Origin of the sequence: Rhodococcus sp. Leaf278 (genome assembly GCF_001426085.1) — a bacterium.
Taxonomy (GTDB): Bacteria; Actinomycetota; Actinomycetes; order Mycobacteriales; family Mycobacteriaceae; genus Rhodococcoides.
In genome coordinates, this window is record NZ_LMRR01000001.1 from 56,705 (window position 1) to 112,385 (window position 55,681).

Consider the following 55,681-nt stretch of genomic DNA (forward strand, 5'->3'; position numbering starts at 1 on the left):
ATTTCACCGAGGGCGGCGCGCTCGCGGTGAGCGGCGGCGCGGAGGTCGCCCGCAAGGTGAGCGCTTACCTTGCGCGCCACGGTGACGAGTACGACCTCGTGGTGTCCTCGCGTGATTGGCACGATGCGGAGGGCGACAACGGTGGACACTTCGCGACCGATGCCGCCCCGGATTTCGTCACCACGTGGCCGGTGCACTGCGTAGCGGGCACGGTCGGCGCCGAGTATCACCCCGATTACGTGACCGGTTCGGTCGACGTGCACGTCTACAAGGGGCAGGGGAAACCGTCGTACTCGGCGTTCGAGGGTGTCACCGAGGACGGGACACCCCTCGCCGAGATACTCACCGCCAACGAGGTCACTGCCCTCGACGTCGTCGGACTTGCGACCGACTACTGCGTGCTGGCGTCGGCGAAAGACGCTGTGGCCGAGAAGCTCGACGTCCGCGTTCTCACCGACCTCGTTGCGGGAGTTGCGCCCGAGACCTCCGCTGCGGCCCTGGACGATCTGCGAAAGTCCGGCGCGGCGGTGGTCTAACTGTCGATCGTCGTGGTGATGGTGGTGACCGACGGTGCCGCCGGGGTGCTGCCGAAGCCGAAGGTCACCGGGGGAGTGACGGGGGTGAGCGATCCGAGGTCCTTGCCCTGCCACGATGCCGAGACGTCGGTGACCCGATGTTGGCCGCGCGCACCGTAATACTCGCGTCGGCCCCCACCGGCGCTGCCGCGGGTGCGTACGCCGCGCAGTATCACTCGTGCGATGGGATCGCTGATCGCGCAGAACCACGGTGCCGTCGACACTGCATCGGGGACGAGGCGCAACGCGCGGCCGAGCACGGTGGGCCCGGCAACGCGAATTCTCACCGACAGATCACCGGCCCGCACCGAGCGCCAATTGTCGGGTTCCGCCGAGAACGTCACCGGTACCAGCTCGGTGGAGTCGAAGGTGTATGTCGCGGTGACGAATTCCCTGACGTCCTCGTTGGGCGCTATCAGCAGACGTTGCCCGTCGGCGAATTGGACCATGACGTCGGTGAACTCGCCGAGCGGCGACCGCGTCCAATGCCCGACGACGATTCGCACACCTGACGCCGTGCCTACCCCGTAGATCTCCCCGTGAAACCGTGATCTGGTCATCATCCACCCTCATCGTCGGCACTGTGCGCTCCCAAACTCTGCGGTGCATAGTGGAGGTCATGGCGTCCTCGCAACCCACTGTATTCGTCCTGTTCGGCGCAACCGGAGACCTCGCGAAGCGAATGGTCCTGCCGTCGTTCTACCAACTTCACCTCGAGGGCCTACTGCCCGAGAAATGGATCCTGATCGGCAACGGTCGCAAGGACTCGTCCGACGACGAGTTCCGCGATCATGTCCGTAGCGTTCTCGACGAGTTCGCCGAGAACGTGGCCGAGGACGATTGGTCTGCGTTTTCCGAGCGAATCCGCTTCGCGGGCAACGGCTTCACCGTCGATGATCCCGGTAAGTTGCCCGACGTCGTCGCCGAGGTGAAGAAGGACATCGGTGACGACGCCCAGTTGGTGCACTACATCGCATTGCCGCCGAGCACCTTCGTCGATTACACGAAGGCCCTTGGGACACACGATCTCGCCGATGGTGCCCGGGTGGTGTACGAGAAGCCCTTCGGCACCTCGCAGAAGAACTTCGAGGAACTCGACAAGGCCGTCCACGAGGTCGTCGACGAAAAACAGGTCTATCGAATCGATCACTTCCTCGGCAAGGAAGCGACGCAGAACCTGCACGTGGCGCGGTTCGCCAACGGAATGATCAGTGGCATCTGGAGCGCCGAGCACGTGGCGCAGGTGCAGATCGACGTGCCCGAGACCCTCGACATCGACGATCGCGCCGAGTTCTACGACGCCACCGGCGCAGTGCTGGACATGCTCGTCACCCACCTGTTCCAGGTTGCGGCCGAGGTGGCAATGGAGCCGCCGGCATCGTTGAAGGCAGATGATCTGCAAGCCGCTCGCGAGACCGTGATCGGTCGGTTCCGGCCGCTCGACACCGCCGAGGTGGTTCTCGGTCAGTACGACGGTTACCGCGACGTCGAGGGCGTCGACGATAATTCGTCCGTCGACACGTTCGTGGCGGCGAAGTTGTGGGTCGATACCGACCGCTGGCGTGGGGTTCCGTTTCTGCTCCGCACCGGAAAGATGTTGGGGGTGAGCCAACAGCGCGTCTCGTTGGTGTTCCGCAAGCCGGCCGACAGTCCGCTGGGCGAGCTGCCGGAGGACGGCGCGGTGCTCTCGTTCGACCTCTCCGGCGACGGCAGCATCGACATCGCCATGACGGTCAAGGAGCCGGGTCCCGATTTCGACCTGTCGGTCGGACACCTGGCGCTCCCACTCGAGTCGGTGCCCGATGCCGAGCCGCTCAGCCCGTACGCGCGCCTGATTCTCGACGTGCTCAGCGGCGATCGTTCGCTGTTCACCCGGCCCGACGGCTTGGCACACGTGTGGGACGTGGCCGCACCGTTGTTGGACAATCCGCCGACGGTGCAGAGTTACGCACCCGGTTCGATGGGACCCGCCGCGGCCGACGACCTTGCGGCACCATGCGGTTGGTTGATCACCGGGAAGAGCGAGGACTGACTCGGCGTCGCGTTCGAGGGCTCAAACAGTCGGTAGGTCCTTTTTGTCCGAAACTGTGGACCGGGCCGTATTCGGAACGTTATGTTTCTGCGGCCTGGTCACACTTGCGACTCAGGTCATGGCCACGCCCTCGAAAGGTTCTCCCTCATGTTTCTTGATCTCATCCTCGGTCTGCTCGGCGGCGGCGAAGACGGCGGTGTCACGGACATCATCACCGGCGACCTGCTCGACGGGCTGCTCGAGGGACTTCTCGGCGACAGCACCGGCAGCTTCGGCTCCAGCTAGATTCGGTACAGACCGGCCCCGCGTCTCTGATCAGAGGCGACGGGGCCTTTTCTGTGTCCGCCGCCGGATCACGGCCGGCGCGGCATCAACATCAGCGCCGCAAGGTAGATCAGTACGACGGTGCCGCCGGTGAGGACTGCTCCGGCTACGGTGGCGAGCCGGACGATGTTGACGTCCCAGCCGAAATACTCGGCAATTCCGCCACACACACCTCCCACCATGTTCTGTGTACTCGACCGGGTGAATTCTCTGGGTGAACCGCTCTCGAATGTCATGGTGAAAAGTCTCCGTCATCAACGGCTTTCGGCGCATCGGGGGTTTCACCCATATCGACCCCGATAAACGGACGGTCCGGCACACGCTGCTGGAACAATATCCTCGACTTTTCCGCGCCGAGGCCTGGACCGAAACCTTCGGTGAGGGCTACGGTCGCATTCGATCGGCCGTGCGGGCGTCGCCCCGGCCCGTCCCCCTTGCGGGCCGGGAGCGACGTGCAGCGGCCGAAGGCGTGCGGTGTTCACCGAATCGCCATGGATTGGTCACCGATGAGCACTAACTTTCGGCACATGACCGACAACGATCTCCGCAACGGTGAGGCTTCACGTACGAACCTGAGCGATCTGCTCGACATCACCAAGGCAGTTGATCTTGCCGACACATCGGGCTACACCGTCGACGACTCCGATGACGACGATCCGGTTCTGCTGACGGTCCCCGACGGGCACGTCGTCGATACCTGGCGGGAGAACTACCCGTACGACGAACGCATGACTCGGGCGGAGTACGACCTCGAGAAGCGACTGCTGCAGATCGAGCTTCTGAAGCTGCAGATGTGGACCAAGGACACCGGTCGACGCCACGTCATCATTTTCGAGGGCCGGGACGCCGCCGGTAAGGGTGGCACGATCAAGCGCTTCATGGAGCACCTGAACCCCCGCGGTGCCAGTGTCGTCGCCCTCGAGAAGCCGTCGGTCCGTGAGTCGACGGAGTGGTACTTCCAGCGCTACATCGCGCATCTGCCTGCCGCCGGCGAGATCGTCATGTTCGACAGGTCCTGGTACAACCGGGCAGGTGTGGAACGCGTGATGGGCTTCTGCACAGACGAGCAACACGCCCAGTTCGTCCGGCAGGCTCCGTTGTTCGAGCAGATGCTCGTGGACGAGGGCATCAGCCTGACCAAGTTCTGGTTCTCGGTCTCGCAACACGAGCAGCGCACCCGCTTCGCTATTCGGCAGGTCGACCCGGTGCGGCAATGGAAACTTTCGCCCATGGACCTCGCATCGTTGGACAAATGGGATGCGTACACCGCGGCGAAGGAAGAGAACTTTCGCGCCACCGACACCGACGTCGCACCGTGGACGATCGTCAAGAGCAACGACAAGAAGCGCGCCCGCATCAATGCAATGCGTTTTGTGCTCAACAAATTCGACTATGCCAACAAGGACCCCGAAATAGTCGGAGAAACAGACCCACTGCTTGTCGGTCGCGCCAAAGACGTGATCGGCGAATAGTTTTCGTCGACGATGCAGTGTGCTGGCCGGTAAGTAGTTGCGGTACCGACTCTTCGGCGTCTCGAGTTGGTACCGGGTACTGCACCGAAGATGTGTGTGCGGTAAGAACGAAGAAGGTCGTACTACCTACGGCTGTACGTACACACGAGCATCAGGAGTTCTCATGGGTTCAGCAGCGCAGTTCTTCACCGACATCGCCACCGGAGTCTACGACGGCATCGTCGATGCAATCGTCGACCAGATCGTCGGCGTGCTGACGTCCGGTAGCGCCGCTTAAGCAGTCGGATAATGTCGCGGTCGCCGTCGGGGGCGGCCGCGGCATCGGCGACACCGTGACCGTTTTGTGATGGCTCACTAAGATTTTCGACTTTTAGTCACTAATGCGTATACAGAACGTAATCCGATCGGGTACAAATCTTCTTGCAGAGGTAATCGAGTGACGACCGTCACGTTCGATCTGCATCCCCCTCTATCAAGGAGCCTGTCGCATGTCCGCTGAACTCGGTGACCTCTTCGCAATTCTCCTCCAGCTCTTCTCGGGTATCAGTTCTTCTTCCGACTGACATTCCTGGCTCCACGCCGTCGGCCCCTGGCCGTGACGCCCGATCGGAGCCGCTGTCTTTCGGACCCACGTTCTTCCACGATGTTGTCGCAGCATCGAATCCCGCTTTCCTGAAGGAGTTTTCAATGGAATTGCTCGCAATCCTGCTGCAGTTGCTCGCTCTCGGTAGCTCGGAGGGCAGCGGCTCGGGCGTAGTCGAAATCCCCGGCACGCTTCCCAGCTGAACCGCGACCGAAAGCCGGGCCCGACATGCTGTCGGACCCGGCTTTCGAGGTTTCGAAGTGTCATTCGTTCGACCGAAAAGCTCTGCATCAGTCGATGATTCGTCGCCGATCCGGTAGACCTGAATAGATCGCCGGTGCGTCGGGCATCGACGGGAACTCCGGGGGGCATCATGCTCGAATCCATCGTCGGCTTCATCAACAGTCAGCTGTTCTGGTTCAGCTGGTCTACGGGTAGCTTCCACCCGATCATCCTCTAGTCGGCTGCACGGGCCCACGTCATAAGGTGGGCCGATGCAGACGGTTCCTATTCAGATGCCCGACGGTTCGACGGTGCCGGTGACACTGTTTCCGGGCGAGGGTCGAGACGATGCGCCCGTCATCGTGATTCTGCCGGGTCTCGGGATCCCCGGCGGCTACTACCGGCTGTTTGCCGAGGCGCTCGTCGCGCGCGGCTTTCATGCTGCGATAGGCGATCTTCGCGGTCAGGGTGACAGTGAGCCGAAGCCGAGCTCGTCGAGCAGATACGGGTATCAGGAACTGGTGTCGGTCGACTTTCCCGCGATCTTCGAGGTGGTTCGGGAGCAGTTCCCGGAAGCGACCCCCTACCTTCTCGGTCACAGCATGGGTGGGCAGCTCGGGTCGATGTACGCCGCCCGTATCCGAGGCAGGCTCGGCGGATTGATTCTGGTGGCGTCCGGCTCGCCGTATCACCGTGGCTTCGGTACGACCCGCGGCGTCCCGCTGTACGTGGGCGCTGCCGCTATGGCGATCACCAGTAGCATCGCCGGCTTCTGGCCGGGTGACCGAATCGGTATCGGCGGCTTCGGTCGTCAGTCACGCGTCCTCATCGACGATTGGTCCCGATTCGCACGCACCGGATCGATCGAGCCGGCGGGGGCGGACATGGACTACGAGGAACGTATGGGTCGGCTGACGCTTCCGGTGCTTGCGATCACCATCGAAGGTGACGACCTCGCACCGCGCGGGTCGATGGACAACCTCGTCCGCAAGCTCGTTCATGCTGACGTCACCTCGAAGCACGTGGACGAGCCTCTCGGTCACAACGGCTGGATCCGTAACCCCACCGTGGTGGCCGACCTCGTGGCCGAGTGGATGCGCAGGTAGTCCACTTGAATTAACTTTCGGTTTTTCGCACACTATTCGTCATTTCAACATACTTCCGGTTCGTTTTGGTGTACAAAGCTTTTGAACCAACAATTGTTCGACGACGTTAGTGGGCACGACATGAACGGCGTGGGGGATTCGATTCGTCGACGAAGGGGTGGGGTCGGGTTCGCTCGTTCGACCGGACGCGGAATGGCAGTACTGTGCGCGGTTGCCTGCATGACGGCTGCGATGCAGCCTCTCGCACTCGCCGCGCCTGTCGACTCGCTGCCGATTCCATCGACGGCGTCCTACGTGGTGCGCACCGAGGCTGCCGACGACGTTGCCATGACCGCGTTCGTCCACTCGGCAGCGATGGATCGAACGATTCCGCTCAAGATTCTGCGTTCACCCGACCGGACGGCACCGAGCCCCACGCTGTATCTGCTCAACGGTGCGGGCGGCGGACTCGACGGAATGGACTGGTACACCCAAACCGATGTCGTGTCCTTCTTCGCCGACAAGAACGTCAACGTGGTGACTCCGGTCGGTGGGGCGTACTCCTACTACACGGATTGGCAGCGCGACGATCCCGCACAGGGCCGTAACAAGTGGGCGACGTTCCTGGCAGACGAACTGCCCCCGCTCATCGATGACCTGCTGAAGACCAACGGTCGCAACGCAATTGCCGGTATCTCGATGGCGGCGACATCGGTGCTGAATCTGGCGATTCGGAATCCGGGGCTCTACAGGGCCGTCGGCTCGTACAGCGGCTGTGCTTCGACAACCGACCCGTTGGGCAAGGCGTACGTCAAGACCGTCGCGTCGTTGGCTCTCGGAACCGACGTGACCAACATGTGGGGCCCCGACGGTGATCCCGACTGGATTCGCAACGACGCGGTCGTCAACGCCGAGAAGTTGCGCGGAACCGAGCTGTACATCTCCAACGGCAGCGGTCTGGCGGGAGCATCGGACACTCTGGACGGGACCAATCCCAACGGACCGGGCTTCGTACTGCTCAACCAGATGATCGTGGGCGGCGCTATCGAGGTGGCAACGGGGGACTGCACGCGGCGTCTGCAGACTGCTCTCGGCCGCCTCGATATTCCGGCCCACTTCGAGCTCCGTGATCGGGGGACCCATTCGTGGGGTTACTGGGAGACCGATCTGCACAACTCGTGGCCGATGTTCGAGGACGCTCTCGCCGGCTGACCGTCAGCTGCGAGCGAGGTGCCGCCACAGAAACTCGTAGGTCAACGCCGTCTTGAAGGCCAATTGCGCGTTGTCCGACGCCCCGCCGTGTCCGCCCTCGATGTTCTCGTAGTAGTTCACATCGTGACCGAGTTCGGCCAACCGAGCCGCCATCTTGCGAGCATGTCCGGGGTGGACCCGGTCGTCCCGCGTCGAGGTCGCGATCAGGATCGGTGGATACCGCCGCTCCGACGCGGCCACCACGTTCTGATAGGGGGAGTACTGCGAGATGAACTCCCACTCGTCGGGGTTGTCCGGATCGCCGTACTCGGCCACCCAGGACGCGCCTGCGAGCAGCAGGTGGTAACGCTTCATGTCCAACAGCGGTACCTGACATACCAACGCGCCGAACAGTTCCGGGTACTTCGTCACCATGATGCCCATCAACAGGCCGCCGTTGCTACCGCCCTGAGCTGCCAGCTGCTCGGTGGTGGTGATGCCCCGGGTGACGAGATCACGCGCCACCGCTGCGAAGTCCTCGTGCACCAGATGACGTCCCGCACGCAGTACCTGGGTATGCCAGGACGGCCCGTACTCACCGCCGCCGCGGATGTTGGCGACGACGTAGGTGCCACCACGTTCGAGCCATGCTCGTCCGGTTGCGCCGCTGTAGCCGGGAGTCATCGAGATCTCGAAGCCGCCGTAGCCGTACAGCATCGTGGGGCCGGGACCGGCGTCGACGCGACGGACGACGAAGTAGGGGATCTGTGTTCCGTCGTCCGAGCGGGCGAAGAACTGCTCCACCGTCATGCCGTCGGCGTCGAAGAACGCCGGGGTCTGCTTGAGGATCTCCAGTTCGGCCCCCACCGTGCCGAGCAGCAGTGTCGCCGGAGTGAGGTAGCCGGAGGACGACAGGAAGAACTCGTCGCCGTTCTCCTCGGCGTCCGTACCGATGATCTCGGTGGACGTCAGGTCGGACAACCCGTCGACGGTGGTGGTGTCCCACTCCGTCGTGCGCGTTTTGCGCCCCTCCAGGTACGCAGAACGCGCACGAGGGGTGAGGACGTGCAACTGCGTTCGTACGTCCTGCAGTGTCACCAGCAGCAGATGATTCTCGGTCCACGCGTACTGATGCAGGGATGTGTGCTCGTCCGGCGCGAACAACACCGTCAAAGATGTTGTACCGGAAATGAACTCGTCGAAGTCCGCAGCGAGCAGTGCGCCGGCCGGGTAAGTGGTGTCGCCGACGGTCCACGGCGTCATCGTCCGAACCAGCAGCCAGTTCTCGTGCACCGAGGTCGACGCGTCGGTGGGCGTCGGGATCAGGGTCAACGCGGACCCGCCGAGTAGGTAGGTCTCGGAGTTGTAGAAGTCGGTGGCCCGCTGAACGAAGTCACGCTCGAAGCCGGGGGTTCGATCGTGCCAGGCGGAGATCGAGATGTCCTGGGCTTCTCCCTCGAAGACGGTCTCGGCCTCGACGAGGTCGGTGCCGCGCCGCCACCGCTTGGTGATCCGCGGGTAGCCCGATTCGGTGAGTGAACCGTCCCCGAAATCCGTTCCGACGAAGACGGTGTCGGCATCGATCCAGCCGATGTCGGTCTTGGCCTCGGGTAGTGCGAATCCGCCGTCCTCCGGCGCGCGGAACGTGCGGGAGTCGAGGTCGAACTCACGAACCACCGTCGCGTCGGCTCCGCCGCGGGACAGAGTGACCAGCGCCAGTCTCTGGTCGGGACGCAGCACCTGGGCTCCGCCCCACACCCAATTCTCGCCCTCGCTCTCGGCCAGCGCGTCCAGATCGAGCAGCACGTCCCATACCGGATTCTCGGTTCGGTACTCGTCCATCGTGGTTCGACGCCAGAGGCCGCGGACGTGCTCGCCGTCGCGCCAGAAGTTGTACAGAAACTGCCCACGGCGGCGGGCGTACGGAATGCGGGCATCGGTGTCGAGAATCTCTCGGATGCTCGCCTCGGTGGCGTCGAAGGCCGTGCCGCTCAGCGCCTCGACCGTCACCTCGTTCTTCTCGCGTACCCACGCGAGCGCAGCGTCGCCGGTGACGTCTTCGAGCCAGAGGTACGGGTCGTCCGAAATTGCCATTCCACAGTTCTAGCAGCAGACGCGTCCTCGGGTCGGTCGGCCGACCGGAGGCTACCGGCGGGTAACGAAGACCAGGTCGAGACAGTGCGGCAGAGCACGACTACGCTGGGGACTCGTGACCTCACACTATGACGTCGTTGTCCTCGGAGCCGGTCCCGGTGGGTACGTCGCTGCTATCCGCGCGGCACAACTCGGACTCAGCACTGCCATCATCGAGAAGAAGTACTGGGGCGGTGTGTGCCTGAACGTCGGCTGCATCCCGTCCAAGGCCCTTCTCCGTAACGCCGAGTTGGCGCATCTCTTCACCAAAGAGGCCAAGCTGTTCGGCATTTCGGGTGAAGCGTCCTTCGACTTCGGCGCGGCATTCGACCGCAGCCGCAAGGTCGCGGACGGACGCGTCAAGGGCATCCACTTCCTGATGAAGAAGAACAAGATCCCCGAGTACGACGGCCAGGGCACGTTCACCGACGCCAACACCATCGAGGTCGAGCTGACCAAGGGTGGCACCGAGACGATCACGTTCGACAACGCGATCATTGCGACCGGCAGCACCACCAAGTTGCTCCCGGGAACCGAGCTGAGCAAGAACGTCGTCACGTACGAAGAGCAGATCATGACCAAGGATCTGCCGGGGTCGATCCTCATCGTCGGTGCCGGCGCGATCGGCATGGAGTTCGGCTACGTGCTCAAGAACTACGGCGTCGATGTGACCATCGTCGAGTACCTCGATCGCGCGCTTCCGAACGAGGACAAGGACGTCTCGAAGGAAATCGAGAAGCAGTACAAGAAGCTCGGCGTCAAGGTCATCACCGGCGCAGGCGTGCAGAGCATCGACGACGACGGCTCCAAGGTCACCGTCGAGATCAAGCACAACAAGTCCGGTGAGAGCGAGACGTTCACCGTCGACAAGGTGATGCAGTCCGTCGGGTTCTCGCCGCGCGTCGAAGGATTCGGCCTCGAGAAGACCGGCGTCGAACTCACCGATCGCGGTGCCATCGGCATCACGAACACGATGCAGACCAACGTCCCGCACATTTACGCCATCGGCGACGTCACGGCGAAGCTTCAGCTCGCCCACGTCGCGGAGGCGCAGGCCGTGGTGGCTGCCGAAACCATCGGCGGCGCAGAGACATTGCCGATCGACGACTACCGCATGATGCCCCGCGCCACGTTCTGCCAGCCGCAGGTCGCCAGCTTCGGGCTCACCGAGGATCAGGCTCGCGAGGAGGCACAGGCTCGCGGATCGGACATCAAGGTCGCGAACTTCCCGTTCGCCGCCAACGGCAAGGCACACGGCCTGGGCGACGCGACGGGCTTCGTCAAGCTCATCGCCGACACCGAGCACGGCGAGCTTCTGGGTGGCCACCTCATCGGACCGGATGTCTCGGAGCTGCTGCCCGAGCTGACCCTGGCCCAGAAGTGGGACCTGACGGTCAACGAGCTGGCCCGCAACGTCCACACGCACCCGACTCTGTCGGAGGCGCTGCAGGAAGCGATCCACGGCCTCGCAGGCCACATGATCAACTTCTGATCCTCTCCCCGAACACGACGGCGGCGACCACTTCGGTGGTCGCCGCCGTTCGTTGTGACGGCGCTCAGTTCTGATGGTCAACTCGGATCATGAAGCAGTGCTATCGATTCTGTGAACAGTCATAGGTCGATAGGTGATGAAAACGTCACCTGCCCGGAGACCAGCTGATACTTTCCCTTTCGCGACGCTCCGAGGGGTTCGGTGCGCGCTGCGGAAGCACCCACAAGTGCTTCGCAACATCACCAGGGGGGTGAGTCGAGTTGGCGATCCGATCGAACGTCAGCGGAGCCGGGCGCTCGCGCGTGTCCACCGGATTTCGTACCTTCGGTCGCGCGCTCGAGCTGGCCCTCGACGCCTTCGTTCACCTCGTTGCCGACATCGTCCGACTGCGCCATCCATGGCGTGATTCGGTCGATCAAGCCTGGTTCGTTGTCACCGTCACTGCAGTTCCCGCCATCCTTGTCTCCATCCCGTTCGGGGTCATCGTCTCGGTCCAGGTAGGTTCGCTCACCGACCAGATCGGGGCCACGTCGATCGCCGGCGCCGCGGGCGGTCTCGGGGTGATCCGGCAGGGCGCGCCCATCGTCGCCGCTCTGCTTCTCGGTGGGGCCGCCGGTTCGGCCATCGCCGCGGACCTCGGATCGCGCACGATCCGCGACGAGATCGATGCGCTGAAGACCATGGGCATCGACCCGGTCCGACGCCTCGTCGTACCCCGGCTCGCGGCGATTCTGTTCGTAGCACCGCTGTTGTGCATCCTGATCATCTTCATGGGGATCGCCGCCGGGTACATGATCAATGTCGGATTTCAGGGCGGCACACCGGGAAGCTACATCTCGTCGTTTGCATCCTTCGCGTCGGTCGGCGATCTGGTGGTCGCCCTGATCAAGACGGAGATCTTCGGGGTGATCGTGGTCATCGTCGCCTGTCAGCGCGGCTTTGCCGCCGTGGACGGGCCCCGCGGCGTAGCCAATGCCGTCAATGCTGCTGTTGTCGTCGGAGTGATCTCGGCCTTCACCGTCAATGTGGTCATCACTCAGTTGGTGGCCATGTTCATGCCGCAGAAGCTGGGATAGGGAGTCCAATCGATGGCAACACCATCTCGCTACTCGCCGCACGGCACCGTCCAGGTCGGCCGGTACGTCCAGCGCCTCGGGCGCGGTCCCGGTTCGATGCTGCAGGCGCTCGGTCATCAATTGACCTTCTGCGTGCAGGTGCTCACCGCCATTCCGCATACCGTGCGTACCTACCGTCGGCAGATGATGCTGATTCTCAGCGACATCACCTGGGGCAGTGGGGCATTGGTGGTCGGTGGGGGCACCGTCTCGGTGCTCGTCGTACTGGGTGTCGCGGTGGGGGCCTCCATCGGCATCGAGGGATTCAACACGCTGGGAATGGTGGGCATGGAACCGCTCACCGGGTTCGTCTCCGCCTATGCCAGCACCCGTGAGCTGGCACCGATGGTCGCGGCCATCGGCTTCGCCGCGCAGGCCGGGTGTCGCATGACCGCAGAGATCGGCGCAATGCGAATCTCCGAGGAAATCGATGCCCTCGAGGCGCAGGGAATTCGTTCGATCCCGTTCGTCGTCACCACGCGAGTGATCGCGGGCATCATCACCATCGTTCCGCTCTACCTGCTGACGTTGATTCTCAGTTACGTTGCGTGCCAGGTGGTCGTCAACGTGTTCAACGGCCAGTCCTCGGGTACCTACGATCACTACTTCACGGCGTTCCTGCAGCCGATGGACGTCGTCTGGTCGCTGCTCAAGGCGACGATATTCGTCATCACCATCATCCTGATCCACGGCTACCAGGGCTACTACGCATCCGGCGGACCCGAGGGTGTGGGGCGGGCATCGGGGCGCGCGATCAGAGCGAGTCTGATCGCCGTCGTCGTTCTGGACATGATCCTGACGATCGTGCTGTGGGGATTCGATTCGGGCATAAGGATTTCGGGCTGATGGCAGTTTTCGAGGATTTGTCCGGACGGTCTGCCGGGCCGGCTGCGCTCAGAACGCGTGGGCTGGTCGTCGTCGCGATCGTCGCTGTTGTGGCGGTGCTGCTCACCGCCTACGCCAAGGGATATTTCGAGTCGAAGTTCCCGTTGACCATCGATGCGGCAACCGTCGGCGATGGTCTTGCCCCGGGGGCCGAGGTCAAGTTCAGGGGACTTGCGATCGGTACCGTCGACCGGATCGACACACTCGGATTCGGTCGCCAGCGAATCGAATTGTCCATCGACGGAGCTCAATCGGCAGAATTGACCGAGACGCTGCAGGCCCAGTTCACGTCGTCCAACGTCTTCGGTTCGACGGCCATCGAGCTGATCTCCGACGGTAGGGGCGAAGCCCTTCCGGAGAACTCGACGCTCACCATTGCACCGGATAGTGCCAATGTCACTGTCACCAGCGTCTTTCGGCGGGTCGCGGCATTGACCGAGGTGCTCGATACCGACCAGGTGCAACACCTGAGGGATCTGCTGGCTCGGATCTCCTCGGACGTGTCGGAAAGCCTGAAGCCCTACTTCGACACCGCCCGTATGCTCACCGAGAATCAGATCGATCCGCTGTCGCTCAAGTTGCATCGCGGCGGCGAACTGGGACAGGGCATCGACGATCTGATACCGCCGCTGCTGGATCTGGTGGTGGGAGTGGTGGACAACAGCGCCTACTACGAGCCGATGGACAACCGGACCCGCACCCTCGACGCCATCGACGGCCTGAGCAACGAATTGCTTGTTCCGTTGGGCAAGTTGCTCGAGACGAACAACCCGAACCTGACGAAGTTGCTCTCGACCACTCTGGACCTGTTGGTGCCGATCACCGCCTCGCTCGGAACATTGGCCCCGGCATACGACCGGGTGCCGACGGTCATCGACGGTGTGTCCGATGCGTTCCCGATGGTCGACGGTGCGCCGCAACTGCAGCTCGACGTCATCGTGCGCACGATGCCGAACATGACGAGCGCAGTGTCCGCATACGAAAGTCGGGGGGAGCGGTGATCAAAGTGAGCGGGACCGTCGTCAAATTGGTGGTGTTCACCGTGGTGATCGTGCTGTGCGCATACGTGATCGTCGCAGCGTTGCGAACTCCTGTGAGCGGTGAGAAGTCTTATTACACAGCGACCTTCGACGATGTATCGGGATTGTACGAGGGCGACGATGTTCGCATGTCGGGAGTGCAGATCGGCAAGGTCGAGTCGATCGAGCTCGACGGCTCACTGGCGACGGTGTCGGTGGAGGTCGAGTCCTCTCGGTCGGTGTACGAGACAACGCAGGCAGCCGTCAGATACCAGAACCTGCTCGGTCAGCGGTACGTCGAACTGGTGCAATCGGGATCCGATTCCGGGCTGCTACTTCCTGCCGGTTCCACCATCTCGCTCGAGAACACGGTGCCTTCCTTCGACATCACCGAGTTGTTCAACGGGTTCGAGCCGATCTTCGACACATTGGACACCGATCAGCTGAACCTGTTCGCGCAGAACATTCTTCGGATGGTGCAGGGCGACGGCAGCGGAATAGCGCCGGTGTTGAGAGACATCGACACCATCACCACCTTCGCCACCCAACGTGAGGCGATCATCGCCCTGCTGATCGACAACCTGGGCCGCATCTCCTCGACCATCGGCGGAAAGTCGGCATCGGTGGCGAGCCTCGTCGAGCAGTTGACCTCGCTGGTATCGCGCTTGAGTACCGAGATGGATCGCGTCCTGTCGTCCCTCGATCAGACCAACTACGGCTTCGGCCCACTGGTCGGACTGGGCGAGCAACTGCGCGACGCCTACGACGGCGGATACGCACCGGTGGACGGCATGCTTCGGCGGCTGATCCCGCAAACCGATCAGGTGACGGAGGTGCTGGCATTGGCCCCGTCGTTGTTGACCGGATTGAACCGGAGTATCCCCGAACCGGGGCAGACCTACACGTGTAGTCGAGGACAGCAGGATATTCCGGGAATCGGTCGGATCGTTCTCGGTAATCAGAATTTGGTGGTGTGCCGATGAACAGAACGGTCCGCAAGGGCGTTCGCGACGAGCAGTCCGAGAACCGCAAGCATCTGACGTGGGGTCTGCTCGGCGCGCTCGTGGCTGCAGCCCTGCTGCTGGGAGCAGGAGCGGTGTACGCCGTGCCGTTCGGCGAGAAGACATACGTCGCGCATTTCGGCTCGTCCGGTGGCCTGGCGGCCGGGGACGAGATCCGAATTGCCGGCATCGCAGTCGGCGCAGTGCGCACGGTGGCTCTCGCGGGCGATCACGTCGACGTCACATTCGGAGTGGATCGCGATGTCTTCGTCGGTGATACCTCGAGTCTCTCGGTGCAATTGCTGACTCCGATCGGTGGGCACTACGTCAAGCTCGTGTCCGCCGGCGAGGCACCTCTCGGCGATACCCCCATTCCGACGGAGCGCACCAAGACCCCGTTCGACCTTTCGAAGACACTCGAGCAGGTGACACCGTTGGTCCGCGACATCGACGGCTCGACACTGCGCGCGACCATCGCCGAGGTGGACGCGGCGTTGACCGTCCAGCCGGAGTCGACTCGCCGGGTGGTCGACAATCTCACCCAACTCACCGATGTGATCGCTCAGCGCTCCGATCAACTCGAAAGGGGTTTGGCGGTGTCCGACGAGTACACCGCGGCTCTGTCGTCCGATGACCTCATGCTGGACGAGTTGGTGCGGCAACTGGGGACTCTGACCAAAGGCTTCGGTGACAAGCGCACGGATGTGGTCAGCGCCTTCGATCTTTTGAAGCGCCTGTTCGCGCTGTTGCACCGGCCCCTGATGGCATACGAGGAGGGCATCGAGCCTTCGGTGGTGCAGCTGGAGGAGATAGTGCAGAAGGTCTTCGCGCAATTCGGCGACTTCGATGCGGCGCTGACCCAGGTCAAGACCGCCTCCGACCAGATCGGCGCATTGGTGGCACACGGTGACGCCGATGGTGCGGTCGTCGATCAGTCGCAGAGCGTCGTCACCGGCGCGGCCGTGTGTATTCCGCTTCCGGGGAGGGCGTGCTGATGGCTCCACAGTGGAAGCGACCGGTCGTGGTCGCAGTATCGCTGGTGGCAGTGGCCGCACTGACCGGTACCGTTGCGTCCGCGAGTGGTTCGCTCGATGTGGTGGGCCGAACCTCCAGTGTCTGTGCGGAATTCACCGACACGGTAGGCCTGTACGAGGGCAACTCGGTCTCCATGCTCGGCGTCGAGGTGGGAACGGTGACGTCCATCGCCACCGACGAGGACGTTCCCGACGGCGTCTTGGTGACCATGGAGGTGGACGAGAACCTCGCCTTACCGGCCGATGTGGGCGCGGTGACATTGTCCAGTTCCATTGTTACCGACCGGCGCGTGGAATTCACCGAGCCGTACACCGACGGGCCCGGTTTCGACCGAACCGAGTGCATTCCGCTGGCGCGCACGCGGACTCCTCTCGGTGCGAGCGAGACCTTCGATGCCGTTTCGAAGCTCGCCACGGATCTGCTCGGTCCGGCCGATGCAGACGGTAATCGACCGGAGATACTCGGCAACACCCTTCGATCGCTCGACGATGCCCTCGACGGATCTGGGCCACAGCTCAATTCGGCCATCCAGCAGCTCTCGGTGCTGGTGGGTGAGCCCACCGACCGGGATGCCACCGTGCGACGTCTGATCGACAATATCGACAAGCTCGTCGACGTGTTCGCGGTCAACTGGCCCGACGTCGCCAAGCTGCTGGACAACTTGAAGGCGGGCATGATCACGCTGTCCGAATTCACCAACGAGTTCTCCGACGCAGTGGGGTTGGCGGTGGAGCTCATTCCCGTCCTGGAACGACAACTCGACAAGTACAGCGACAAGATCTATGCATTTTTGGACCAGTTGATACCCATCGTGGACGTGGGGCTGGGGCGTATCGGCGATATCAAGGACATTCTCGAACAGGTCCCCGCCGTGACCGATTCGTTGGTGACGCTCTACGACGAGGATCTGCGTGCGGGCCGATTGACTTACCACCCGCCGCAATTCGAGATCGACACCAATTCTCCGAACGAGATCTGTGCGGTGATCAACAAGTACCGCCCCACCTGTTCGGCCGACCAGCAGCGCGGCGATGTCATCGACGTCGGACTGGTGCAGTTGATTCTCGGATCGGCGGGATGGCGATGACGCGAACACGATTCCGGGCCGCAACGATTCTGGTGATCGGAACGGTGATCGCCGGGTGCAGCGTGAACCCGGCCGATCTGCCGATCCCCGGCAGCTATGTCGACGGCGACAAGTACACCGTGGACATCGAGTTCGCCAGCGTGCTGAATCTGCCGGCCAAAGCCAAGGTGGTCGTCGACGGCGTCGATGCCGGGGTTCTGGACCACGTGACGCTCGAAGACGACAAAGCGGTTGCGACGGTCGATCTGGCGGCCGCGGTCCGCCTACCCGAGAACACGATCGCCGAGCTTCGGCAGAGCACAATTCTGGGCGAGATCTACATCTCGCTCCAGCCGCCCGAGAATGATTCCGGTGGTGGCGAATTGGCGGACGGGGATCTCATTCCTCTCGAACGGACCGTGCCGGCCGACAACGTCGAGGACGTATTGCGCGGGTTGTCGAACGTGGTGACCGGAGGACACGTGGTCCAACTGCAGGAGGCGGTGAACAACGTCAACGCGGCGGTGCCGCAGGATCCACAGATGTTCGATCGGGTGAACACTGCGGCCCGTGCGGCCATTGCCGATCTCGGAGCCAACACCGTCGACATCGACCGGATTCTCGCTGCAGCAGAGGGAGTTTCGAATACGCTGATACAGCAGGAGGCGGGACTGACGCGGGTGTTGGACCTGGGCCCATCGCGGGCTCAGGGACTTTCCGAGGTGCTCTTCAGTGTGGTGAATTTGATCCTCGCCCTCGGTTACGGGACGCAGCACGTCGGTGACGTACTCGCTCCGCCCTATCAGGAATTGAGCGGCGCGATCGCCGTGATACTGCCCGCGATCATGACCATCTCGTCGGCCGACACCACCGTCCCGATGAACGCCGAGAAGGTGAATACTCTGCTGAGAGAGCGCCTCGTGCCCTTCTTCTCCACGACGCCGAACATCGCGATCGACTCCGTTCGAGCCGAAGAGGCACCGGACGCAGGGGCCAGGGCCGACGACATGATCGGCGTCCTGCGATCGATCGGAATAGTGCGATGAAATTCTCCACGGTGTTCTCACTCGTCGCGCTGTTGATACTCACCGTGGCCGGCATCGGCTACATGAGTATCGGTGTTCTCGGCATGGACCCGCGCCGCGACCACAACACGGTCATCGTGGAACTGGCGAGCTCAGGCGGTCTGATGACCACCTCACAGGTCACCTCACGCGGAATGAAGATCGGCGAGGTCGACGACATCGCCGTCACCGCCGACGGACTGAGCGTGACTCTCAGTCTGGATGCGAGCCATCGCATTCCGGTCGATTCCGATGCCGTCGTGGCCAACCTGTCGGTGGCGGGGGAGCAGTACCTCGACATCCGACCGCGCCACGCAGGCGCACCGTTCCTGCACGACGGGTCGGTGATCCCGGTGGATCGGACGCTCGTCTCGGCCACCGTCAGCGACACCCTCGGGAAAGTCGATGCGCTCGTGGCGCAGATCGACACCGGTGCGATCTCGGGACTGTCGGAGACCGCAAACACCGCGGTGGTGGGCCGCGACCCGGAGATCGACAACCTCGTCGACACTTTCAGGCTGCTCGCTCTGACACTGCGGGACAAGAACGAGGAGATCCGGCATCTCTACGACAACGCCCAGCAGCTCGGCCGACAGGCCTACGGTTACGGTCCGGTACTCACCGACGCCGGTCCGTGGGTGGGGTCCACCGGCCAGGGAGTGTCGAGTCTTCTGCAAGCGTTCGAGCAGTACTCCTATGTGGCCTCGGACGTGTGGGACGACGAGGTCGGTCCACTCGTCGCCAAGATCGACAGCTACCTGACACCGACATCCCCCGACCTGGCGTTGATCGCCACGTTGCTGAAGCCGTACACGGCACCGATCAAGCCCTTGCGGGTGGACGCCGGAAAGATCATCGACATGCTGGGGGGAATCTTCCCGGAGGGAGGGCCCGCGCGTGTAGCCGTGACCATCCCGAACTGACCGATTTCTCTATCCCACACTGGAGTGACCCTCATGACCGATACCGCGCCCCCTCAGGAACACGACACCCCGGCCGAGAGCTCGTCGACGGCCTCGGATTCCACTGCGCCCCAGGCGTCGACGACCTCCACTCCCCGCGGGTCCGGTCGCTCGACCTACACGGTTGTCGCAGCGGCACTGGCGGTGGTTGCCGTCGTGGTGGCAGCGGTGTTCGGCTACCTGTGGCACACCGCGGCAGGCGATCTCGCCGCTGCGCGGCAGCAGGAGACCGATCGGCAGATCGCATTGAACACAGCCCGGGACTACACGACCAGATCGCTGACGTACGACTACAACGACCTGGATGCATTCTTCGCCAGTGTCAAGGACGGTGCCGCGCAACCGTTGCAGGACCGGTACGACGGCGTGAAGGATGCACTGACGGCGATCATGACCGAGTCGCAGGTGGTCGCCTCGGGCGAGGCGCTCTCGGCAGCAGTCGATTCCGAGATCGACGGGGTGTACAAGATCTCGGTGTTCGCGCAGCAGCAGACCCGTAACGTGCAGTCGCCCGACGGCGGTACGGTGGCCAACATTCTCGCCGTGACCGTTTCCGATCACGACGGGCGATGGATCGTAGATGATTACGGACCTAAGAACTAGAAGACCGTCCCAGCCGTCTATTGCTTGGTGGCGCTGACGAATTGGGCCAGTCCGCGAATCTCCTGCTCGATATCGGTCATACCTGCCCGGTCGAAGATATCGGTGAACTGATTCTTCGGGAACATCCTGACGCCCGCCAGGCCGGTTCCGAAGCCCACCACCGAACCGAGCGGTGCCGGGCGTGGCTCGCAGCTGGTCATGATGGCGATGCGTCCACCCGGCCGTAGGACGCGAATCAACTCGTCCAGCACCGTCATCGGCTGCGGAACGAGATAGAGCGCGGCGTAGCAACAGACGGCGTCGAATGTCGCCTCCGCATACGGCAGATGCGCTGCATCCCCGCGCACGTATGCCGCACATGGGCCTCGGTTGTCGCGCACTGCCCGGGCAATCATCGCCTCGGAGATGTCGAACCCCACTGCGAGCCCGTCACCGGTGAGAGCCTCGGACAGGAACTTTGTGAAATTCCCTGGGCCACAGGCAACGTCGAGTACACGCTGCGGGCCGCTCAATCGAAGGTCGGCGACGGCTTTGGCGCGCTCGGCCGACATCGACATGCCGGCGATCCCCATCAGGGACACTCCGAACGGGCGCCACAGCTTTTCGTAGATCGCTGCCACCACACGATTGTTCATCGCGATACTCGCCGGCGACGGGTTCGGGGCCGGAACGTCCGGCAACAACTCGACGTAACCGCCGTCTGTGCGTGCCAGTCCGCGCAGCATCTCCGGCTCGATCATCTCGAGGGCGCGGCGCAGTGCCGTCTCGGTCGACTCGCTCATCGTCGTGGTGGCCGGTCGCCGTAGTCGCGTTCGACGCGCAGGGTGCCGAGAGTCGTTGCCAGGCCGTCGTATTGAGTGACCAAAAGCATGAATTCGATGAGGCGACGTTCGTCGAACTGCGTAGCGAGCTCGGCCCACGTGGTGTCGGTGAGCGATTTGGTATCGATGAGCTCGTCGACGGCGGTCAGAATGGTGCGGTAACGCGCCGACAGTCCCGGCGCGTCCGGTCCGGTCATGATCGACTCGAGTAGATCCCGGTCGATACCCGCGCGCCGGCCGAGCCGAATGTGGTGGTCCATTTCGTATGCGGAATCGCGTAGGTGGGCCACGCGCAGGATCACCATTTCCGATTCCTTGCGCGAGATCTTGCCGCCGGGCATCAGGTGCCCGCTGTAGAACAGCCAGGCTCGAAACAGGCCGCCGGTGCGACCGAGGGTGGTGAACAGATGGGGATTCGGCACGCCCGCACCCTTGGCTATCACCTTGCAGATGACCCAGTTGACGGGCCCGAGAGTCTTGGCGGTTCCGGACGGAATACGTGGAGTGGTCACAGTCACACCGTACCGACTGGCTGCCGGATCGTCATCGGGCTATTGAAGGCTAGGCTAACCTCTTTATGATCCAGCACAACCCACCTTCGGAGGACCCATGACGAAGTTCAAGGCTCGCATTGCCGGGCTCGCGCTCGTCGTCGTAGCGCTCGCTGTGACCGCGTGCTCGTCCACTGCGGCCACGACCGAGAGCGGTGACGCCAGATCGATCGAGACCGTTCGGGGAACCGTCGACGTTCCGGAAACCCCACTGCGCGTGGTCACTCTCGAGCCGGTCGAACTCGACACCACCGTCGCCCTCGGCGTCGTACCTGTCGGCACCGCGGTACTCAGTGAGGTGAGCGGTGTGCCGTCGTATCTCGGTGCCGAAGCGGCAGGCATCGCGACGGTCGGCACCGTGGCCGAACCGACCATCGAGGACATTGCGGCCCTGCAACCCGACCTCGTTCTCGGCACCGAAACCCGGCACGCCGAGTACTACGACCAACTCTCCGCCATTGCACCGACGGTGTTCATCGCCTCCCAATCCGATCCGTGGCGCGACAGTGTCCGGTTCGTCGGACGCGTACTCGGCAGGGAGGCACAGGCGGAGGAACTGCTCGACGCATACGACGACCGGTGCGGCGAGATTGCCGAGAAGTTCGGAACCGAAGGGGAGACAGCGCAACTCATCCGGCCTCGCAACGGTGAGCTGACCTTGTACGGGCCGTCTTCGTTCGCCGGCAGCACCCTCGAGTGCGCAGGGTTCACCACTCCGCCGCGGACGGAATGGGCCGACGAGATCTCGGTCGACCTTTCGCCCGAACTGGCTGCCCAGGCGGCAGCGGACCTGATCGTCGTCACCGCTACCGATCCGTCGGACCCGGAAGCGATCCCGGCGTCGATCACCGCCAATGCAGCCGCGCTGCCGAATCCGCACGCGGTGGATCAGTCCTACTGGATCACGGGCGTCGGACCCAAGGGTGGACAGGCCGTGCTCGACGACATCGATCGAATTCTCTCGGACTAGTTGGGTCGTTCCGCAGGCTCCACTCCTGTCGGGCTAGTCGGGTCGATCCGCAGGCTCCACTCCTGTCGGGCTAGTCGGGTCGTTCCGCAGGCTCCACTCCTGGCGGGTCGCGTCTGACGCGTCAGATTCGGACGGCACCCGCCAGAGCCGCGGCGTGCTGGGCACGCTCGACCACTCGATCGCGCGAGGATTCGATGTGGGCGAGAAGTAGTTCCAGAGCGGTATCGAGGGTTCCGGCCAACACGTGCTCGACGATGTCGATGTGCTGATCGATCGCCGAGACGACGGCCGATGCATCGAGTCCACCGAGTATCCGTACCGGACGTACCTTGGCATTGACCGTGCACAGGGCATCGGTGAGTGCCGAATTACCCGACGTTGCAAGCAATGTCACGTGAAAGCTTTCGTCGAGAGCCACCAGGTCGTCGGTGGTGTCGGGCGGGTCGGTGCGGAGCGCGACCCAGGTGGCCGACAGGTTCGACAGTGCGGCCCGATCGAAGGACTGCGACGTCGAACGCGTGATGCCGCGGGCCTCGAGGGTGGCCCGCAGCTCGTAGAGATCGGGCAGGTCGGTCAGTCGAGGGCGGTAAGCATGCAGGCCGGCCTCGTCACGGGTGACGAGACCGTCGGCCTGCAACCGTGCCAGTGCCTCCCGCACGGGAGTGCGTGAGACCCCGTACAGCTCCGCGAGACGCTCCTCGCCGAGCCGTTCCGTGGAGCTGATGGCACCGGAGACAAGATCCCGGCGCAGCGACGAGTAGACCTTCTCGCGAAGGTCCTTGCGCGGCATCATTCGTCCGGTCAGATTGCCATGGCTGCGCGTACGTCGGCCTCGGATTCGGCTCCGCCCACGCCGGTGGACGTGATGCGGCCGGCCTCGAGGATGTAGTAGTTCTGAGCCGATTCCAACGCGAAGCCGATGTGCTGTTCCACCAACAACACGCCGAGTCCGCCGCGACGGGTGAGCTCGAGGATGGTGCGTTCGATCTCGGCGACCACCGACGGCTGGATGCCCTCAGTCGGCTCGTCCAGGATCAGCATCCGAGGTTCGGTGATCAGTGCGCGGGCGATGGCCAGTTGTTGGCGTTGACCACCCGAGAGCAATCCTGCTCTGCGGCCGAGCAATTCCTTCAGCGCCGGAAAGAGATCGAGTGCCTCGTCGACGAGAGCTTTGCCACGCTTGCGTCCGTCGGCGACCACCTGCAGATTTTCGGCCGTCGTCAACTGGCCGAACGACTGCTGACCTTGCGGCACGTAGGCGAGGCCCCGGGCGACGCGGGCGCTGGGTCGCAACGCACTGACATCCTCACCGTCGAACATGACCTTGCCGGAGTTCACCTTCAACAACCCGACCGCTGCGCGCAACAGCGTCGTCTTGCCTGCACCGTTGTGGCCCATCACCGCAGCCACACCGTCGGCCGGAACCGTCAGCGACGCACCGTGAATCACTTCGCTGCGGCCGTAACCGGTACGCACATCCACCAGTTCAAGCATGACCGGCTCCCTCTTCTGCGATCTGTTCGAGTTCCTCGCCCGCCGCGGCGGTGCCGAGATAGACCTCTTGGACTTTCGGATCGGCCTGGACCTCGGCCACGGTGCCCTCGGCCAGAACGCGTCCGGCAGCCAACACCGTCACCGAGGTGGCGAACATCCGCATGAAGTCCATGTCGTGCTCCACCACCACTACGGTTCGCTCACCGCCGATACGTTGCAGCAGCTGACCCGTCTCCTCGCGTTCCTCGTGGCTCATTCCGGCGACCGGCTCGTCGAGCAGGAGCACATCGGCGTTCTGTACCAACAACATTCCGATCTCGAGCCACTGCTTCTGGCCGTGCGCGAGGATCCCTGCGGCCTTGTCCCGTTCGGCTGTCAGGCCGATGGTCTCGAGGGCCTCCTCGATGGCAGGCAGCACCGATCCTCGACGACGCAACATCGTCAGCACCGATCGTCCGGATCCGGCGGCGATGTCCAGGTTCTGCAACACCGTCAGATTTTCGAAGATGCTGGCGGTCTGGAAGGTTCGACCGATGCCCAGGCGAGCGATCTGATGCACCTTCTTGCCCAGCAGTTCCACCCCGGATTTGGTGACCGAGCCGGTCGCCGGAACGAGACCGGTGATGGCGTCGATCAGCGTGGTCTTGCCGGCACCGTTGGGTCCGATGAGGAAGCGCAGATCGCCCTGCATCAGTGTCAGATCGACGTTCGTGTTGGCCTTGAAACCGTCGAAACTGACCGTGAGATCTCGGACTTCGAGGTACTGACTGGACATGCCGGCGTTGCCGCCGAACGTAGGCTGCGGGCCTTCGACATGGATCATCGTGCGAGTTCCTTCTCTGGTTCTGCGCTCGATTCGGGGACCGATTCGGCTTCCTGCTTTCGCTTGCGCAGTGCGAAGAGTCCGGCGATGCCGGCGGGGAAGAATCCGACGACCACCACGAACAGCAGCCCCTGCGCGTACGTCCAGCCGGACGGGAACTGCTCGGATAGCGTGGTCTGAGCCCACGCGACTCCGAGGGCACCGAGGACCGGGCCGAGAAGGGTGGTGCGGCCGCCGATGGCGACGCCGATGAGGAACGCGATGGACGGGACGATGCCGACGTCGTTGGGGGAGATGATGCCGACGATCGGAACGAACAGTGCTCCGGCCAGACCGGCGAAGAAGGCCGCGGCGACGTACGCCACGATCTTGACGTTGGCCGGGTCGTAACCGAGGAAGCGCACGCGCTCCTCCTGATCACGCACCGCCACCAGCAGCTCGCCGTAACGCGAGTACATCAGCTGGCGGGTGATGGCGACGACGGCGAGCAGCACGCCTGCGGCGATGAAGAAGAGCATCTGCTTGTTCGCGGGGTCGTTGAGGTTGAACCCGAAGAACGTGCGGAACCTGTTGAGCCCGTTCGAACCCCCGGTACTCTGCTGTCCGATGAGCAGGATGGCGAAGGCCGCGGCCAGGGCCTGACTGAGGATCGCGAAGTACGCGCCCTTGACCCGGCGCTTGAACACACCGAGTCCGAGAACCAGAGCCACCAGGGCAGGCACGAACAGGATGCCCAGGATCGTCGTGATGGGTGAGGTGAACGGCAGCCAGTACGAGGGCAATTCACGGATACCGGCGATGGACATGAAGTCCGGAACGGCGTCACCACGAAGATCGGCGTCGGAGATCTTCAGGTGCATGGCCATGATGTAGGCACCGATCCCGAAGAACACGCCCTGGCCGAGGGTGAGCATTCCGCCTCGACCCCAGGCCAATCCGATTCCGACGGCCACGATCGCGTAGCAGATGAACTTGCCCAGCAAATTCAACCGGAAGTCGCTGAGGACGGCCGGAGCGACGGCGAACAGCAGGATCGCGGCGAGCGCGAATCCCAGTAGAGCGCCGCGCTTGGCGATGAACTCGCTCATACCAGGCTCCTAGTCTTGACGGCGAACAAGCCCTGCGGGCGGGCCTGCAGGAAGATCACGATGAGGACGAACACGATGACCTTGGCGATCGAGGCCGTGGTGCTGTACTCGATGAACGAGTTGAGGATGCCGAGAGCGAAGGCGGCGATCACGGCACCCTTGATCTGGCCGAGTCCGCCGACGACGACCACGAGGAAGGCGTCGATCAGATAGCTCTGTCCCACAGTCGAACTGGTGGATCCGATCAGAGTCAGGGCCACGCCTGCGACGCCCGCCAGACCGGAGCCGAGGAAGAACGTCGAGATGTCGGTCCTGCGGCTCGAGATGCCCGAGGTCTCCGCCAGATCGCGATTCTGCACCACCGCGCGGATGCGTCGACCCATTGCGGTCTTCTTCAGCGCTATCGACAGTGCGACAACGGCGACGACGGCGAGGACGAGAATGAAGATTCTGGTCTTGGGGACCACCGCACCGAGAATGTCGACGCCGCCGCTCAGCCATTCCGGGGAGACGACGTTGACCGCCGGAGCGCCGAAGATGTCGCGTGCGAGCTGCTGCAGGATGAGCCCGACGCCGAACGTCACGAGCAGGGTGTCGAGTGGGCGGTGGTACATGCGCTGGATCAGCGTCACCTCGAGCAGCACACCCATCGCGCCGCCGACGAGGAAGCCGACGATCAGCGAGATGAACAGTGAGGCACCGCCGGTCGAGACGATCTGCTGCACAACGTAGGCCGTGTAGGAACCGGCCATGATGAACTCGCCGTGTGCCATGTTGATGACGCCCATCTGACCGAACGTCAGTGAGAGCCCGAGGGCGGCGAGCAAGAGAATGGATCCGATCGACAGGCCGGTGAACAACTGTCCGATCACGACGTCCATGGGGGAGCTCCTTCGGAGCTCGTGCGCGTTTTGCGTAGCCAGAGCTACGCAAAACGCGCACGAGGGGATGGTCAGTTGAGGTCGGAGGCCCAGTCGTAGGTCTCGAGGAACGGGTCGGGTGCAATCGCTTCGGGGGACTCCCACACCGTGTAGATCAGTCCGTCGGCGCGGATCTCACCGATGCGGGCGGTCTTGGAGATGTGGTGGTTGTCGCCGTCGATGACGACCTCACCCTCGGGAGCGGCGAAGCTGACGCCATCGGCTGCGGCCTGAATGTCGGCCACCGCAAAGGAATCGGCCTTCTCGACGGTGTTCTTCCACAGGTAGACCGAGGTGTAGGCAGCCTCCATGGGATCCGAGGTGGGCTTGTCGGCACCGTACTTCGCCTTGTAGTCGGCGACGAACTTGGTGTTCTCCGGGGAGTCGACGGTCTGGTAGTAGTTCCAGGCTGTCAGCTGGCCCTCGATGTTCGCAGCTCCGATGCCCGCCACCTCCTCCTCGGCGATGGACACCGAGATGACCGGCATGTCAGCAGCTTTGAGGCCGGCGTTGGTGTATTCGCGGAAGAATGCGACGTTCGAGTCGCCGTTGAGGGTGTTGAACACCGCATCGGCATCGGCGGAGCGCACCTTGTTGACGATGGTCGAGAAGTCGGTCGAGCCGAGCGGGGTGTAGTCCTCGCCCTTGATCTCGATGCCGTTGGCCGCGGCGTAGGCCTTGATCTCGCGGTTGGCCGTCTGCGGGAAGACGTAGTCGCTACCGACCAGGTAGAGCGACTTGACGCCCTGTTCCTTCAGGTAGTCCAGGGCCGGAATGATCTGCTGGTTGGTGGTGGCACCGGTGTAGAAGATGTTGTCCGACGCCTCGAGGCCCTCGTACTGCACGGGGTAGTAGAGCAAAGCGTCGTTGTCCTCGAACACGGGCAGCATCGCCTTGCGGCTCGACGAGGTCCAACCGCCGAAAACTGCTGCAACACAATCGCTGCTGATGAGCTTCTCTGCCTTCTCGGCGAACACGGTGGGCTCGGACGCGCCATCCTCGGCGACGACCTCGATCTGCTTGCCGTTGACGCCGCCCGCTGCGTTGATCTGTTCGACGGCCAGTGCGATCGAATCACGCACTGTCACTTCGCTGATCGCCATGGTGCCGGACAGGGAATTGAGCGAGCCCACCTTGATGGTGTCACCAGAGGTGTCCACGCACGAGGTTGTGGCACCGCCGCCGCCCTCGGCGGAGGTGGTGTCGCCGGCCTTGCTGCCGCAGGCGGTGGCGACCAGGCTCAATGCAGCCAGAGCTGCGGGAACGACCATGACGCGCTTGACGGACATGCGCTTCGAGACAGCAGGCATCTACGGCCCTTTCGGAGTTTGTATACAGAGGTGTATTCGCGATTGCGAACAGTAAAGGGAAGTTATTGCGACGGTATGTTCCGCGGTGACGAGTCTGTTTCCCGCGTTACGTCGACGTAAAAGCAGGCCAATGACAATCACCCTTGACATTTTATGACAAGCAGAGTTGACTTTTGCCTAGTCCATAGCCCAAGAGAAAGGTCGATCATGAGTGCATTCGTCACAGCATCCCGATTCATCGGCGACCTCGACGACGAGTTCTACGCCGACGAGCTCCAACGCGACATCTGGAACGAGGCCTCTGCCGTCGGATTTCAGTCCTTGCTGTGGATCGGACTGATCAGTGGCGCGGTGCTGCCGTTCGCGGCGGGTGTCACCGGGGCGTGGATTGCGCTCGGGCTGTTCCTCGTGCTGATGTCCGTGTCCCTGGTGGTATCGGGATACGCCAGGGTGCGAGGGGTCGACATGTACGCCGCGCAGAAACTTCGACGCTCGCGGATAGCGTTCGCCGGACTGCTCTTCTTTCTCGCCGGTGCAGGAGCGGCTCTTCGCCTCCTGGCTCACTACGGCGGCGGCAACCTTCAGTTCTTGTGGATCGGGGCTGCGATCGGTGCGCCGGTGGGGCTCGCCGCTGGAGTGGTGGGTATCAAGAATCGGCGGCGTCAGGTGCGCGAGACCGAGCTTGCCGCCGACAGAGCCGAACTGCTCGGGTTCGACCCAAGCAAATGACCGGCATCATGTGGATTGTCCCAGACCTGGGGTGACACGTCGCAAAGATACGTAAAGGTCTCGGTTTCGATCAGTCCGTTCGCAGATCTGCCGTCCGGGAGGTATGTTCTGTCCGATGACATCACGTTTGTCCGGTGTCAGCGGCTGTTGCAGGGCTGGTCGGGCGCGGGTTCGTAACGTGGTCGAGCGTGCGCCCGATGATAAGAGAGGCTCGGTTCGAGGCCGATGACGATGTGCACTACCAATCCGCCCTTCGTCGCGCCACGAAGTACCAACGAGACCACGTCGGACGTTCACCTCACGGTGGAGCACGCTAACAGGGAAGTCGAGGCCGTGCGCAGAGACAAGAGCTACCTCAGACTCGTTGGATCGAGCACGCCGCAGCCCACCATCGAGGTTCACGGCGGACCCAAGACCATCACCGTTCACGTCGACAACGTCCTGCCGGGACAGATGTGCGAGATTCTGCACAACGGCATGCTGTCGTTGAGCCACCGCGTCACCGTCGGTGAGAACATCTCGAGCATCGACATCGTCACATTCGCCCTCAAGCCGGGCGAGTACAACGTGTCACTGCGTCTCGATGGACGCTTGGACTGCGTGACCGAGGCGCAGCCCGCCGTCGTCGGCGAGCAGTTGGAAGTTCGACGCAGCTCGTAAGCCCGGCTGTCAGCCGAGGTCGCGCACCGATGGCTGGTGCTGGGTGATGCAGTGGATGCCACCGCCTCTCTCGAACAGCGGCCGCGCGTCCACGCTCACCACCTTTCTCCCTGGATAGGCGTCGCGCAGGATCGCCACCGCCTCGCTGTCGGCCGGATCGTCGTAGCTGCAGGCAATCACGCCGCCGTTGACGACGAGATGATTGATGTAGCTGTAGTCGACGAATCCGTCCGAATCCCGCAACGTCTGCGGAGCCGGCACCTCGACGATGTTCCAGTCTTCGCCCGAGCCACTGTGTGTGGCGCGCAAGGTATCGATGATCAGTGCGCTGACCGCGTGATCAGGGTGAGCCTGGTCTCGTTGACTGTGCACCAGAACCGTTCCCGGTGACGGAATGGCTGCAACGATGTCGACGTGGCCGCGAGTGCCGAACCGCATGGAATCACGCGTCAGCCCGCGTGGCAGCCAGATGACGTGCTGCGCACCGATGGTCCGCGCCAGCTCGGCCTCGATATGTGCTTTCGTCAGGCTCGGATTACGACCGGGATCGAGTTGCACGGTTTCGGTGACCAGAACCGTGCCTGCGCCGTCGACCGCAATGCCGCCGCCCTCGTTGACCATGGGAGAGGTAATCCGCTGCACCGCAGCCTGATCGGCGACGAACTCGCCGATGCGGCAATCCTTGTCCCACTGCGCCCAGTCCTGTGCGCCCCAGCCGTTGAAGATCCAGTCGACGGCAGCAACCGAACCGTCATCCAAATGAACGAATGTCGGGCCGATGTCGCGCATCCACGCATCGTTCAGCGGTGCCTCGACGATGTCGATATCGCGAGAAAGGTAGGTCGCGGCCACCGCACGCTCGGCCGGATCGACGACAACGGTCACCGGCTCGAACTCCGCTACCGCGTGCGCGACGGCCGCCCAGGTGGAGCGGGCCTCGTGCTTGGCCGCCGGGTCGTCGCCGAGGGAGTAGCCCTCGCACGGGAACGCCATCCAGACCTTGTCCTGCGGTGCCGTCTCGGACGGCATGATGTATTGCGTTGCTGCCGTAGTCATTTGATCACCGGCGTCGCAGCGTGTCCGTCGCCGTAGGGGGCGTCCGAGCGTACCGGCTCGGTCAGGCGCGAGTAGGTGTCCGGTCTACGAGTGAGCAGAAACGGGAAGAGCTCCAACCATTCTCGCCGCTGATCGAGATCGAGATCTGCGACGAGCACAGCTGGTTCGTCGCGCGGTGCCTGAACCAGGATGCGGCCGTAAGGATCCGAGATGAACGACGACCCGTAGAACGTGATCTCGCCCTCGTCGCCGCACCGGTTGGGCACCACCATGAACAGGCCGTTGGAAATTCCGTGTCCAACGATCACGTGCTGCCACAGCGGCTGGGTGTCGAATGCCGGGAACGACGGCTCGGACCCGATGGCCGTCGGATACGCGAGTATCTCTGCGCCACCGAGTGCATAGCTACGCGCGACCTCGGGAAACCACTCGTCCCAGCAGGTGGGTAGACCCACTCGGGCACCGCCGAGTTGCTCCGGTGAATAGACGGGGTACGGGTCCTCGGCCGGGCCGGGGCGGAAGTAGGTGTCCTCGTAATAGCCGGCCGAGATGGGGATGTGCAGCTTGCGGGTTCTGGCCAGCAGTTCGCCGGAGGCGGAGACCATGATGGAGGTGTTGAAGCCCAATCCGTCTGCCGCCTCGGACTTCTCGTACAGCGAGGCATGGACCACGATGCCGTTGGCGGCGGCGGCCTCGGCGGCCAGGCCGAAGGTGGGCCCGGTCAGCAGATCCTCGGCCGCGCTGCCGGGATCTGCGCCTGCGGGGGTGTCGGCCGGGTAGCGCAGCAGAGTGATCTCGGGCAGGAAGACGACCTGTGCCCCGAGGCCGGCGGCTGTGGAAATAGCCTCTAGCAGTTCTCTTTTCGATGCTGCGGGGTCCGGATTCCAGCGATGTTGCACCAGGCCGACCCGCAGTGGCGGCCGATCGGTCGGGGTGGTCCGAATCGGTGCCTCGGGAGGCGTGAGATTGGTGATGGTCAGCATGCCGGTCTCCTGTTAAAACGAATGTGATTCGTTAAGTATCGTTGATGTCTGCCTCGAACGCAACGGATACGGGAGAATTGCTGTGGGAAGACCGTCGGCACCGCTTCTCGACGTCGATCGCATCACGACGGCAGCCCTGGCTCTCGTCGAGGAGTCGGGCGGATTCACCATGCCTCAGCTGGCCAAGAAGCTGAAAGTCAGCCCGTCCTCGCTCTACAACCACGTGTCCGGACGCGACGAGATCATCGAGTTGCTGCGGGGTCGCGCGATGTCCGAGGTAGAGATGCCGGAGGCTGGTATGCCGTGGCGCGAGGCGCTCGCCTGGATCGCGCGCGGGTATCGAAACAGTTACGGGCGCTACCCACGACTGATTCCCTTGCTGACGGCTCAGGCCGTGAACAGCAGCGCTGCGTTCGGGATGTACAACACGTTGGCGCGGGTGCTGGCAGAAGCCGGCTTCGAGCCTGCCGACGTGCTCCGCATCATCACCGTGCTCGACAGTTACGTGCTCGGTTCGGCCCTGGATCTGGCGGCTCCCGAGGCGCCGTGGCGCAGCGGCCGCGACGTGGAACCGGAACTGAAAGCTGCGCTGGACGCCGCGGGAGATCTGCGCGAGCGATCCGAGGATGCCTTCGAGTTCGGGCTGCAGGCGCTCCTGAGGGGGCTCGATCCGCGGTAGCGACGCCGCGCCATTGCTTGTGACAAGAAGGCTTGACATTTTCTGACAAGTCAGCTTGACTTTTGTTATGAACAACGCGCTGAGGACCAACGCGGTGCGTGAACACCGGAAAGCGGCGCGGCTGACCCAGGCGGAGCTCGGAAAGGCCTGCGGAGTGTCCAGGCAGAGCATCGTCTCCGTCGAAGGCGGCGACTACGCACCGAGCGTCTACCTGGCACTGAAGCTGGCCGCGGCGTTGGACACCACTGTCGAGACATTGTTCGGAAACGAGGAGTGACATGAGTGCATTCATCAAGACCATGCGAATCATCGGCGATCTGGACGACGAGTTCTACGACGACGAACGCCAGCGGGACGTGTGGAACGAGGCCTCCGCCATCGGTTTTCAGCTGTTCCTCTGGGCTGCGCTCATCGGCGGTGCAATTCTGCCCTGGGCGGCGAACACGACCGGAGCGTGGATAGCGCTGGGCATTCTCGTCGTCTTCACGCTCATCAGCTGTGCAACGATCGGCTATTCGGCGGTCCGCGGAGTGAACATCTACACCGCAGCAAAGGCCGGGCGGCTCCGAGGGATCATCGTCGGTGTGATCGCAGCAGCCGGCTACGTCGGAGTCCTCGTCAGGCTGCAGCCTGATGTCTACTCGCAGGTGAGCTCGTGGGCAGGCGCTGTCGTGGGCGCCGTGATCGGGGGCGGCGTTGTTGCACTGATCATCCGGCAGATGCGCAAGCGCGACGCGCGCTTCGAGGCGGAGGAGATCTGAGAGGCGCGGCAGCTCTGAACAATGGCTCCGAGTCAGTCCTCCACGATCAGCGACGGAGTGTCGCGGCGGAGAATGTCGCCCTTGAAGAACTCCGGCTTGCGTAGCGCCACCACCAACATGATGACGATGCCGAGAAGGATGATCCCCACGCCGATGAGGAAGACCATTCCGATGCCGAACAACGATGAGCCGCTGCCGAACTCGGGATCCCACGCATCGACCGAGGTCTGTACGAACACCACAGCCATCCCGACCCCGCCGAGGAGCGGCGCGAGGAACTTGAAGAACACGTTGCGCGTGCTGGTGAACAATTCCTCTCGGAAGTACCAGACGCAGGCGAAGGCCGTGATGCCGTAATAGAAACAGATCATCAGGCCGAGTGCGGCGATGGTATCGGTGAGTACGTTGTCGCTCACCACTCGCATCACAGCGTAGAAGCCGGCCGATGCGCCACCCGCCACCAGCGTCGCGAATCCTGGAGTACTGAATCGCGGTGTGATGGAAGCGAACCGCTTCGGCAGTGCCTGATAGTGACCCATCGCCAGCAGAGTGCGCGCCGGTGAGATGAACGTGGCCTGCAACGAACTGGCCGAGCTACTGAGTACCGCGAGCGAGAGCAGAACCGCGAACGGTCCCATCACCGGCCCGGCGAGAGCCGCGAACACGTTGTCGGTGGTGTCCGGATTCTGCAGTCCGTTTCCGGTCTCTCCGGTGCCGGCGAACAGCAGGGTGGCGACCGCGGTGAGCAAATACAACACGATGATGAAGAACACGGTCACCAGAGCTGCACGGCCGGGAATCTTTGCGCTACCGGCCGTTTCCTCGTTGACCGTCAGACAGACGTCCCAGCCCCAGTACATGAAGATCGACAACGACAGGCCGGCAGTGAATGCCGAGAAGCTGGGAATGCCGAACGGGTCGAACCAATCCAGGCCGAACGAGATGTCGTCGGCCCCGTCGCCCGCCCCGATCTTGACGAAGGCGGCGACGATGAACCACGCCATCACCAGCAACTGGAAACCGAGCATCGTGTACTGAACGCGCTTGGTCTCCTGCATGCCGCGGTAGCACAGCCACGCGGACAGAGCCATGAACACCAGACACGTGACGATGTTGACGAGCTTGTTGCCGGTGAGGTCGGCCACCGAATCGTTGCTGGTGACCTGCGCGAGAAAGAGGTAGAAGAAGTCGACGGCCACCCCGGCCAGGTTCGAGAGCACGATGATGGTGGCCGCGATCAGACCCCACCCGCCCATCCAGCCGACGTAGGGGCCGAAGGCCTTGGACGCCCACGTGAAGGACGTACCGCTGTCGGGTTCGGCCGCGTTGAGCTCTCGATAGCCCAACGCCACCAACAACATCGGGATGAAGCCGACGATGAAGATCGCCGGAAGGTGCACCCCGACCTCGGTGACCGTCGGGCCGAGCGATGCCGTCAGCGCGTATGCGGGTGCGATGGTCGAAATACCCAGCACGACACTGGCGAGCAGCCCGAGCTGGCCCGCGGACAGGCCCTTGGACTCGACATCCACTACCTTGTGCTCATTCATCGCCGGCCTCTCTCGGAACAACGATCATCGGAACAGGAACGACCCGCAGCATCTTGGCGGCAACCGATCCCAGAAAGAGCCGGTGAGGCTGCGCGAGTCGAGACGAGCCCACCATCAACACGTCGCCGTCGTGCCAGTCGAGCGAAGAAGCGGCCTTCTCGATACCGGAGCCCTCCGCCACCATCGACTGCACGTCCGACCCCGCGGGCAATTCCGCTTGCACGGTGCGCAGGAGATCCTCGGCCTTGGCGAGTCCGCCTGGCCCCCGTACCGATTGCTCGTCTGCGGAAACGAGGGACAGCAAGCGCAGCGGCAGCTCGGCGGTGGCAGACAGGTCGGTTGCTGCCTCGACGAGTTCCGCTGCACCCGGCCTGTTTCCGATGGCGCAGGTGATCTCCCGGACGCGCTGCGGCGGAGAATGCCGATATCCCCGCGGAGCCAGCGCGAGCGGCACGTGCGCTACGTGCAGCAGATCGCTGGTGACGGTACCGATCGAATGGCGTCCGAGCAGACCGTCACCGGCCGCCCCGACGACGATCATGTACGCATCGAATTCTCGGACTGCGTCGAGCAGACCCTGCGCGAAGGACTCGTCGAACAGCAGGTGAGTACGAGCCCCGACGTCCTCGGGCACCAATTTCAGTGCCTCGTCCAGCCAGCTCGTGGCCTGGTCGATCAAGATGTCGTCGTAGGCCGCCTCGACCGGAGCCTTGGACGGCACCGGACGCTCCTGCGGCAGCACCAGGCAGATGTCCAGCGATGCCTGCAAAGAACGCGCGAGCGTTGCCCCCAGGGCTATTCCGTCCGCTCCACTCGATGTTGCCTGGTACCCCACGATCAGACGCATGGGCGGACCTTCCCTGAGGTTGGGCGAGCTAATGGCAGGTGCTACCGGGATCGGTATGGCACGACTTCGGCTCCGACGCCACAACGTCGAGAGAGGGATTGCGATCGAAGAATCCGAACGGTTTGAGCCAGAACGAGACGGTGTCCGCGGGCATCACCGGCCAGTCCTCCGGCCGGGTGATGTGGTGGATACCGAAGGTGTACCAGACGACGACATCGGTGTTCTCGATGCTTCGATCCTTTTCGGTCCACTCCGGCAGGCCGTGGTCGATCCCGCTCTGGTTGACGAATTCACCACTGGGCCAACGCTCGTCGGGTGAGTTGGGGGTAACCCACACGGTATGTCCGATCACCTGGGCGCGCTGGAAGATCGGCGACGCAGGATCGAACATCGACGGAATTGCCGCTCCCGGCACCAACTTGTAGGCGGGACGAGTGCCGAGACCGTTGGTGACGTTGTCGTTGACGACCTTCCACGCCTTCTGGGTGTTCCAGTCGTAATCCTGCTTGCCCTCCGACTCGGTGGTCAGGGGAGTGTTGACCTGAGTGAGGGCGAGGCCGTACGGATTGTCGGGACCCATCGGAACCCGTTGCGTCTCACTGGAATACACGGTGTTCTCGGTGCCGTCGATGTCCAGATCGAGCCGGGCGACGAGAAAGTGCTGGTGATACGGCGCGTACGTACGGTTGTCGACCAGCGTGCCCGACGGATGCGTGCCACCTTCGTCGAAGTGAGTGACGACCATGATGCCGGTCGCGCGCACCTCGCACTCGATGTTGCCGTCCTGGTAGAACCGCCAGTAGACGAGGTACTCGTAGTTGGCGACCGTTGCGTGGAAGCTGACCGTGAGGCGACGCATGCGGCGCACCTCGGCTCCGGCATCGTGATCGACGTGCTTCCACAGCACGGCGTTGTCTTCCTCGTGGATACAGATCGCGTTGGTGATCGTGTACGGCTCGCCCTTGCTGTTGTGCAGTACCGCGTCGAGGTAGCGGATCTCGCCGAGGCAGTCGCAGCCGAGCTCGAGCGAGGTGGTCATGAAACCGAGACCCCACTCGCCGATGTCGAACGCGGTACGCCGATAGTGATCCTCGGTGTGATCGCGATACGGAACGACCATCTCCGCGAACGACATTCGATTCGCAACGGAGCGAACATTTCCGTTGTCGTTGTAGCTGATGGCGTGCAGCGTCATGCCCTCGCGGTAGTTGAACCCGACGCGCAGCGACCAGTTCTGCCACGTCAGCTTGTTGCCGTCGAGCTCGAACGACGGGCCGTCGGATTGAGTGATCTCGAGGGGCTTCAGCGGCGGACGGGTGCTCGCGTTCCTGATTCGCTCCGGAATGTGGCGTGGGACGTACTCACCCATGATCTCCGGCCGCTCGACGCGATACGTGTCCTCGATCTCGAGTAATTCCATCGTGTTCACGTCGATGACGCAGTGGAACCCGCCGACCGGACCGGCGTAGGGATTGGCACCCTCCGCGGCCTTGACCCACGTATCGGACCAGCCGAGGCGTCGACCCTTGTACTTCTCGGGCGTCACCGCCTCGCCGTAGGTCCAGGTGTCCATGAACACCAGATCCAGATCGGTGATACCTCGATCGGCAAGGGCGGCAATCACATCGGGGTGGGCACGCAAGGCCGCGTCGGCCTCCTCCCACTCGTCGACGGTGAAGTTGGGTTGCACGTCCGGAATGTTCGTCCACGATTCGGTGGTGCGATCGTCCAGTGACACCACGGCCTTGAAGGTGCTGTTCTCGGCGCGGTTCAACACCACCGAGACTGCTCGACGGGCAGGTACGGTCCCGTCCGCGTCGAACGCGGCGATTTCGGGCTTGGACGGTTCGATCATCTCGATGGAGGCGTAGCGCCAACCGTCGCCGACGCCGTGATCGCGGCCGAGAACCTCGGCTACGGCGGCGAATTCGTCGCTGGACAGTGGGTCGAGGGGATGAGAAGTCATGCGATGGTCTCCGTCGAGCTCATGACGTGCTTGATTCGGGTGTAGTCCTCGACGCCGTACGCCGAGAGGTCCTTGCCGTAACCGGAGTACTTGAATCCGCCGTGCGGCATTTCCGCGACCAACGGGATGTGGCAGTTGACCCAGACGGCACCGAAGTCGAGAGCTGCCGAGACCCGAAGTGTGCGTGCGTGATCGGATGTCCACACGCTCGATGCAAGACCGAAGTCGACGTCGTTGGCGAGCGCGATCGCCTCGGCCTCGTCGGAGAACTTCTGGACCGTGAGAACCGGCCCGAACGTTTCCTCCTGCACGATGGGATCGGACTGCTGCACGCCCGTGATGATCGTGGGCTCGAAGAAGAAACCCTTGTCGCCGATGCGCTTGCCGCCGGTGACGATGGTGGCATGGGCACCGATCCCGTCGACCTTGGCGCTCACCTGCCCGAAGTGGTTGATGTTGTTGAGTGGTCCGAGGAAAGTGTCGGGATCGTCGGGGAGGCCGACTTTTAGCGTTTTCGCCTTGGCGACAAGCGCATCGACGAGGGTGTCGTGGACCGACTCGTGTACCAGGACGCGGGTGACGGCGGTGCAGTCCTGACCGGCATTGAAGAACGCGGCCTCGGCGATACCGTCGGCGGCCTTGGCAATGTCGACGTCGTCGAAGACGATTGCCGGTGCCTTGCCACCGAGTTCGAGGTGCGCGCGCTTGAGTTGCTTGGCGGCGGCCACTGCCACCGCGATGCCGGCGCGTACGGATCCGGTGATCGACACCAGGCCTGGAGTCTTGTGCTCGACGATCGCGGCACCGGTGCCGCCGTTGCCGAGGACAACGTTGAGTACGCCGTCGGGAACGATGCCCTTGGACAGCTTCGCCAACACCAGCGTGCTTTCGGGAGTGGTGTCACTGGGCTTGAGCACGATCGTGTTGCCGGCGGCCAAGGCGGGCCCGATCTTCCAGATCGCCATCATGAACGGGTAGTTCCACGGGGTCACCTGGCCGACGACTCCGATCGGTTCGCGGCGCACGTAAGAAGTGAAGCCGTCCATGTACTCGCCCGCGGACTTACCCTCGAGCATCCGGGCGGCACCGGCGAAGAATCGAATCTGATCCGCCCCGACCGTGACTTCCTCGGCGGCGATGGTGGCCTTGGGCTGACCGGTGTTGCGGCTCTGCGCCTCGACGATCTCGTCGCTGTGCGCCTCGATGGCGTCGGCGAGCTTCAGCAGCACCTTCTGCCGCTCACTCGGCGTCGTCTTGCCCCAGGTCTCGAATGCGCTGGCGGCGGCCGACATTGCGGCTTCGACGTCGGCCGCATCGGAGATGGGGGAGTGGGCGACGACCGTCTCGTCCACCGGGCTGATCACATCGAGCATCTCGGTGCCCGAGGGCGTCACGAACGCCCCGTCGATGTAGTTCTGCAGGACAGGCACCGTCATCACTGAACCCCTAGCGTCGACTGTTTTCGGTTCTGCAAAGCGTGCACCCACGGACGACAGTTCGCCACCTGACGACATGTCCAGCGTGTCGCGATCGATCAGGACGAAACGTCAGGGGTGTCGGCGAGTGCTCTGACGCCGGCGATATACGTGTCGAGCCCGAGCTTCTCGAATGCCGGACGGGAGGTTGGATCGCCGAGGTGTTCGGCCGACGCCAGAATGTTCGGGAATCTGACGGGATCGAGTGATTCCATCGTCGAGGCCACCTCCCGCTCGACGTGTGCCCGACGCTCGGGCTCGACCTCGACACCGGTGAACAAGGGCTCGGTGACGAGCGAGATGGCGACCCGGACGCCGTGGCGGGCCAGATGGGTGGCGTCGGGAAGGGAGAAACCGGCCTCGCCGAGAGCCTTCAACGCCAACTCCATGGCCTCTCTGCTGTTGGGGGAAAACAACATTCGAGGAACAACTATGTCGGCTGCGCCCGGGTGGGCTCGCAAGGCCTGCATGAAGTCTGCGAGCACGGTGCGTAGCTGCTGCCACCACGGGGCGGTGGGATCAAAGGTGAGTTCGAGGTCCTGGCAGACGCGGTCACCCATGGCATCGAGCAGCTCGTCCTTGTTCTTCACATGCCAGTAGATCGCCATCGGTGAGACGCCGAGTTCGGTGGCGATCTTGCGGATGGTGAGCGAGTCCAGGCCATGGCGATATGCGACGTCGAGAGCGGCGTCGACGACCGCAGTCCTGCTCAGGCGTGGCATCGGCAGAACTATACAGGTGTACGAGTCGGTGCTAGCGTGACTCGTACTTAGTACGAGAAAGTGGGGGCGGACGGTGGACGACGTCATTCTTGTGGGCGGCGGAATCATGAGCGCAACACTCGGGACGCTGCTGCAGAAATTGGAACCGACCTGGTCGATTCGGGTGCTCGAGCGCCTTCCTCGGGTGGCGGCGGAAGCAACCGATGGGTGGAACAACGCCGGAACCGGGCATGCCGGTCTGTGCGAAACCAACTACACAACAATGCGATCCGACGGTTCTGTCGACATCGACCGGGCAGTGGGTATCGCCGAGCAGTTCACAACGACCCGGCGTTTCTGGTCGGCGTTGCCCCAGGCCGAGTTCGTACGTCCTGTGCCGCACATGACTCTCGTCCAGGGTTCCGGCAACGTCGAATTCCTCCGCGCAAGGCATCGTGCGCTGCGAACGCACCCGTTGTTCGAGGCGATGGAGTACACCGAAGACGCTGCAGTCCTGCAGCAATGGTCACCGCTGGTGGCCGAGGGCCGCACCGGTAGCTGGGCTGCGACCCGAGACGTAACGGGTACCGACGTCGACTTCGGCGCAGCGACGCGACAGATGTTCGACGCCATGACAATGGCAGGGGCAAGCGTGGAAACCGGACGGGAAGTACGTGACCTTTCGCAGAATCGAGATGGATCTTGGCGACTCGACGTTCGAGGTGGTCGACCGGTGGAGCGCGCCCGATTCGTGTTCCTCGGTGCCGGGGGTTGGGCCCTGAAGTTACTGCGCAGAGCCGGAATTCCCGATGCGCACGGCTTCGGGCTGTTGCCGATCAGTGGGCAATTTCTGCGCTGCGACCGGAGCGAGGTGGTCGATCGCCACAACGCCAAGGTGTATGGGACGCCGCCCATCGGCGCGCCACCGATGTCGGTTCCGCATCTGGACACTCGCATAGTCGACGGGCAGCGCTCCATTCTTTTCGGCCCGTACGCAGGAGCGAATCCCAAATTCCTGAAACACGGATCGCTGCTGGACCTTCCGCGTTCGATCAGCCGAGACAATGTTGGATCGCTGGTGTCGATGGCCCGGGCCAACACGCCATTGATCAGGCTGCTGCTCTCCGAGTTGACCGCCACCCGAGCGAAGAAAATTGCCGCACTACGTGAGTTCGCGCCGAGTGCCGATTCGGAAGACTGGTCGATCGTCAGTGCCGGTCAGCGTGCCCAGATCGTCAAGAACGGCGAACTGCGGTTCGGCACCGAAGTGGTTGTCTCACAGGACGGCAGCATCGCATCCGTCCTCGGTGCATCCCCTGGGGCATCGACGGCCGTGCCGATCATGATCGAGGTACTGAACAGATGCTTCCCGGAGCGAAGATGGGACTCGCGCGTGCACGAGTTGCTCACCGGCTAGCCTGGGGCAGTGACGGACACAGAGGTTGGATACCGGCAGATCGCCGACGGGACCTGGGCTTTCATGCGGCCGCCGGGCAGTTGGGGACAGACCAACACCGGACTCATCGTGGCGCCCGGCTCCGCGTCGATGCTGATCGACACCGTCTGGGACACGAATTGGGCAGCGCGCGTGGCCGCCGATACGGCAGACCTGGTCGCAGACGCGCCGATCACCGAAGTGCTCAACACCCACTCCGACGGCGATCATTGGTGGGGAAACGACTCGGTTCCCGCCTCTGCGCGCATCACCACCAGCGCCGCGTCGCTGCACGCCATGAAGGAGGAGACACCACCGAAAGGGGTGGACGCGTTCGCGTCCTTCGGCGGCAAGGTCGGGTGGGTGCCAGGACCGCTCGGAGCAATGGGCTCGTACATGAACCGAGTTCGAGGGGGTGCCACCTTCCCCAGCGCACTGCCGCGGCTACCCGACCACACCTTCGAAACCATCGAAACAATCGACGTCGCAAGCCGATCCGTCCATCTGAGCTATCTGGGACCAGCGCACACCGAGGGCGACCTCATCGCTCATCTGCCCGACGTCGGCGTCGTGTTCGCCGGTGACCTGTTGTTCATCGACGCCACTCCGGTGCTCTGGCACGGGCCTCTGCAGAACTGGATCGATGCCCTCGACCACCTTCTCGAACTCGATGCAGACGTCTACGTTCCCGGCCACGGACCTCTGTGCGGCACCGCGGAGATTCGCGCTGTTCGCCATTACTGGAGCTGGGTGGCGGAAGCGGGGCGGAGCTGCTTCGACGCCGGGCTCGGATCGACCGAGGCCGCCCTGAACCTATTGAAATCACGCGAATTCGGGCAGTACGCCCACTGGGACTCACCGGAACGACTCATCCTCAGCATGAGTACCCTCTACCGCCTGTGGCGAGGTGAGCCGCCCGCGCCACCCACGCTGACGCGTCGAGCACGGGCGTTCGCGGATGCGGGTCGGTTCTTGCGCGAGCAGTAGGTGTGCTCACTGCGAGTTCAGCGTCGATACGAGCCGAATCGGGCCGTCGCAGACGCCGCCTGTGCGAACAACGAGGTCGGATCGGCCGCGTCCGCAGAGGGTTCGAGCACCACGGTGGTGGCTCCTGCGTCGAGCCAGCGTTGGATGTCGACCGGATCGGATCCGGCCGACACATAGACGATCACGTCGTGTTCGGGCCCACCGTCGATGTGCTCGATGGCCGAGCGAAGCTGCTCCGGTGATGTCTCGCTCGTCAGGATCGTTCCCACACTGCAGCGGCCGCTCAGGGCGAGGGTCTTCGGCCCGGTCGCACCGACGAGGAGCGGCGGTGGTTGCAGCGGCGGCCAATTCAACTTCACCTCGTCGAGCGAGACGTAACGGCCCTGCACGGTAACCGTTTCGCTTGCAAGCAGACTGGTCAGCGCAGCCATCTGTTCGCTCAGCAACGTCAGCGGCGACTGCACTCGCGCACCGATCTGAGCCATCCACGACTGAACGCCGTGACCGAGTCCCACCCGAAGCCGCCCCGGATGAACCCGGGCAATGGTGGCAATCTCCATGGCCGTCGACGCCACGTTCCGCATCGGAGTGGGCAATACCCCGATGCCGACGTTCACGCGATCGGTGCTCGCGAGAATCATTGCAGCAGTGGACAGTCCACCGGAGAAGAAGCAGTCTTCCCACAGCCACACCTCGTCGACGCCTGCGGCGTCGGCCGCGCGCGCCGCTTCGACGATTGCCTCCGGGGCGAGTTCGGGCCTGAGTACAACACCGATTCGCGTCATTGCAATTCTCCTACTCGTCAGCGAACTAGGTACGGGGACACCGAACTTCGGTGCTCGTCTATGTCGAGATCCTTGCCCAAAGGAGGGAAGGCGCGTTGTGGGCAGTTCGAGCGTTCGCAGACCCGGCAGCCCGCTCCGATCGGCGTAGCAGCCGCCGAGCCCTGCACATCCAGGCCGTCGGCATACACCAGCCTCCCGGCATGACGGAGTTCGCAACCGAGGCCGATTGCGAAGGTCTTGCCCGGCTGACCGTAACGCGCTGCTCGACGCTCCACGGTGCGCGCGATCCACAGATAGCTGCGGCCGTCGGGCATCTCGGCGATCTGCGTCATGATCTTACCGGGGTAGGCGAACGTCTCGTACACATTCCACAGTGGGCACGTGCCGCCGCTCGACGAGAAGTGAAAGCCTGTGGCGGACTGTCGTTTCGACATGTTGCCCGCGCGATCCACGCGGACGAACGAGAAGGGCACGCCCCGTAACTCGGGTCGCTGCAGGGTGGAGAGTCGATGGCAGATGGTCTCGTAACTGACCGAGAAGAAGGCCGAAAGCCGCTCGATGTCGTAGCGGAAATCTTCGGCTACGTCGTGAAAGTGGTGATACGGCAACACTGTTGCGGCAGCGAAGTAGTTGGCGAAGCCGAGTACCGCCAGCTTCTTCGACGACTCGCTGGAAAAATTGCCTTCCTCGGCCATCTTGTTCAGAAGATCTCCGCATTCGAGGTAGGCCAGTTCGGCGGCGTACCTGAACACCTTCTGCCCGCCGGACAGGTGTGGTGAAATCTCCAACACTCGTGTCTGCGGGTCGAAACGGTGCAGCACGTTCTCGCCGAGGTCGATGCGATTGACGATCTGCACGTCGTGCACCGTTCGGAGTCGCTTGGCGATCTCACCGCCCACGTCGGCGCGATGGAATCGGATCCTCGACGTCAGTGCTTCCGCCGCAGTGTCCAGCTCGTGCAGGTAGTTCTGTCGCTGATAGAAGTAGTCGCGCACTTCTTCGTGCGGCTTGCTGATCGAACCACTGCCACTGCCGTCGGAGAATCGTTCCTCGGTCGCGGCCAGCAGCTGAGCCGTCGTATTGCGGTATCGGCGGTGCATATTGACCATTGCTCGCGCCAATTGTGGGTGAGAGCTGACCATCTGGGCGATCTCGTGTGCATCGGCGTCGATACCCATGTCCTGATCGAGCGCCACTTCGCGGAGTTCGGCAACCAACCTGGTGTCGTCCTCGGAGGAGAAGAACGAGGTGTCGACGCCGAACACTTCGGAGATGCGGAGCAGCACCGGCACCGTCAGCGGTCGCACGTCGTGCTCGATCTGGTTGAGATAACTGGCGGAGATCCCCAGCTTCTGTGCCAGCGATACCTGACTCATGCTGCGTTCGCTGCGGAGCTGCCGTAGCCGCACGCCGACGAAGGTCTTGGACACATCGCCAGGCTACGCCTGCGAAGAAATGCCTTAACACCGTTCACAACTAGCTGCTGGATCACAATTCGGTGATCATCGGGAACATTAGCCGAAGTAAGGGCGTATACCGGTATACGAGCTATTCACCACGCACCTCGAGGAGCGGTCATGTCCAACCGTCAACGCACATCGGAAATCGTCAGGGACCTCGTCGTCTTCGTCACCGGAGCTGTCCTCGTTGCAGCCACCGTCTGGCTCCCCGTTCAGGGAGACCAAGAAGTCACCGGTGCCATCCTCGTACTCGGCATCCTCGCCGCCTCGTCCGCTCTGTGGGCCATCGGATCCTCGTCGAGGCAGAGCCACTGGACCCACGTGGGCCTGGGTCTCTTGCTCGCGGTATCGCCCGCATTGATGGTGTTCCCGTCCGGACTGCTGGCCGCGGACCTGTTCGCCATCGTCGGCGGACTCGTGATCGCCGCCATGGGCGCACTCGGAGTGGTCGCGTCGCGTCGGGCCCCGATCACCTCGAGGGTGGTTGCGTCCAGCGACGAGCACACCGGCGTCCGAATCTGACCTTTCCCTGCAACTGATGCTCCACTCCCCGGGTTGTCTGCGATGAACGTCGCACTCAGCCCGCGGAGTGGTGCTTTATGTGCAGTCTTTGCCGCAGTCCATCTGATGCAACGGGTGCTCCACTCGTCGCAGCAGATCCGGGAAGCCCCGCTTGTGGCCCGGCGAGTGGAGCATGAGTTGCAGTCATCGCCGCGATTCCCGACGCCGCCTGACAACGGACGCGATTTCGGCAGCTACGGCGTCCGGCGCGGCGAGCACATCGAACGCCGAGTAGCGCAGTACCAACCAGCCATCGAGCACCAGGGCGTTCTGCCTGCGTCGATCTCTGCTGAACACCTCTGCTGCACTGTGGAATTCGCGTCCGTCCACTTCGATGATGGTTCGACTGCGGCGGTCGACGAGATCGCAGACGTACGGGCCGACCGCCGCGTTCATCTCCAGACGAAGTCCTATCCGGTGCAGCGCTCGTCCCAAAGCGCGCTCCGGCTCCGAGGCGAACCTTGTCACTGCCAGCCGGACCTGACGAGCCAACTCTGCGTTGCCGCGTCGACCCGGGAATTGCTCGAGTAGGCAGATGAGCGACGCGGGGTCGAGTCCGAATTTCAGGCGTTCGTCGATTAGCAACTCGGCCTCTGGGCGGGGGAGTACCGCTAGGCAATCGAGCATCGTCTGCGCAGGAGTGGTGCAGGGCAGAGACCCGACCTCGTCGACGAGATGTGAATCGAGTGCGCGACGGTGCAGCCGCAGCCACGGCGGTGGTCGAAGCCGAGCCGAGCGAGGGACGGTCGCGTCGAGCGTGGTCGGCTCGGTAGTCCAACCGCGCAGGTACGCAGCCGACCGGTGACTGAGTACGGCGTCGGGTCGCCACAGGGTGGTGGCCTGACACCTATCCATCGTCGACGGGTCCCCAGAGATATAGACCTCGGGGAGCACACGGGTGAAGCGTCGCGAGATCGTGCTCGGATGCAGTCCGGAGGCGAGAAGCTCCCGAAGATGGGTGGGAGTGGAGCCGGCGTCGGTGTTGACGGGTGTCATGACGGCAGCGTCGTGGTTGGCTCGGGTGCTCTCCGATGCTCCACCTGGGGAAATCGAATGCCCTGTGGACAGGTGCCTACCTGTGGATGAGTGCAAGTTCTGCTCCACTCGGCGGCGTCGGTCGGGGTATCCCGGCGAAAGTGGTGTCGAGTGGAGCAACCCGTGCCATGCTCACATCGTGGGATCAGTCGGCTGTGATGTCGATCACATCATGCCGTGGTTCTGACTCGATTCAGACGCCGTCGCCAAACCGTACAAGCGTCCTGTATGAGTTTTTGTGCATTGCGTTCATCAACTGGGGATTCGTCCCTACCGGCGAGTAACACGGCCGTCCGATCGGCGAGGTTTGCCGGTGTCAAAAATTTGCAAACTTAGCAAGGGCGCTGGGAAAGCTAGCCAAGATTGGCACTAACAACTGGTAGACGCATGTTTTCGGTTGTGCCATTGTTTTGGAGTACACCAGAAGGGCCTGGCAACGATGTGAAGATTCGTCTCGAGGCAGGCCGAGAAGCAGAAGAGACTGGAGCTGAAGATGTCGACCACCGGCACCCCGAAGACCACCGCCGAGATCCAGCAGGATTGGGACACCAATCCCCGCTGGAAGGGCGTCACCCGTAACTTCACCGCACAGCAGGTCTCCGACCTCCAGGGCACCGTCGTCGAAGAAGCGACACTCGCTCGCCGCGGCAGTGAGATCCTGTGGGACCTCGTGAACAACGAGGACTACATCAACTCGCTCGGTGCCCTCACCGGCAACCAGGCCGTGCAGCAGATTCGCGCCGGCCTCCAGGCGATCTACCTCTCCGGCTGGCAGGTCGCCGGCGACGCGAACCTCTCGGGCCACACCTACCCGGACCAGAGCCTCTACCCGGCCAACTCGGTGCCGTCGGTTGTCCGTCGCATCAACAACGCACTTCTGCGCGCCGACGAGATCGCCAAGATCGAGGGCGACACATCCGTCAAGAACTGGCTCGCTCCCGTCGTCGCCGACGCCGAAGCCGGCTTCGGTGGCGCACTGAACGCCTACGAGCTGCAGAAGGCCATGATCGTGGCCGGCGCTGCGGGCGTGCACTGGGAAGATCAGCTCGCATCGGAGAAGAAGTGCGGCCACCTCGGCGGCAAGGTGCTCATCCCCACTCAGCAGCACATCCGCACCCTGACCTCCGCACGTCTGGCATCGGACGTCGCCGACGTGCCGTCGGTCATCATCGCCCGCACCGACGCCGAGGCAGCCACGCTGATCACCTCCGACGTGGACGAGCGCGACCGTGAGTTCCTCGACGGAACCCGCACCGCAGAAGGCTTCTTCGGCGTGAAGAACGGCATCGAGCCCTGCATCGCTCGCGCCAAGGCCTACGCACCGTACGCAGACCTCATCTGGATGGAGACCGGCGTGCCGGACCTCGAGGTCGCCAAGAAGTTCTCCGAGTCGGTTCGCAGCGAATTCCCGGACCAGCTCCTCGCCTACAACTGCTCGCCTTCGTTCAACTGGAAGGCACACCTGGACGACGCCACCATCGCGAAGTTCCAGAAGGAGCTCGGCGCAATGGGCTTCAAGTTCCAGTTCATCACCCTCGCAGGCTTCCACTCGCTCAACTACGGCATGTTCGACCTGGCACACGGCTACGCCCGCGAAGGCATGACCGCGTTCGTCGACCTGCAGGAGCGCGAGTTCAAGGCCGCCGAAGAGCGTGGCTTCACCGCCATCAAGCACCAGCGTGAGGTCGGCGCGGGCTACTTCGACCGCATCGCCACCACCGTCGACCCCAACACCTCGACGGCAGCACTGAAGGGCTCCACCGAAGAAGGCCAGTTTCATTAACCGCCTCTCCTGACCTTCAGCGCACCAGTCAGGCGGTCCGCAACTTTCGTTGCGGGCCGCCTGTTCTGTATCACGAAGGTCTTGGGTACCCGGCAAGAGTTACCCCATCTCGCGTCAAAGCTGTTGTTGCGCAATGCATTTCAAAGGAGTTTGCTGTGACGGTCGAGAGGGTGGGGATCGTCGGAGCGGGGCAGATGGGGGCAGGAATCGCGGAGGTCTGCGCCCGCGCCCATGTCGACGTGTTGGTGCACGAACAGACTCGCGAATTGGCCACTGCCGGTCGCAGCCGCATCCTTCGATCACTCGACCGCGGCGTCAGCAGCGGCAAGATCACCGAACGTGAACGCGAGCAGGCAGCATGCAAGCTGCGCTTCACCTCCGATCTCGCAGACTTCGCCGACCGTCAACTCGTCGTCGAAGCGGTGCTCGAAGACGAGAAGATCAAGGCCGACATCTTCGCCGAGCTCGATGCCGTCGTGGTGGACCCCGGTGCCGTCCTTGCCTCCAACACCTCATCGATTCCCATCACGACGCTCGGATCCGCCACCACGGCCCCGAGTCGAATCGTCGGACTGCATTTCTTCAACCCGGTACCGGTACTGCCACTCGTCGAGCTCGTCACCACCGATGCGACCTCCGAGGCAGTTGCCGATCGCGCCGAGAAATTCGCCGGCGACGTTCTCGGCAAGCAGGTGGTGCGCTCCGCAGACCGGTCGGGTTTCGTCGTCAACGCGCTGCTCGTGCCGTATCTGCTCTCGGCCATTCGCATGGTCGAATCCGGATTTGCCACCAAGGAAGATGTCGACAAGGCAACCGTGCTGGGACTCGCACACCCGATGGGGCCACTCGCACTCGCCGATCTGATCGGTCTCGACACCGTGAAAGCCATTGCAGATTCGATGCACTCCGAGTTCGCAGAGCCCTTGTTCGCCGCCCCACCGTTGCTGTTGCGCATGGTGGAGGCCGGGCAGGTGGGCAAGAAGACCGGAGTCGGGTTCTACCGCTACGAAAACGGCCGGGTCGCAAAGTAACCGGCGTCTCGTAGCGCTATTGTCGTTTTGCCAGTTCAACCACGTCGATCGCAGGGAGCGCGTCAGTGAGCAAGTCCAAGAAGTCGAACGGTCTGGTCACCAAGGCATTCGGAATCGGATTGGCCGCCACCGGCGCCGCCCACTTCGTGGTCCCCGAGGCCTTCGAGGGAATCACCAAGCTCCCGTTCCCGAAGGACACGCGAACCTGGATCAGTCGCAACGGGGCCACCGAATTGGCAGTCGGCGTCGCGATCGCGTACCCCAAGACACGCAAGATCGGACTGATCGGTCTGGTGGCGTACGTTGGGTGGCTGGGCGTCAACATCGCCAAGAACGGCTGACGTTACTGTTGCGAAAGACTCGTTTAGCTAAGGAATAGCCTGGTCGAAGCGGTAGCTGTGTTGCGCTTACACAGATGCGTAGGTAGCAATGTAGTTATGACTTCAGCTACCGCTTACCAGGCCACCGCTCCGGACGCCCCGCTCGAGAAGGCGACGATCGAACGCCGCGCAGTCGGACCGAACGACATCCTCATCGACGTCAAGTTCGCCGGCATCTGCCACTCCGACATCCACACCGCCCGGAACGAGTGGGGCGGCACCACCTACCCAGTCGTTCCCGGACACGAGATCGCCGGCATCGTGGCCGAGGTCGGCTCCGATGTGACCACCCGCAAGGTGGGCGACCGCGTCGGCGTCGGCTGCTTCGTCGACTCCTGCGGCAAGTGCGAGGCGTGCCTCGACGGCGACGAGCAGTACTGCACCAAGGGCGTCGTCCAGACCTACAACTCGGAGACCTACGAGGGTGAGTTCACCAACGGTGGCTACTCCACCCAGATCGTCGTCACGGAGAAGTTCGTGCTCGGCATCCCCGAGGGCGTCGAGCTCGACGTCGCGGCACCGCTGCTGTGCGCAGGCATCACGCTGTACTCGCCGCTGAAGCATTGGGGAGCGGGCCCCGACAAGAAGGTCGCCATCATCGGCATGGGCGGCCTCGGCCACATCGGCGTCAAGATCGCCCACGCCATGGGTGCACACGTCACCGTGCTCAGCCAGACGGACGCGAAGGAAGCCGACGGCAAGGCCTACGGTGCCGACGAGTACTACGCCACCAAGGACACTTCCGCGCTCAAGGATCTGCAGGGCAAGTTCGACCTGATCCTGAACACAGTTTCCGCGAACCTGCCCATGGGCAAGTACCTCGGCCTGCTGGCCCGCAACGGCACCCTCGTCGAGCTCGGTGTTCCCGAGAAGCCCCTCGAGGTGCCGGCCTTCAACCTGCTGGCCAACCGTCGTTCGTTCGCCGGTTCCATGGTCGGCGGCATCGCCGAGACCCAGGAAATGCTGGACTTCTGCGCCGAGCACCACATCGGTGCCGAGATCGAGCTCATCCCGGCCGAGAAGATCAACGAGGCCTACGACCGCGTCGTCAAGTCCGACGTGCGCTACCGCTTCGTGATCGACGCAGCGACGTTCTGATTTTCGACTGACAGCACGAAGGGCCCGCGACGCGATGTTGCGGGCCCTTCTCGTCAGCTTTCGGCGAGTCGCTGCTTCTCGTGCTCGACGTCGAAATCGGCTGCGGGCCAATCGAGATCGAGCTTTTCGAGCGCGTCGATCAGAATCTCGGTAACTGCCAACCTGCTGTACCACTTACGGTCGGCGGGCACGACGTACCACGGTGCGTGATCGGAATCCGTGCGATCGAGAACTCGCTGATACGCCGTCCGGTACTGCGGTAGGAAACCGCGCTCGGTGACATCACCCGGGTTGTACTTCCAATGCTTCTCGGGGCGATCGAGCCGCTCCTGCAAGCGCTTCTTCTGCTCGTCCGACGAGACGAACAGAGCAACTTTGACGACGACGGTGTCTTCGTCGACCAATTCCTTCTCGAAGGCGTTGATCTCGTCGAATCGCTTCTCCCACACCTGTCGTGGCACCAGATCGTGCACGGCAACGACGAGTACGTCCTCGTAGTGCGAGCGATCGAACACCCCGATCCGACCGGCTCGCGGAAGTGCCTTGCGGATACGCCACAGATAGTGGTGTTGCTTCTCCTCCTGCGTCGGAACCCCGAACGACGCCAAATCGACGCCTTGTGGATCCACCATCCCGATGACGTGCTTGACCATGCCGCCCTTGCCTGCAGTGTCCATCCCCTGCAGCACGAGCAGGACGGATTTGGTACCCCCGGCGCGTCCGTGGGCATACAGCTTCTCCTGAAGCGCGGCCAGGACCGCGCCGCGCTGCTCGAGGACGTCGTTGCCGTGTGCTTTCTTGCCGTCGAAACCCGGAGTAGCAGTGAAATCGATGTCCTCCACCCGTGGAGAGGAACCGGCGCGCAGCACGTCGACGGGAGACAGCGTCCACAAATTCGAGTTGTCGGCCATGGTTGAGGACACTACTTCTCTACGATGGAACGCATGGCCCCTACGATTGCAAAAGCTGAATCCGCAACGCGTGAGCAGCTACTCGAGTTCGTCTCTCCGCGACATCACCACACGTTGATCACCCGCAAACGCGACGACGGTCTGCAGGTCTCGCCGGTGTCCGCGGGAGTGGACTCCGAGGGTCGCATAGTGATCGCCACGTACCCCGAGCGGGCGAAGGTGCACAACATTCGCCGCAACTCGGCGGTGACGGTGCTGGTGCACAGCGACGATTGGAACGGCGACTACGTGCAGGTAGACGGAACGGCCGAGATCATCGATCTCCCCGACGCCGTCGAGCCTCTGGTGGAGTACTTCCGTAGCATCGCCGGCGAGCACTCGGATTGGGACGAGTACCGCGCGGCGATGGTGAAGCAGGGAAAGTCGTTGATACGCATAGTGATCGACAGCTGGGGCCCGATCGCCGCGGGTGGCTTCCCCCCGGGGAGGGTGTAACAAGCCCTCCGGGAAGAGTGTGACAAGCCCTCCGGGAAGAGTGTGACAGGCCCGCCAGGGAGAGTGTGATCTAGCCCTTCAGCGGTGCTGCGAACAGTGGCACTGCGTTCTCCAGTGCGTATCGGGTACCCGCGACCGAGGCGGCCGAGAATGCGTTGGACAGGTTCGTGTCACCGAGCACCACGAGGCGTCCGTCGCGTGCCGACGGCAGACCCTGGATCGACGGGTTGTCGGTGATCACCTCGGGTCCGGTGCCGATGGGGAACATGACCGTCAGGTCGGCGTCGAGCGCGGCGATGTTCTCTTCCGACAGTTCGATGCTGAACGCTCCGGGTTCGGCGAGATCCTGGACGGCCGGGGTGTTCGTCAGGCCGAGTGATTCGAGGAAGTCGACGCGGGTGTCGCCCTGCACGTAGGCACCGACCTGTCCGCTGTAGAGCGTGCCGACGGCGACTGTCTTGCCTGCGAACTCCGGGTTGGCGGCGACGGTCTCGTCGAACTGAGCCTTGGTGTCGTCGACGAGTTTCTTGCCCTCGTCGATTTTGCCGAGAGCCTGCGCGACGATCTCGGTCTGGCCGTCCCAGGTGGTGCCGTAGGCGACGTCGGTTCCCGGCGGTGCCGCGACGGTGGGCGCGATGTCGGACAGATCGTCGTAGACGGCTTTGTCGTTGGTGCTTCGCGTCCACAGAATCAGGTCCGGTGCCAGAGCCGCGACCGATTCCAGGTCGACGTCGAAGGTCCCGACGATCGCGGGATCGGTGTCGTAGGACTCGTCGACCCACGGACCCAATCCGTTTCCGCCGACGCCGAGCCAGTCACTGGCACCGACGGGTTGAACGCCCAGGGCCAGCGCTGTCTCGGCATCGGACCAGCCGAGTGCCACCACGCGCTGGGGGTTCGAGGGCACTTCCACCTCGCCGAACATGTCGGTAACGACGATGCCACCCGACTCGGCGGAATCGGAGCTGCCGCCGTCACCGGCGTCGGAGCTGCATGCGGTCAGGGTGAGAGCGAAGGCGAGGGCTGCCGCAGGCAACGTCAGGGAACGAGAAATGCGCATAGGGCACGCTAACCTATCAAGCGGCGAAAAGCTCCACGATCTTCGCGCAGAAGGCCGGCAGGTCGTCCGGGTTGCGGCTCGAGACCAGGTTGCCGTCCACTACTACTTCCTCGTCGACGACGGTCCCGCCTGCATTGCGGATGTCGGTCCGGATGCTCGGGTAGGACGTCAGCGTTCGGCCCTTCAGGACGTCGGCTTCCGCGAGGGTCCAGGCACCGTGGCAGATGACGGCCACAGCTTTTCGGGAGTCCATGAACGCGCGAACGAACTCGACAGCGTCCGCATCGACGCGGAGTTGGTCGGGATTGGTGGTTCCGCCGGGCAGGATCAACGCGTCGAAGTCCTCGACCGAGACCTCTGCGACGACGCGATCGACCGTGAAGGTGTCGGCGGCATGAACGTCGCTCTCCATGGCTTGGATGTCACCGTGGTCGAGTGAAACCAATGTGACTGTGGCTCCGGCGTTTTCGACAGCTTCGCGGGGCTGCACCAGCTCCACTTGCTCGACACCGTCGGTGGCGAGAATGGCGACGCGGCGTCCGGACAATGTTTGTGTGGTCATGGTATTTCGGATTACCGGCATGCTCGAGTTTCAAACGAGAACGGGTGCACTGCGATGGTACGAATGGAGACATGAGCGAATCATCCATCGAAACTCCGACCGAGGACCGCGTCGAGCAGAATCTGCCGATCATGGACGAGCCCGACGAACCGAGTGCGGATGATCTACCCACCGAGGCCGATGCCTCGGACGTGCTGGATCAGCGCGCAGAAGTGCCTCTGGACGACGACGATCGGTACGAGCGTTAGGGTTTGGGCTCGTCGTCGACCAGCGGATGCGGCTGCGATTTGAATTTCGCGGGCGACCCGTCGGCCATCGCGACACCGTGGATGCCGCCCCACATCATCATGCACAGGTAATCGATCAGGTCGTCTGCCGACATGGACTTGTTGGAGATCCACCAGTGGGTGGCCAATTGGACCGCGCCCACGATGGCGAAGGCCCACGGCACCGATCCGCCGGAATCCATCTCACGTTGACGGAGGCGCTCACCGAGGACGGTCGAGAGCAACTCGGCAATCATTCGCTCGGACTCGGCGACGACATCGCGGTTGTTGCCCGCGTTGTTCGCCATGACGTAGAGGTACACCTCGGGATCGGTGGCAACGGTCTCGACATAGGCGGTCACCACCACGCGGGTGAGCTCGTACTCGTCGAGTTCGTGTGAGATGGCGGAGTAGATCCGTGGGGCAAGTGTCGTTTCGACGTACCGCGACATGGTGGCGCTGGTCAGATCGTTCTTGTCGGTGAAGTAGCGGTAGAGCACCGTCTTCGAGATACCGATCTCCGACGCGATCTCGTCCATTCCGATCTCGCGGCCACGCAACCGAATCGCGGCCAACGTGCCGTCGACCAGTTCCTCGCGTCGAGCGATCTTGTGCTCGCGCCACCGACGTTTGCGGCCGTCCGGCTTCTCGGCCTTGGGCTTGTCCTCGCTCGGCTCGGACTCGTCCAGCTTTGCCTCCGTCGTATTTCTCGCCACATCTCCACCCTATGCGCCTGCTCCGACACCATTGCAGGCTGCGTCCGGTTGATCCGTCACATTTCTGGGCACAATGTCGGTTGTGCAGCTCATGAACTTCGACGACGACACCAAGCGCCGCGACCTCCGCAAGATGAAAACGGTCGCGACGGGCTTCCTCGTCTTCGCATCGGTCGTCTACCTGTTCTGTCGGTGGCAGGAGTCGACGGGTGCGGGGGCCTGGGTGGGCTACGTACGCGCCGCGTCGGAGGCGGGCATGGTCGGCGCGCTCGCGGACTGGTTCGCGGTGACCGCGCTGTTCAAGCATCCGTTGGGCATCCCGATTCCCCACACGGCGCTGATCAAGAAGAAGAAGGATCAGCTCGGGGCGAGCCTGAGCTCGTTCGTCGGCAGTAACTTCCTTGCGCCCGAGGTGGTGTCGGAAAAGGTTGCGTCGGCGCAGGTTCCGTTGCGGTTGGGTACCTGGCTCGCTCAGCCCGACAACGCCGAACGCGTTGCAGCCGAAGCGGCGACCGTGTTGCACGGTGTGGTCGACGTGCTCAACGACGAAGACATCACCGCGGTGATCGACAGCACCATCGTGCGCCGACTCGCCGATCCGCAGTGGGGGCCGCCCATCGGCCGCATCCTCGACGAGTTGCTCCGTGAGAACCGTCAATTGCCGCTGATCGACATGCTTGCCGAGAGGGCTCATCAGTGGGCACTGGGCAGTCAGGAAATGATCGATCGCGTCGTGGCCCGGGACTCCCCGAACTGGTCGCCGAAATTCGTCGACACCCTGCTCGGCGAGAAGGTCTACAAGGAGCTCGTCGAGTTCACCTGGAAGATCCGATCCAACCCCGAGCACGACGTTCGTCTTGCCGCCAACAAGTTCCTCATCGATTACGCCAACGATCTGCAGCACGACCCCACCACCATCGAGAAGGCCGAGAAGCTCAAGGCGCAGATCATGGGGCGCGAGGAGATCACCGGCCTGGCTGCCGCCACCTGGAAGGTCGCCAAGCGTCTGATCACCGAGTCGGTCGACGATCCGACGAGCACGCTGCGCACCAAGATCAAAGAGAACACGGTCAACTTCGGCATTCGTCTGCGCGACGACGACGAGTTGCGCGCCAAGGCCGACGGTTGGTTGCTGGGTGGGGCCCGTTACATCGCTGCCAACTATGCCGACGAGATCACCACGATCATCGGCGACACCGTCGCTCGTTGGGACGCCGAGGAAGCGAGCAAGAAGATCGAACTGCAGGTCGGACGCGATCTCCAGTTCATTCGGATCAACGGAACCGTCGTCGGATCCATCGCCGGACTGGCCATCTACACGGTCTCGGATCTGATCTTCGGACACTAGTGCTAGCAGAGTGCTTGCAATAGTTAGCACCCTTCGGTACCGTCCAGTAGGACACCGAAAACAGGAGGCCGAGATGGCCGAGAACGAGGGGGATCTGGTCGCCAAGGCGACCGAGGCGACGCAGGTGGTCGCCGAGGCAGGGGATCTGGTCGCTGCCGTCGTGACGACAGCAGCCCAGGACATCGGAAGCTACATCCGGTCGCAACGGGAAGCCGCGCAGGTATCGATGCGGCAACTCGCCAGTCGGGCCGGAGTGAGCAACCCCTACCTGAGCCAGATCGAACGCGGACTGCGAAACCCGTCCGCAGAAGTACTAGCGCAGATAGCCAAGGGTCTGCGTGTCTCCTCGGAGGTGCTGTACGTCCGGGCCGGGATCTTGGAAGCGCGTCCCCACGGTCCGGTGCGCGAAGCTCTGCTCGGCGATGAGCACATCACCGAACGGCAGAAGCAAGTGCTGATCGAGATCTACGACTCGTTCTGTCGTGAGAACGAGTCGACGCAAGAGCCCGAACCCGACGAACAGGA

59 protein-coding genes (2 of these 59 cut by a window edge) are annotated in these 55,681 nt (G+C 63.2%); 34 read left to right on the forward strand and 25 right to left on the reverse strand.

Going from position 1 to position 55,681, the window contains the following annotated elements:
- Positions 1-536: the 3' portion of an isochorismatase family protein gene (locus ASG84_RS00300; RefSeq protein WP_057475073.1), read on the forward strand. 37 nt of this gene lie to the left of the window's left edge; the window shows 536 of its 573 coding nt (coding positions 38-573); the start codon falls outside the window, past its left edge; it ends in the stop codon at positions 534-536.
- Here ASG84_RS00300 and ASG84_RS00305 read toward each other — a convergent pair.
- A complete protein-coding gene (locus tag ASG84_RS00305) occupies positions 533-1,135 on the reverse strand; it encodes a hypothetical protein (RefSeq protein ID WP_057475470.1) in 603 nt (200 codons plus the stop codon). The genes ASG84_RS00300 and ASG84_RS00305 overlap by 4 nt on opposite strands.
- A gap of 59 nt (positions 1,136-1,194) precedes the next feature.
- Here ASG84_RS00305 and ASG84_RS00310 point away from each other — a divergent pair, with 59 nt between their 5' ends.
- Positions 1,195-2,607, forward strand: coding sequence for a glucose-6-phosphate dehydrogenase (locus ASG84_RS00310; RefSeq protein WP_057475471.1), 1,413 nt, complete (start codon positions 1,195-1,197; stop codon positions 2,605-2,607).
- Positions 2,608-2,754: 147 nt separating this feature from the next.
- A complete protein-coding gene (locus ASG84_RS27300; protein WP_156399327.1) occupies positions 2,755-2,892 on the forward strand; it encodes a hypothetical protein in 138 nt (45 codons plus the stop codon).
- 68 nt (positions 2,893-2,960) lie between these two features.
- Here ASG84_RS27300 and ASG84_RS00315 read toward each other — a convergent pair whose 3' ends face one another.
- A complete protein-coding gene (locus ASG84_RS00315) occupies positions 2,961-3,167 on the reverse strand; it encodes a PspC domain-containing protein (RefSeq protein ID WP_057475074.1) in 207 nt (68 codons plus the stop codon).
- Positions 3,168-3,458: 291 nt separating this feature from the next.
- Between ASG84_RS00315 and ppk2 the strand changes: the two genes are divergently transcribed.
- The 4 genes from ppk2 (at position 3,459) to ASG84_RS00330 (ending at position 7,505) form a co-directional block, all read left to right on the forward strand.
- The gene (ppk2, locus tag ASG84_RS00320) at positions 3,459-4,403 is read left to right on the forward strand and encodes a polyphosphate kinase 2 (protein WP_057475075.1); all 945 of its coding nucleotides are present in this window, start codon (positions 3,459-3,461) and stop codon (positions 4,401-4,403) included.
- Positions 4,404-5,323: 920 nt separating this feature from the next.
- Positions 5,324-5,446: a hypothetical protein gene (locus ASG84_RS28495; protein WP_268793463.1), complete on the forward strand. Its 123-nt coding sequence runs from the start codon at positions 5,324-5,326 to the stop codon at positions 5,444-5,446.
- A 34-nt stretch (positions 5,447-5,480) separates the two neighbouring features.
- The gene (locus ASG84_RS00325) at positions 5,481-6,314 is read left to right on the forward strand and encodes an alpha/beta hydrolase family protein (protein WP_057475076.1); all 834 of its coding nucleotides are present in this window, start codon (positions 5,481-5,483) and stop codon (positions 6,312-6,314) included.
- 192 nt (positions 6,315-6,506) lie between these two features.
- Positions 6,507-7,505 (forward strand): alpha/beta hydrolase, encoded by a 999-nt coding sequence (locus ASG84_RS00330; protein WP_057475472.1) that lies wholly within the window; start codon positions 6,507-6,509, stop codon positions 7,503-7,505.
- A 3-nt stretch (positions 7,506-7,508) separates the two neighbouring features.
- On the opposite strand, the gene ASG84_RS00335 is transcribed toward ASG84_RS00330, so the two are convergent.
- Positions 7,509-9,578, reverse strand: coding sequence for a prolyl oligopeptidase family serine peptidase (locus ASG84_RS00335; RefSeq protein ID WP_057475077.1), 2,070 nt, complete (start codon positions 9,576-9,578; stop codon positions 7,509-7,511).
- A gap of 115 nt (positions 9,579-9,693) precedes the next feature.
- On the opposite strand from ASG84_RS00335, the gene lpdA reads away from it, so the two are divergent.
- From lpdA to ASG84_RS00385, 10 genes are all read left to right on the forward strand, one after another.
- Complete coding sequence (lpdA, locus tag ASG84_RS00340) at positions 9,694-11,109, forward strand: dihydrolipoyl dehydrogenase (RefSeq protein WP_057475078.1); 1,416 nt, start codon at positions 9,694-9,696, stop codon at positions 11,107-11,109.
- 260 nt (positions 11,110-11,369) lie between these two features.
- Complete coding sequence (locus ASG84_RS00345; protein WP_057475079.1) at positions 11,370-12,185, forward strand: MlaE family ABC transporter permease; 816 nt, start codon at positions 11,370-11,372, stop codon at positions 12,183-12,185.
- A 12-nt stretch (positions 12,186-12,197) separates the two neighbouring features.
- Positions 12,198-13,070 carry an MlaE family ABC transporter permease gene (locus tag ASG84_RS00350; protein WP_057475080.1) on the forward strand — a complete coding sequence of 291 codons (873 nt, stop codon included), beginning with the start codon at positions 12,198-12,200 and terminating at the stop codon, positions 13,068-13,070.
- On the forward strand, positions 13,070-14,110 hold the full coding sequence (locus ASG84_RS00355) for an MlaD family protein (RefSeq protein ID WP_057475081.1): 1,041 nt from the start codon (positions 13,070-13,072) through the stop codon (positions 14,108-14,110). Before ASG84_RS00350 ends, ASG84_RS00355 begins: the two co-directional genes overlap by 1 nt.
- 5 nt (positions 14,111-14,115) lie before the next feature.
- Positions 14,116-15,111: an MlaD family protein gene (locus tag ASG84_RS00360; RefSeq protein WP_235581472.1), complete on the forward strand. Its 996-nt coding sequence runs from the start codon at positions 14,116-14,118 to the stop codon at positions 15,109-15,111.
- Positions 15,108-16,124: an MlaD family protein gene (locus ASG84_RS00365; protein ID WP_057475473.1), complete on the forward strand. Its 1,017-nt coding sequence runs from the start codon at positions 15,108-15,110 to the stop codon at positions 16,122-16,124. Before ASG84_RS00360 ends, ASG84_RS00365 begins: the two co-directional genes overlap by 4 nt.
- Positions 16,124-17,251: an MCE family protein gene (locus tag ASG84_RS00370; RefSeq protein ID WP_156399328.1), complete on the forward strand. Its 1,128-nt coding sequence runs from the start codon at positions 16,124-16,126 to the stop codon at positions 17,249-17,251. Before ASG84_RS00365 ends, ASG84_RS00370 begins: the two co-directional genes overlap by 1 nt.
- Positions 17,248-18,276 (forward strand): MlaD family protein, encoded by a 1,029-nt coding sequence (locus ASG84_RS00375; protein WP_162248299.1) that lies wholly within the window; start codon positions 17,248-17,250, stop codon positions 18,274-18,276. The genes ASG84_RS00370 and ASG84_RS00375 overlap by 4 nt, the downstream gene beginning before the upstream one ends.
- Positions 18,273-19,217 carry an MlaD family protein gene (locus ASG84_RS00380; RefSeq protein ID WP_057475085.1) on the forward strand — a complete coding sequence of 315 codons (945 nt, stop codon included), beginning with the start codon at positions 18,273-18,275 and terminating at the stop codon, positions 19,215-19,217. Before ASG84_RS00375 ends, ASG84_RS00380 begins: the two co-directional genes overlap by 4 nt.
- Positions 19,218-19,250: 33 nt before the next feature.
- Positions 19,251-19,859, forward strand: coding sequence for a hypothetical protein (locus tag ASG84_RS00385; protein ID WP_057475086.1), 609 nt, complete (start codon positions 19,251-19,253; stop codon positions 19,857-19,859).
- 17 nt (positions 19,860-19,876) lie between these two features.
- On the opposite strand, the gene ASG84_RS00390 is transcribed toward ASG84_RS00385, so the two are convergent.
- Both ASG84_RS00390 and ASG84_RS00395 read right to left on the reverse strand, forming a co-directional pair.
- Complete coding sequence (locus tag ASG84_RS00390) at positions 19,877-20,641, reverse strand: class I SAM-dependent methyltransferase (RefSeq protein WP_082520704.1); 765 nt, start codon at positions 20,639-20,641, stop codon at positions 19,877-19,879.
- Positions 20,638-21,198 (reverse strand): carboxymuconolactone decarboxylase family protein, encoded by a 561-nt coding sequence (locus ASG84_RS00395; protein WP_057475087.1) that lies wholly within the window; start codon positions 21,196-21,198, stop codon positions 20,638-20,640. Before ASG84_RS00395 ends, ASG84_RS00390 begins: the two co-directional genes overlap by 4 nt.
- Before the next feature lie 91 nt (positions 21,199-21,289).
- On the opposite strand from ASG84_RS00395, the gene ASG84_RS00400 reads away from it, so the two are divergent.
- Positions 21,290-22,201, forward strand: a complete 912-nt coding sequence (locus ASG84_RS00400; protein ID WP_057475088.1) for an ABC transporter substrate-binding protein — start codon at positions 21,290-21,292, stop codon at positions 22,199-22,201.
- A 121-nt stretch (positions 22,202-22,322) separates the two neighbouring features.
- Here the strand turns inward: ASG84_RS00400 and ASG84_RS00405 are convergent, their stop codons facing one another.
- The 6 genes from ASG84_RS00405 to urtA all read right to left on the reverse strand — a co-directional run bounded on the left by ASG84_RS00405 (position 22,323) and on the right by urtA (position 27,836).
- Positions 22,323-22,994 carry a GntR family transcriptional regulator gene (locus ASG84_RS00405; RefSeq protein WP_442970888.1) on the reverse strand — a complete coding sequence of 224 codons (672 nt, stop codon included), beginning with the start codon at positions 22,992-22,994 and terminating at the stop codon, positions 22,323-22,325.
- Between the two features lie 8 nt (positions 22,995-23,002).
- Positions 23,003-23,695, reverse strand: coding sequence for an urea ABC transporter ATP-binding subunit UrtE (gene urtE, locus ASG84_RS00410; RefSeq protein ID WP_057475089.1), 693 nt, complete (start codon positions 23,693-23,695; stop codon positions 23,003-23,005).
- Positions 23,688-24,518, reverse strand: coding sequence for an urea ABC transporter ATP-binding protein UrtD (gene urtD / locus ASG84_RS00415; protein WP_032380315.1), 831 nt, complete (start codon positions 24,516-24,518; stop codon positions 23,688-23,690). The genes urtE and urtD overlap by 8 nt, the downstream gene beginning before the upstream one ends.
- Positions 24,515-25,606 carry an urea ABC transporter permease subunit UrtC gene (gene urtC, locus ASG84_RS00420; protein ID WP_057475090.1) on the reverse strand — a complete coding sequence of 364 codons (1,092 nt, stop codon included), beginning with the start codon at positions 25,604-25,606 and terminating at the stop codon, positions 24,515-24,517. Before urtC ends, urtD begins: the two co-directional genes overlap by 4 nt.
- Positions 25,603-26,487 (reverse strand): urea ABC transporter permease subunit UrtB, encoded by an 885-nt coding sequence (gene urtB, locus ASG84_RS00425; RefSeq protein ID WP_027498414.1) that lies wholly within the window; start codon positions 26,485-26,487, stop codon positions 25,603-25,605. Before urtB ends, urtC begins: the two co-directional genes overlap by 4 nt.
- Positions 26,488-26,558: 71 nt before the next feature.
- The gene (urtA, locus tag ASG84_RS00430) at positions 26,559-27,836 is read right to left on the reverse strand and encodes an urea ABC transporter substrate-binding protein (RefSeq protein ID WP_057475091.1); all 1,278 of its coding nucleotides are present in this window, start codon (positions 27,834-27,836) and stop codon (positions 26,559-26,561) included.
- A 207-nt stretch (positions 27,837-28,043) separates the two neighbouring features.
- Between urtA and ASG84_RS00435 the strand changes: the two genes are divergently transcribed.
- Both ASG84_RS00435 and ASG84_RS00440 read left to right on the forward strand, forming a co-directional pair.
- Positions 28,044-28,565, forward strand: coding sequence for a hypothetical protein (locus ASG84_RS00435; RefSeq protein ID WP_057475092.1), 522 nt, complete (start codon positions 28,044-28,046; stop codon positions 28,563-28,565).
- 333 nt (positions 28,566-28,898) lie between these two features.
- The gene (locus ASG84_RS00440; RefSeq protein WP_156399329.1) at positions 28,899-29,225 is read left to right on the forward strand and encodes a hypothetical protein; all 327 of its coding nucleotides are present in this window, start codon (positions 28,899-28,901) and stop codon (positions 29,223-29,225) included.
- A gap of 9 nt (positions 29,226-29,234) precedes the next feature.
- Here ASG84_RS00440 and ASG84_RS00445 read toward each other — a convergent pair whose 3' ends face one another.
- Entirely contained in the window at positions 29,235-30,281 is a 1,047-nt protein-coding gene (locus ASG84_RS00445; RefSeq protein WP_057475094.1) for an agmatine deiminase family protein, read from the reverse strand.
- Positions 30,278-31,264 carry a nitrilase-related carbon-nitrogen hydrolase gene (locus tag ASG84_RS00450; RefSeq protein WP_057475095.1) on the reverse strand — a complete coding sequence of 329 codons (987 nt, stop codon included), beginning with the start codon at positions 31,262-31,264 and terminating at the stop codon, positions 30,278-30,280. The genes ASG84_RS00445 and ASG84_RS00450 overlap by 4 nt, the downstream gene beginning before the upstream one ends.
- A gap of 82 nt (positions 31,265-31,346) precedes the next feature.
- Between ASG84_RS00450 and ASG84_RS00455 the strand changes: the two genes are divergently transcribed.
- The 3 genes from ASG84_RS00455 to ASG84_RS00465 all read left to right on the forward strand — a co-directional run bounded on the left by ASG84_RS00455 (position 31,347) and on the right by ASG84_RS00465 (position 32,704).
- Positions 31,347-31,943, forward strand: coding sequence for a TetR/AcrR family transcriptional regulator C-terminal domain-containing protein (locus ASG84_RS00455; RefSeq protein WP_057475096.1), 597 nt, complete (start codon positions 31,347-31,349; stop codon positions 31,941-31,943).
- Positions 31,944-32,010: 67 nt separating this feature from the next.
- The gene (locus ASG84_RS00460; protein ID WP_057475097.1) at positions 32,011-32,220 is read left to right on the forward strand and encodes a helix-turn-helix transcriptional regulator; all 210 of its coding nucleotides are present in this window, start codon (positions 32,011-32,013) and stop codon (positions 32,218-32,220) included.
- Position 32,221: 1 nt separating this feature from the next.
- A complete protein-coding gene (locus tag ASG84_RS00465) occupies positions 32,222-32,704 on the forward strand; it encodes a hypothetical protein (protein ID WP_057475098.1) in 483 nt (160 codons plus the stop codon).
- Between the two features lie 32 nt (positions 32,705-32,736).
- Here ASG84_RS00465 and ASG84_RS00470 read toward each other — a convergent pair whose 3' ends face one another.
- The 5 genes from ASG84_RS00470 to ASG84_RS00490 form a co-directional block, all read right to left on the reverse strand.
- The gene (locus tag ASG84_RS00470; protein ID WP_057475099.1) at positions 32,737-34,254 is read right to left on the reverse strand and encodes an APC family permease; all 1,518 of its coding nucleotides are present in this window, start codon (positions 34,252-34,254) and stop codon (positions 32,737-32,739) included.
- A complete protein-coding gene (locus tag ASG84_RS00475; protein WP_057475100.1) occupies positions 34,247-35,101 on the reverse strand; it encodes a universal stress protein in 855 nt (284 codons plus the stop codon). The genes ASG84_RS00470 and ASG84_RS00475 overlap by 8 nt, the downstream gene beginning before the upstream one ends.
- 28 nt (positions 35,102-35,129) lie before the next feature.
- Positions 35,130-37,067 carry a primary-amine oxidase gene (locus ASG84_RS00480; RefSeq protein ID WP_057475101.1) on the reverse strand — a complete coding sequence of 646 codons (1,938 nt, stop codon included), beginning with the start codon at positions 37,065-37,067 and terminating at the stop codon, positions 35,130-35,132.
- Positions 37,064-38,503, reverse strand: a complete 1,440-nt coding sequence (locus ASG84_RS00485) for a gamma-aminobutyraldehyde dehydrogenase (protein ID WP_057475476.1) — start codon at positions 38,501-38,503, stop codon at positions 37,064-37,066. Before ASG84_RS00485 ends, ASG84_RS00480 begins: the two co-directional genes overlap by 4 nt.
- Before the next feature lie 98 nt (positions 38,504-38,601).
- Positions 38,602-39,264 (reverse strand): TetR family transcriptional regulator, encoded by a 663-nt coding sequence (locus ASG84_RS00490; protein WP_057475102.1) that lies wholly within the window; start codon positions 39,262-39,264, stop codon positions 38,602-38,604.
- A gap of 73 nt (positions 39,265-39,337) precedes the next feature.
- On the opposite strand from ASG84_RS00490, the gene mqo reads away from it, so the two are divergent.
- Together mqo and ASG84_RS00500 are read left to right on the forward strand one after the other, a co-directional pair.
- Positions 39,338-40,660: a malate dehydrogenase (quinone) gene (gene mqo, locus ASG84_RS00495; protein WP_057475103.1), complete on the forward strand. Its 1,323-nt coding sequence runs from the start codon at positions 39,338-39,340 to the stop codon at positions 40,658-40,660.
- A 9-nt stretch (positions 40,661-40,669) separates the two neighbouring features.
- The gene (locus ASG84_RS00500; RefSeq protein WP_235581473.1) at positions 40,670-41,665 is read left to right on the forward strand and encodes an MBL fold metallo-hydrolase; all 996 of its coding nucleotides are present in this window, start codon (positions 40,670-40,672) and stop codon (positions 41,663-41,665) included.
- A gap of 17 nt (positions 41,666-41,682) precedes the next feature.
- Here ASG84_RS00500 and ASG84_RS00505 read toward each other — a convergent pair whose 3' ends face one another.
- Both ASG84_RS00505 and ramB read right to left on the reverse strand, forming a co-directional pair.
- Positions 41,683-42,450, reverse strand: coding sequence for an LLM class flavin-dependent oxidoreductase (locus tag ASG84_RS00505; protein ID WP_057475104.1), 768 nt, complete (start codon positions 42,448-42,450; stop codon positions 41,683-41,685).
- Between the two features lie 17 nt (positions 42,451-42,467).
- The gene (gene ramB, locus ASG84_RS00510; protein ID WP_057475105.1) at positions 42,468-43,880 is read right to left on the reverse strand and encodes an acetate metabolism transcriptional regulator RamB; all 1,413 of its coding nucleotides are present in this window, start codon (positions 43,878-43,880) and stop codon (positions 42,468-42,470) included.
- Positions 43,881-44,027: 147 nt separating this feature from the next.
- Between ramB and ASG84_RS00515 the strand changes: the two genes are divergently transcribed.
- Entirely contained in the window at positions 44,028-44,432 is a 405-nt protein-coding gene (locus ASG84_RS00515) for an SPW repeat domain-containing protein (RefSeq protein ID WP_057475106.1), read from the forward strand.
- A gap of 183 nt (positions 44,433-44,615) precedes the next feature.
- On the opposite strand, the gene ASG84_RS00520 is transcribed toward ASG84_RS00515, so the two are convergent.
- A complete protein-coding gene (locus tag ASG84_RS00520) occupies positions 44,616-45,467 on the reverse strand; it encodes a DUF559 domain-containing protein (RefSeq protein WP_057475107.1) in 852 nt (283 codons plus the stop codon).
- Between the two features lie 532 nt (positions 45,468-45,999).
- Here ASG84_RS00520 and aceA point away from each other — a divergent pair.
- The 4 genes from aceA (at position 46,000) to ASG84_RS00540 (ending at position 49,798) form a co-directional block, all read left to right on the forward strand.
- Positions 46,000-47,289 carry an isocitrate lyase gene (gene aceA / locus ASG84_RS00525; RefSeq protein WP_032386173.1) on the forward strand — a complete coding sequence of 430 codons (1,290 nt, stop codon included), beginning with the start codon at positions 46,000-46,002 and terminating at the stop codon, positions 47,287-47,289.
- 155 nt (positions 47,290-47,444) lie between these two features.
- A complete protein-coding gene (locus tag ASG84_RS00530; protein ID WP_082520706.1) occupies positions 47,445-48,320 on the forward strand; it encodes a 3-hydroxybutyryl-CoA dehydrogenase in 876 nt (291 codons plus the stop codon).
- Positions 48,321-48,385: 65 nt separating this feature from the next.
- Entirely contained in the window at positions 48,386-48,661 is a 276-nt protein-coding gene (locus ASG84_RS00535) for a hypothetical protein (RefSeq protein WP_057475109.1), read from the forward strand.
- A 96-nt stretch (positions 48,662-48,757) separates the two neighbouring features.
- Positions 48,758-49,798 carry an NAD(P)-dependent alcohol dehydrogenase gene (locus ASG84_RS00540; RefSeq protein ID WP_057475110.1) on the forward strand — a complete coding sequence of 347 codons (1,041 nt, stop codon included), beginning with the start codon at positions 48,758-48,760 and terminating at the stop codon, positions 49,796-49,798.
- A 53-nt stretch (positions 49,799-49,851) separates the two neighbouring features.
- On the opposite strand, the gene ASG84_RS00545 is transcribed toward ASG84_RS00540, so the two are convergent.
- On the reverse strand, positions 49,852-50,709 hold the full coding sequence (locus ASG84_RS00545; protein WP_057475111.1) for a polyphosphate kinase 2 family protein: 858 nt from the start codon (positions 50,707-50,709) through the stop codon (positions 49,852-49,854).
- Positions 50,710-50,742: 33 nt separating this feature from the next.
- Between ASG84_RS00545 and ASG84_RS00550 the strand changes: the two genes are divergently transcribed.
- On the forward strand, positions 50,743-51,204 hold the full coding sequence (locus ASG84_RS00550) for a PPOX class F420-dependent oxidoreductase (RefSeq protein WP_057475478.1): 462 nt from the start codon (positions 50,743-50,745) through the stop codon (positions 51,202-51,204).
- 70 nt (positions 51,205-51,274) lie between these two features.
- On the opposite strand, the gene ASG84_RS00555 is transcribed toward ASG84_RS00550, so the two are convergent.
- Positions 51,275-52,264, reverse strand: a complete 990-nt coding sequence (locus ASG84_RS00555) for an iron-siderophore ABC transporter substrate-binding protein (protein ID WP_057475112.1) — start codon at positions 52,262-52,264, stop codon at positions 51,275-51,277.
- Between the two features lie 16 nt (positions 52,265-52,280).
- A complete protein-coding gene (locus tag ASG84_RS00560; protein ID WP_057475113.1) occupies positions 52,281-52,826 on the reverse strand; it encodes a type 1 glutamine amidotransferase domain-containing protein in 546 nt (181 codons plus the stop codon).
- Positions 52,827-52,897: 71 nt separating this feature from the next.
- On the opposite strand from ASG84_RS00560, the gene ASG84_RS27305 reads away from it, so the two are divergent.
- A complete protein-coding gene (locus ASG84_RS27305; protein WP_156399330.1) occupies positions 52,898-53,074 on the forward strand; it encodes a hypothetical protein in 177 nt (58 codons plus the stop codon).
- Here ASG84_RS27305 and ASG84_RS00565 read toward each other — a convergent pair.
- Positions 53,071-53,808 carry a TetR/AcrR family transcriptional regulator gene (locus ASG84_RS00565; RefSeq protein WP_057475114.1) on the reverse strand — a complete coding sequence of 246 codons (738 nt, stop codon included), beginning with the start codon at positions 53,806-53,808 and terminating at the stop codon, positions 53,071-53,073. The genes ASG84_RS27305 and ASG84_RS00565 overlap by 4 nt on opposite strands.
- A 73-nt stretch (positions 53,809-53,881) precedes the next feature.
- Here ASG84_RS00565 and ASG84_RS00570 point away from each other — a divergent pair, with 73 nt between their 5' ends.
- Positions 53,882-55,156, forward strand: a complete 1,275-nt coding sequence (locus ASG84_RS00570) for a DUF445 domain-containing protein (RefSeq protein WP_057475115.1) — start codon at positions 53,882-53,884, stop codon at positions 55,154-55,156.
- 73 nt (positions 55,157-55,229) lie between these two features.
- On the forward strand, positions 55,230-55,681 hold the 5' portion of the coding sequence (locus tag ASG84_RS00575; RefSeq protein WP_045198858.1) for a helix-turn-helix domain-containing protein. Its footprint extends 16 nt past the window's final position; 452 of the gene's 468 nt are visible here — the first part of the coding sequence; its start codon is at positions 55,230-55,232; its stop codon lies off the right edge, out of view.

Excerpts from the sequence above, each read along its gene's own strand:
- ASG84_RS00325 (WP_057475076.1), top strand. The coding sequence starts at position 5,481 with ATGCAGACGGTTCCTATTCAGATGCCCGACGGTTCGACGGTGCCGGTG.
- ASG84_RS00470 (WP_057475099.1), bottom strand. The coding sequence starts at position 34,254 with ATGAATGAGCACAAGGTAGTGGATGTCGAGTCCAAGGGCCTGTCCGCG.
- ASG84_RS00520 (WP_057475107.1), bottom strand. The coding sequence starts at position 45,467 with ATGACACCCGTCAACACCGACGCCGGCTCCACTCCCACCCATCTTCGG.
- urtB (WP_027498414.1), bottom strand. The coding sequence starts at position 26,487 with ATGGACGTCGTGATCGGACAGTTGTTCACCGGCCTGTCGATCGGATCC.
- ASG84_RS00505 (WP_057475104.1), bottom strand. The coding sequence starts at position 42,450 with ATGACGCGAATCGGTGTTGTACTCAGGCCCGAACTCGCCCCGGAGGCA.
- ASG84_RS00355 (WP_057475081.1), top strand. The coding sequence starts at position 13,070 with ATGGCAGTTTTCGAGGATTTGTCCGGACGGTCTGCCGGGCCGGCTGCG.
- ASG84_RS00370 (WP_156399328.1), top strand. The coding sequence starts at position 16,124 with ATGGCTCCACAGTGGAAGCGACCGGTCGTGGTCGCAGTATCGCTGGTG.
- urtC (WP_057475090.1), bottom strand. The coding sequence starts at position 25,606 with ATGAGCGAGTTCATCGCCAAGCGCGGCGCTCTACTGGGATTCGCGCTC.
- ASG84_RS00560 (WP_057475113.1), bottom strand. The coding sequence starts at position 52,826 with ATGACCACACAAACATTGTCCGGACGCCGCGTCGCCATTCTCGCCACC.
- ASG84_RS00480 (WP_057475101.1), bottom strand. The coding sequence starts at position 37,067 with ATGACTTCTCATCCCCTCGACCCACTGTCCAGCGACGAATTCGCCGCC.
- ASG84_RS00550 (WP_057475478.1), top strand. The coding sequence starts at position 50,743 with ATGGCCCCTACGATTGCAAAAGCTGAATCCGCAACGCGTGAGCAGCTA.
- ASG84_RS00435 (WP_057475092.1), top strand. The coding sequence starts at position 28,044 with ATGAGTGCATTCGTCACAGCATCCCGATTCATCGGCGACCTCGACGAC.
- ASG84_RS00570 (WP_057475115.1), top strand. The coding sequence starts at position 53,882 with ATGTCGGTTGTGCAGCTCATGAACTTCGACGACGACACCAAGCGCCGC.
- ASG84_RS00465 (WP_057475098.1), top strand. The coding sequence starts at position 32,222 with ATGAGTGCATTCATCAAGACCATGCGAATCATCGGCGATCTGGACGAC.
- ASG84_RS00460 (WP_057475097.1), top strand. The coding sequence starts at position 32,011 with ATGAACAACGCGCTGAGGACCAACGCGGTGCGTGAACACCGGAAAGCG.
- ASG84_RS00310 (WP_057475471.1), top strand. The coding sequence starts at position 1,195 with ATGGCGTCCTCGCAACCCACTGTATTCGTCCTGTTCGGCGCAACCGGA.
- ASG84_RS00405 (WP_442970888.1), bottom strand. The coding sequence starts at position 22,994 with ATGATGCCGCGCAAGGACCTTCGCGAGAAGGTCTACTCGTCGCTGCGC.
- ASG84_RS00450 (WP_057475095.1), bottom strand. The coding sequence starts at position 31,264 with ATGCTGACCATCACCAATCTCACGCCTCCCGAGGCACCGATTCGGACC.
- ASG84_RS00400 (WP_057475088.1), top strand. The coding sequence starts at position 21,290 with ATGACGAAGTTCAAGGCTCGCATTGCCGGGCTCGCGCTCGTCGTCGTA.
- ASG84_RS27305 (WP_156399330.1), top strand. The coding sequence starts at position 52,898 with ATGAGCGAATCATCCATCGAAACTCCGACCGAGGACCGCGTCGAGCAG.
- ASG84_RS00540 (WP_057475110.1), top strand. The coding sequence starts at position 48,758 with ATGACTTCAGCTACCGCTTACCAGGCCACCGCTCCGGACGCCCCGCTC.
- ASG84_RS00380 (WP_057475085.1), top strand. The coding sequence starts at position 18,273 with ATGAAATTCTCCACGGTGTTCTCACTCGTCGCGCTGTTGATACTCACC.
- ASG84_RS00545 (WP_057475111.1), bottom strand. The coding sequence starts at position 50,709 with ATGGCCGACAACTCGAATTTGTGGACGCTGTCTCCCGTCGACGTGCTG.
- ASG84_RS00515 (WP_057475106.1), top strand. The coding sequence starts at position 44,028 with ATGTCCAACCGTCAACGCACATCGGAAATCGTCAGGGACCTCGTCGTC.
- ASG84_RS00490 (WP_057475102.1), bottom strand. The coding sequence starts at position 39,264 with ATGCCACGCCTGAGCAGGACTGCGGTCGTCGACGCCGCTCTCGACGTC.
- ASG84_RS00475 (WP_057475100.1), bottom strand. The coding sequence starts at position 35,101 with ATGCGTCTGATCGTGGGGTACCAGGCAACATCGAGTGGAGCGGACGGA.
- aceA (WP_032386173.1), top strand. The coding sequence starts at position 46,000 with ATGTCGACCACCGGCACCCCGAAGACCACCGCCGAGATCCAGCAGGAT.
- ppk2 (WP_057475075.1), top strand. The coding sequence starts at position 3,459 with ATGACCGACAACGATCTCCGCAACGGTGAGGCTTCACGTACGAACCTG.
- urtE (WP_057475089.1), bottom strand. The coding sequence starts at position 23,695 with ATGCTTGAACTGGTGGATGTGCGTACCGGTTACGGCCGCAGCGAAGTG.
- ASG84_RS00315 (WP_057475074.1), bottom strand. The coding sequence starts at position 3,167 with ATGACATTCGAGAGCGGTTCACCCAGAGAATTCACCCGGTCGAGTACA.
- urtD (WP_032380315.1), bottom strand. The coding sequence starts at position 24,518 with ATGATCCATGTCGAAGGCCCGCAGCCTACGTTCGGCGGCAACGCCGGC.
- ASG84_RS00555 (WP_057475112.1), bottom strand. The coding sequence starts at position 52,264 with ATGCGCATTTCTCGTTCCCTGACGTTGCCTGCGGCAGCCCTCGCCTTC.
- ASG84_RS00445 (WP_057475094.1), bottom strand. The coding sequence starts at position 30,281 with ATGACTACGGCAGCAACGCAATACATCATGCCGTCCGAGACGGCACCG.
- ASG84_RS00375 (WP_162248299.1), top strand. The coding sequence starts at position 17,248 with ATGACGCGAACACGATTCCGGGCCGCAACGATTCTGGTGATCGGAACG.
- ASG84_RS00385 (WP_057475086.1), top strand. The coding sequence starts at position 19,251 with ATGACCGATACCGCGCCCCCTCAGGAACACGACACCCCGGCCGAGAGC.
- ASG84_RS00350 (WP_057475080.1), top strand. The coding sequence starts at position 12,198 with ATGGCAACACCATCTCGCTACTCGCCGCACGGCACCGTCCAGGTCGGC.
- ASG84_RS00485 (WP_057475476.1), bottom strand. The coding sequence starts at position 38,503 with ATGACGGTGCCTGTCCTGCAGAACTACATCGACGGGGCGTTCGTGACG.
- ASG84_RS00330 (WP_057475472.1), top strand. The coding sequence starts at position 6,507 with ATGGCAGTACTGTGCGCGGTTGCCTGCATGACGGCTGCGATGCAGCCT.
- ASG84_RS00335 (WP_057475077.1), bottom strand. The coding sequence starts at position 9,578 with ATGGCAATTTCGGACGACCCGTACCTCTGGCTCGAAGACGTCACCGGC.
- ASG84_RS00390 (WP_082520704.1), bottom strand. The coding sequence starts at position 20,641 with ATGAGCGAGTCGACCGAGACGGCACTGCGCCGCGCCCTCGAGATGATC.
- urtA (WP_057475091.1), bottom strand. The coding sequence starts at position 27,836 with ATGCCTGCTGTCTCGAAGCGCATGTCCGTCAAGCGCGTCATGGTCGTT.
- ASG84_RS00365 (WP_057475473.1), top strand. The coding sequence starts at position 15,108 with ATGAACAGAACGGTCCGCAAGGGCGTTCGCGACGAGCAGTCCGAGAAC.
- ASG84_RS00305 (WP_057475470.1), bottom strand. The coding sequence starts at position 1,135 with ATGACCAGATCACGGTTTCACGGGGAGATCTACGGGGTAGGCACGGCG.
- ASG84_RS27300 (WP_156399327.1), top strand. The coding sequence starts at position 2,755 with ATGTTTCTTGATCTCATCCTCGGTCTGCTCGGCGGCGGCGAAGACGGC.